Here is a 42,786-nt window from a genome sequence, read left to right as displayed (position 1 = left end):
CTCAACAAGTCGGAGAATGAACGTTCTGGCGTCCTATCTACCGCGATGTCGTTCCTCGGGCTGTACCGTGATCCCGTAGTCGCCCAGGTGACCCGCCGCTGTGACTGGCGGATCGCCGACCTGATCGCCGATCGCCGTCCGATGACGCTTTACCTCGTCGTGCCGCCCTCCGATATCTCACGGACCAAGCCCCTGATCCGGCTTGTGCTGAATCAGATCGGCCGGCGCCTGACCGAGGACCTGCACGCCAGTGACCGCCGGCATCGAGTCCTGATGATGCTTGACGAGTTCCCGGCGCTGGGGCGTCTTGATTTCTTCGAGTCCGCGCTCGCCTTCATGGCGGGGTACGGCATCAAGAGTTTCTTGATCGCCCAGTCGCTCAATCAGATCGAGAAGGCCTACGGGCCGAACAACGCGATCCTCGACAACTGCCATGTCCGGGTCAGCTTCGCGACCAACGATGAGCGGACGGCCAAGCGGGTGTCTGACGCACTGGGCACGGCGACCGAGATGCGCGCAATGAAGAACTACGCCGGGCACAGGTTAAACCCATGGCTTGGGCACCTGATGGTCTCACGGCAGGAGACTGCGAGGCCGCTGCTGACCCCGGGCGAGGTCATGCAGCTTCCGCCAATGGACGAGATCGTCATGGTGGCAGGGACGGCGCCGATCAGGGCGAAGAAGGTCCGCTATTACGAGGATCGCCGGTTCACCGAGCGGGTTTTGTCACCGCCAGATCCGGCGAGCGCCGGCCGATCGCCGCGAACGGACGGATGGTCAGCGCTCGGACCGTTGACGCCGACGGCAGGTCCAACTGACAGAGCCACGGAGGCCGAGGAGGACACGGCGAACAGCGGGCTCCGTCGTGAGCCCGAGCTCCCCGATCACGTCGCGATCGCCAAGGAGACGATCGAACCGACGCCGGCTGAGGAATTTGCCGCCGTTCTGGACGATGACGAGGATGCCGTCCGCCAGTCCCGGCTCATACGTCAACAGATGCGCGGTGTCGCCCGCCAGGTCGCCATGGACCCTAGTGACAAAATGGAGCTCTAAGGCATATGCGCGACCGGATGAACGTCTACTTTCCGCCAGAACTTTTGAAGCACATCTCGGAGCTCGCTGATCGCAAAAAGCTCTCCCGGTCCGCGATCGTGGAAGCGGCGGTCGCTTCGTTTCTATCGCCAGATGGCGCTGACAGGCGGGAGGCAGCGTTCACCCGGCGCCTCGATCGGCTGTCGCGTCAGATGCAGAGGCTGGAGCGCGACGTTGGTTTGACGGCGGAGACCTTAGCTCTCTTCATTCGTTTCTGGCTGACGATCACGCCGCCACTCCCCAACGACGTACAGGCGGCAGCGCAGGTAAAGGGCAGGGAGCGTTTTGAGGGATTTGTCGAGGCGCTCGGGCGCCGTTTGCAAAAGGGGCAGAGCTTTCTCCGCGAGATTCCAGAAGATATCCGCCGTCAGGAACCGGCCGGCGAAATCTAATCGAGCGCCCTTCGATACACTAGCGCGGTGTCCCTCCTTTTTCTACGCCAGCCTAGCAGACCTTGATCCCCGCTTGCTGGCAGGTGAACTCGTAATAGGCTCTCTTTCCTGGCGTTAGCACTCGCCTTCTCGCGTTGCATCAGGTGATCATTCAGCCAACGAAGCCGCTCCACTCCTGTAAACGTACCGGTCAACTGAGAGCGTCTCCTAACCGCGCTCAGCACAGTGAGGAACCAGAGCTCCTGCAATGCCGAGATGCGAAAGACTTGGAACTTGAGTCATCGGATTAGAGTCGCTACAATTGTTGGTGGAGAACGGCAAACGTATTTCAGTCGTCCTCCGTTGGTAAACTTAAGCCCTTTGCGGCCCCGTCTCCGGGTGCCTAACCAAAAGTACGTTGCGGACCTATTTGTCCTCTCTGTTCTTCCCAATGCCTCCGGAGGCGGGCCTTTTTCCCACGGCCTGCGAGCCGCCGCTTGCTGAGCTTGAACCTTTGCGCGAGGTGCAAAGACATCATTATGGGTCGGGCACCATCTTGGGGAGCAATGATGCCAACGTCCATTTCAGCACCAGCGATTTGCGCTCGCAAATCCGCCTCGTCGAATACCGACTCCGACCAACTATTCGCAGTCGCCATTTTTTCAGGAATCGGTCTCCTGGCCTCGCTCCTGGCCGTGCTCTTGGGTTCCCAAGGCGTCTGGCTTTAGCACCGTTGACAGAATCCTGCCGGCTTCACGTTTGTCGGCGCGCTGAGATGTCAAGAGGAGGGCCAACTTCGAAAGCGCCGACATAAAGAAAGACGCATAACATACCCTTCGAAAAGGGCATTCCACCTTCCCGCCGTGGTTGAGTCAATTCGCCTGAAGTACGATTAAGAGGTTGACTCGCTCCGCTGAGTGCCCGCAGAAATGTTCGTGTCGCCTGGAGAAAGTCAGATGAGCACCGAAATCATCACCACCTGTATCAACTGCGTCGCACCTGGAAGCCCCTGGGCCATCCTCATTGTAGTCGCGATCGGAGCCGTGGCTGCGGTGCAGTATGAACGGCAAAAGCCTCGAACAAACTCCTCTACCTAGGACATCTCGTCCCCGCATGTCACAGATTTTGGGCAATCACTAGGGCCGCGGCCAAAACGACCAGCCCTGCAGTCCAGCGAATAGCTCAACATCTCCCGGATCATTCCGAAATTTCCACCCCCGTGACGCCAGCACGCTCAGCAGCCAGACAGCCACAAGCATTCCCGCACCCGCTCCCACAAGTTTTTCCAAGAGGTCGCTTACACGGGCACGAGCAGCTGGAGAATTTCCAATCCGATCGTTGCGCAGACTATGAAGTTGCGGATCTGGCGGTGACGCGCTGGATAGGCGCAGAACAGGAGAAATCTGACCACCCCGAACGCCCCGACATGTTTAAAGAGCAGGGCGATCGGAGGCTCCGTTTCCGTCAGTTCGGGTCGCGAAGAGGGGGCGATAACGTCGCAAATGTCATGAAGCCGGACCATGTCCAGGCGACTAATGACATCAAGCAGCGTGCACGTCGCAACCGAACTCGCGCGTTAAGCTTGATGCCTGCGCTCCGGGTTAAATCTAGAGCCTGAGTCTGATGCCGTTTGACATGCCTCAAGGCACGGGAGTGCGACTGTGACACAGTCAGCATACAGCCTAACAGTTTGCTGCTGGGCTTGAGGTATCTCAAGGCACTCTGGGCCCTTTTCTTTGAGAATATGTTAGCCCGCCATCAGCCAAGTCAGCCCAGCGATCATCCCATAGAAGCCGGCCAGCGCTGTGAGCACAAAAGCTCGTTCGATCTTGTCCATGGAATTCCCCCTGTAACAAATTTCCGCCTGGAAACATCGCCGAGGTTATTCTCGCCTGGTTTCAAATCAACAGCGCTGTCAAGCGCGTGCGGGCCCCGAGCTGTGGATAATGGGGAAACTAGTTTGTGTGCGCTTGGTGGCGCACAGCTTTACCTTCGGGGAAATCGTTCGTCCTTCTATCCGCGTTTTGTCTCGCATCCTTGCCGGCCTCCAAGTTGCCGGCATGCAGTTGATTCGAGCCTAGCCAACAAAGGGCGCGGAGGAACGGGTTGGAAGCATAAGAGCCTCAGAATGTTTGATGCTGAGTGGTGAGAACTGACTTGCAGCGAACCGATACGATTGAGTAGTCCTCAGAGATCAGTTCTCAGTCTTTCTTTTTCTTCGCTAATCTACGATCACTGAAAGCCATTGTTGCACGAAGTCCGTTAATGCCTTTCTTAATCATCCCCATCTGAGGGCCGTCTTTGGACGCTCTCATTCGGTGGGGGCGAACGGTGTCAATCCATTCCATTCAATCGGAAGCGAGTTCGCGCGGCGCGCGAATGCTGCGCAGCGCGCTTGGCTCTGCGATCTCCGGCTACCTCGAAGACGAAGCGATCATCGAGGTGATGCTCAACCCAGATGGGCGGCTGTGGATCGACCGCTTGTTGAATGGCCTGATGGACACAGGCGAAACTCTGTCGGCCGCGGACGGCGAGCGCATTGTTCGTCTGGTAGCGCACCACGTAGGTGCGGAGGTGCACGCCGGCGCGCCACGGGTTTCGGCCGAACTGCCTGGGACCGGCGAGCGTTTTGAAGGTCTGTTGCCGCCGGTCGTCGCGGCACCGGCATTTGCGATCCGCAAGCCTGCCGTCGCCGTGTTTACGCTGGACGACTACGTCCGCAGGGGGATCATGACCTCGGAGCAGGCCAAGATCCTGCAGAACGCAGTCGCCGTACGGAAGAACATTCTGGTCGCCGGTGGGACATCGACCGGCAAGACAACATTGACGAATGCGCTCCTGGCCGAGGTGGCAAAGAGTTCCGATCGGGTCGTGTTGATCGAAGATACGCGCGAACTTCAGTGCAAGGCGCCCAATCTTGTAGCCTTACGGACCAGGGATGGCGTCGCATCGCTCTCGGACCTCGTTCGGTCCTCGCTGCGACTGCGTCCCGATCGTATCCCGGTGGGTGAGGTCCGTGGTGCCGAAGCACTTGATCTGCTCAAGGCCTGGGGCACCGGTCATCCCGGCGGTATCGGCACTATTCATGCGGGTAGCGCGCTCGGAGCGCTGCGGCGTCTTGAGCAACTCATCCAGGAAGCCGTCATCACGGTTCCGCGTGCTCTGATCGCCGAAACCATCAACCTCGTTGCCGTGCTTGCGGGGCGCGGCGCGGACCGTCGCCTCACTGAGCTCGCGCTCGTCACGGGGCTGAGTGGCGCCGGCGACTACAGCCTTTCATCAGCAGGAGACTGACATGCGTCTGCAATTTCGTTTCCGTCGAGGTGTCGCTTCATCGGTCGCCTCTGGCGCGGTTCTTCTGGCGTCGGCGCCGGCATGGGCTGCCGGCTCGAACATGCCGTGGGAGCAACCGCTCAACCAGATCCTTCAGTCGGTTGAGGGGCCGGTCGCCAAGATCATTGCGGTCATCATCATCGTCGTGACCGGGCTCACGCTCGCGTTCGGGGATTCGTCGGGTGGTTTCCGCAGGCTGATCCAGATCGTGTTTGGTCTGTCGATCGCGTTCGCGGCTTCGAGTTTCTTTTTGTCGTTCTTCTCTTTCGGCGGCGGCGTGGTGATCTGATGGAAGAACCGGTCACAGGCTTTGTTGTGCCGGTTCACCGCGCACTCACCGAGCCAATCCTGATGGGCGGCGCGCCACGGTCGGTCGCGATCATCAACGGCACGCTGGCGGCGGCCCTTGGGCTTGGATTGCGGCTTTGGATCGCGGGTCTTGTCCTCTGGTTCATCGGCCACATGGCCGCCGTCTGGGCCGCCAAACGCGATCCCGCCTTTGTCGATGTGGTGCGCCGACATCTGCGCATTCCCGGTCATCTTAACCTCTGAGTTCTCGGCCATGTTGAACCTTGCTGAATATCGTCATTCCGGCGCGCGCCTTGCTGACTTCCTGCCCTGGGCAGCCCTTGTCGATGAAGGAATCATCCTGAACAAGGACGGCTCGTTTCAGCGGACAGCAAGGTTCCGGGGACCAGACCTCGATAGCGCAGTGCAGGCAGAACTTGTCGCCGTAGCCGGGCGTCTGAACAATGCACTTCGCCGCCTCGGATCGGGCTGGGCAGTATTCGTCGAGGCGCAGCGCCATTTTGCGGGGAGTTACCCGCCGAACATCTTTCCGGATGTCGCATCTGCGCTGGTCGACGCCGAGCGCCGGGCGCAGTTCGAGGAGGCGGGTGCCCATTATGAGTCCAGCTATTTCCTGACCTTCCTCTATCTGCCTCCAGAGGAAGGGGCCGCCAGGGCAGAGCAACTGCTTTACGAGGGGCGGGATCGCTCCGCGGGAGCGGACGCCCGCGAGGTCCTCCGCGGATTTGTCGATCAAACGAGCCGCGTGCTGCAACTGGTCGAAGGGTTCATGCCCGAATGTGCATGGCTCAATGATCAGGACACGCTGACCTATCTGCATTCCACGATCTCGACCAGGCGTCATCGCGTTCGAGTGCCGGAAATTCCGATGTACATCGATGCGCTGTTGGCCGACCAGCCGCTGACCGGTGGACTGGAGCCGATGCTGGGCTCAGCCAACCTGCGGGTTCTGACGATCGTTGGCTTCCCGGGCGCGACGACTCCGGGAATTCTGGACGACTTGAATCGCCTGGCGTTTTCGTATCGGTGGTCGACCCGGGCGATCATGCTCGACAAGACCGATGCCACTAGGCTGCTGACCAGGATTCGCCGGCAGTGGTTCGCCAAGAGAAAATCGATCGGCGCCATCCTCAAGGAGGTCATGACCGGCGAGGCGTCGACGCTGCTCGATACCGACGCCCACAACAAGGCGCTTGATGCTGACGCTGCATTGCAGGAGCTGGGATCGGATCAGGTCGGGCAGGCCTTTGTCACGGCAACCATCACGGTGTGGGACCGCGATTCAAATGCAGCCGACGAGAAGCTGCGGCTGGTCGAGAAGGTCATTCAGGGGCGCGATTTCACCTGCATGATCGAGACGGTGAACGCCGTCGAAGCCTGGCTCGGCAGTCTGCCCGGGCACGTCTACGCCAACGTGCGGCAGCCGCCGGTTTCGACGCTCAATCTCGTCCACATGATCCCGATGTCGGCCGTGTGGGCGGGCGAGGCGAGGGATCTCCACTTCAAGGGTCCGCCGCTCCTGTTCGGCAAGACCGAGGGATCGACTCCGTTCCGGTTTTCGCTTCACGTCGGGGATGTCGGCCATACCCTTGTTGTGGGACCGACGGGCGCTGGCAAGTCGGTCCTGCTTGCCTTGATTGCGATGCAATTCAGGCGGTATCCGAACTCTCAGGTCTTTGCGTTCGACTTCGGTGGTTCGATCCGGGCGGCCGCGCTTGGCATGGGTGGTGACTGGCATGATCTCGGCGGTGCATTGTCCGATGGTGGCGATCGGCCCGTGGCTTTGCAGCCGCTGGCCTGGATCGATGATCCCTCAGAGTGCGGATGGGCGACGGAATGGATCCGCGCGATCCTGGCGCGGGAAAGGATCGAGATCACCCCGGAGGTGAAAGATCATTTGTGGTCGGCGCTGACGTCTCTCGCTTCGGCGCCGCGGGAGGAGCGCACCCTGACGGGCCTGTCAGTGCTCCTGCAATCCAACTCCCTGAAGCGTGCCTTGCAGCCCTATTGCCTGGGCGGTCCCTCCGGGCGGCTGCTCGATGCCGAGTTCGAACGCCTGGGCGAGGCCTCGGTCCAGGCGTTCGAGACCGAGGGCTTGATCGGAACGAGCGCGGCACCGGCTGTGCTGGCCTACCTCTTTCACCGGATCGAAGGCCGCCTCGATGGTCGGCCGACACTCCTGATTGTCGATGAAGGCTGGCTTGCGCTTGATGATGACGACTTTGCGGGGCAACTCCGGGAATGGTTGAAGACGCTTCGGAAGAAGAATGCGTCCGTCATCTTTGCCACTCAGTCTCTTTCGGACATCGACGGGTCCGCGATCGCGCCGGCGATCATCGAAAGCTGCCCAACGCGCCTGCTGCTGCCGAATGAACGGGCGATCGAGCCACAGATCTCCGCAATCTATCGGCGCTTCGGCCTCAACGACCGCCAGATCGAGTTATTGAGCCGGGCAACGCCAAAGCGCGACTATTACTGCCAGTCCCGTCGTGGCAACCGGATGTTCGAACTTGGCCTTGGCGAGGTTGCGCTCGCCTTTGCCGCAGCCTCTTCTAGGACAGATCAGGCTGCCATCGCGCAACTCCTCGCCGAACATGGCCCTGACGGGTTTGTGCCGGCCTGGCTCCAGCACCGTGGCGTCGCCTGGGCCCTGGACCTGATCCCCAATCTCGTCAATCTGGAGAAATCCCTATGAGACGACTTGGCCTGCTGGCGGCCGCCAGCGCGGTTACCCTCGTGCTTGGCTTCGCAATGCCCGCACGGGCGCTGATCGTCTTCGATCCCAACAACTACGTTCAGAACGTCCTGACAGCTGCTCGAGAGCTCGAGCAGATCAACAACCAGATCACCTCGTTACAGAACGAGGCGCAGATGCTGATCAATCAGGCGAGGAATCTAGCAAACCTCCCATACTCTTCGCTGCAGCAACTGCAATCCTCGATTGAGCGGACCCAGCAATTGCTCGCCCAGGCCCAACGGATCGCCTACGACGTCCAGCAGATCGATCGCGCGTTCTCGACCAGCTACGCGCCGGCCACTGGCAGCCAGTCGAGCCAGGTGCTGGTCACCAACGCTCAATCGCGGTGGCAGAATACTTACGCGGCAACACAAGACGCGCTTCGTGTCCAGGCGGGCATCGTTGGCAACCTCGACACCAACCGCACCCAGACGTCAGCGCTCGTATCATCAAGTCAAGGCGCCAGCGGCGCTCTGCAAGCAACGCAGGCCGGCAATCAGATTCTCGCACTGAACGCGCAGCAGCTCGCCGACCTCACGGCCGTCGTGACGGCGCAGGGCAGGGCGCAAAGCCTTGAAGCAGCGCAGCGAGCGGCGGCCCAGGACCAGGGCCGCGAACAGCTCCGACGGTTTCTCGCGCAAGGGCAGGGCTATCGATCATCCAACGTGCGCATGTTCCACTGATGACTGACATCCGGGCATTCAAGGCGTTGTCGCTGCTTACGACAGTCGGCGTGCTGGTCGTCACTGCCTTTACGATTCAGCTTCGCGGTGGCGACGAGTCGCCCGCGCTGCCGAAGGCGGGACAGACGACAGATGCGACCAACTCTGACCTCGCACGCTGCCGCAGAGTCATTGCGGAGGAAGCAACAGGTTATCGGCATTGCCGGCAGATTTGGGCCGAGAACCGGAGCCGCTTTTTTGGCAAGAAGAACGGTCCCGCGGATCCCGGCCAGGACGATTCCACCGCAGGGTGGGCACCCCCGCCGAAGGATCAGAGCCGAATCCCACAAGGATATCCATCCCTGGCGGCACCCAAGGTGAGCAAGCCATGACCAGTACGGGTATCATCGACCAGTTCCTGGAAACGTTCACGCGTTATATCGACAATGGCTTCGGGTTGCTGGGGAGTGAGGTCGGATACCTCGCAACGACCTTGGCTGCGATTGATATCACGCTCGCCGCGCTGTTCTGGAGTTGGGGAACGGACGAGGACATTTTCGCGCGCCTCGTCAGGAAGACGCTCTTCGTCGGTGTTTTTGCCTGGCTCATTGGCAACTGGAATAGCCTCGCACGCATCGTCTTCGAGAGCTTTGCCGGTCTTGGGCTGAAGGCATCCGGCGCAAGCTTGTCTGCATCGGATTTACTGCGACCGGGAAAGATCGCGCAGGTCGGTCTCGACGCCGGCCGACCGCTGCTCGATTCGATGTCGAACCTGATGGGCTACATCAGCTTCTTCGAGAATTTCGTCCAGATCGTCGTTCTCCTGTTCGCGTGGGCCGTGGTGCTGCTCGCCTTCTTCATTCTGGCGATCCAGCTCTTCGTCACCCTGATCGAGTTCAAGCTGACGACGCTGGCGGGCTTTGTGCTCATTCCCTTTGGCTTGTTTGGGAAGACCGCATTCGCGGCAGAACGGGTCCTTGGCAACGTCATATCCTCTGGAATCAAGGTTCTGGTGCTGGCCGTCATCGTCGGCATCGGCTCGACCCTGTTCTCGCAGTTCACCGCTGGCTTTGACGGCGACCAGCCAACAATCGAAGACGCGATGACGCTGGTCCTTGCTGCGCTCTCCTTGCTGGGCCTCGGCATTTTTGGTCCCGGGATTGCAAACGGTCTGGTGTCCGGCGGGCCGCAGCTCGGCGCCGGCGCCGCGATTGGAACAGGCCTTGCTGCCGGCGGTATTGTTGCGGCGGGTGCAGGCATTGCCGCCGGCGGTGCTGGTCTGGCTGCCGGTGCGATTGCAGGTGCAGCGGGCGGTGGCGGCGCAGTGATGAGCGGGGCAGCCGCCGCCTATCGGAGCGGCGGCATTGCTGGCCTTGCGGAGGCGGGCAGCTCGACTGCCATGAGCCCGTTGCGTCGTGCAGCGGCTGCGCTCGGCAGAGGTGGGGAAGCCGGTGCGCAGACCGCGAACACTTCGGCCGAAGGGCAGCCCGATTGGGCGCGACGCATGAGGCGCGCCGAGACCATTCGGCACGGTGCATCGGCAGCCGGCCAGGCGATCCGCTCAGGCGATCATGGTGGCAGCGGCTCTTCCGTCGATTTGTCTGAAGGAGAGGGCTGACACGCAGCCACTGCGCCGTGGCCACCCGCGGGCGACTCAAACGTGGATCCCGCACGACTCGAAACGGATCACTTGATTCAGGGGCAACTATCGATGTTCAAACGACCTTCCGTACACTACGGGCGCATGCCCGAGCCGATCACGCCTTACCAAAAGGCGGCGCAAGTTTGGGACGAACGCATTGGATCCGCCCGCGTTCAGGCCAAGAACTGGCGCTTAATGGCGTTCGGCTGCCTGATGCTGTCAGCCGGTCTCGCAGGTAGCCTTGTTTGGCAATCGGGCCAGGGTTCGATCACACCCTGGGTGGTCGAGGTTGACCATCTTGGCGAGGCCCAAAGGGTCGCGCCAGCCAGCCTCGATTATCAACCCACTGATGCGCAGATTGCGTGGCATCTGGCGCGCTTCATCGAGGATGTCAGAGGCCTGCCGGCCGACGGCATTGTGCTGCGCCAGAACTGGCTCCGGGCCTATGACTTTACGACCGATCGGGGCGCGGCAGCGCTCAACGATTATGCGCGCAACAATGACCCCTTTGCCAGGCTGGGCAAGGCGCAGATCTCTGTCGACGTCTCGAGCGTCATACGCGCATCTTCAGAAAGCTTTCGCGTCGCATGGACCCAGCGAACCTACGATAACGGCTCGTTGAGTTCGACCGAGCGCTGGACTGCCATTCTCGCCATCGTGATCGAAACGCCGCGCGATGCCGAACGCCTGCGCAAGAATCCCCTTGGCGTCTACGTCCGCGCCATCAACTGGTCGAAGGAGTTGAGTCAGTGATCAAGACGATATCCGGCGTTCGTTCATATGTGACCTCGAAGCGGGCGTTTCTCTCTGCTCTTCTGCTTTGTTCGTCGGCGCTTGGCGGGTGCGCAGCCTACATTCCGCCGGAGATCAGCTATGACGCTCAAGTTCCTCCGTTGCCTGCGCCGCCAGTGGCTCCCGACGACAGATCGCGACCGCTTCACGTTCCACCCCTCTGGAAGCCGGCTCTCGGCGGCAAGTCGGCAGCGAAGGAAGACGCAGAACCGGTGAGCCGGGTTGAGACTGCAAACAGTGCAGCGCGCGTCGAACCGCGCAAGCGGGGGTATTTCAACGCGGCCCAGATCTACGCCTACAGTCCCGGGGCGCTCTATCAGATTTACGCCGCACCGGGACAGATCACGGATATCGCGCTCGAGGAGGGCGAGCAATTAACGGGATCAGGACCCATCGCGGCCGGAGATACCGTGCGCTGGGTCGTGGGCGATACCGAAAGCGGGAGTGGCGACACGCGACGCGTCCATATCCTGGTCAAGCCGACCCGCGCATCGATCGAGACCAACCTTGTCGTCAATACAGACCGGCGCACCTATCTGATGGAGCTGCGCTCTCGCGAGCGGCCGTACATGCCATCTGTTGCCTGGTATTATCCGGAAGCAGCACATGATCGATCCCGTTCAGCTGCACTGAAACCCGTTCTTCCGGATCCGGCGCAGCGCATCTCCCGCTATGCCATCGAAGGGGACAGTCCTCCCTGGCGGCCGCTCGCCGCATATGACGATGGCCGCAAGGTCTACATTGAATTCCCGCGAGGCATCGTGCAAGGCGAGATGCCACCGCTCTTTGTCATCGGACCGGATGGCAAGACCGAGCTCGTCAACTATCGCGCTTACGGCAATGTCCTGATTGTCGATCGGCTGTTTGGCGCCGCTGAACTGCGGCTCGGCGGTGAGCACCAGCAGAAGGTCAGGATTGTCAGGACAGACGGGAGGCCGTCGTCATGAACGTCAGGAATGGAGATGACAGCGAGCAATCTGTCCCGCCGGCGACACAGGAGGACGGGTCCGGGAGTTTCCGCCTGAGAGCAGAGCATCCGCGCGTGACGCGGTTGTCGCGAAAGGTCCTCGCCGGAGGGAGCGCTGCAGTGTTGCTGGTCATCAGCGGAGCCGTGTTGTGGTCGCTCCAGTCCGGCCGTCCCCGAAACCAGGCTGCCGATGAGCTTTACAGCACCGATCATCACAATGTTGCCGACGGCCTTGCCGCACTGCCGAAGGACTACACTGGCGTTTCGCGCCAGGTAGTCCCGCAGCTTGGCCCGCCGCTCCCAGGCGACCTCGGTCGACCGATCCTTGCGGCTCAAGGGCAGTTGCCTGCGATCGGCGCTGATCCGGAACAGCAGCGCCGGGACCAGGAAACCGAGGCGGCCCGCATCAGCCATTTGTTCGCTACGACGAATGGAGCAGGAGTGCATCCGTCCGCCGCAGCGGCTCCTGGAAGCGAGCGCGTCACGTCACCGAACGCGGCGAGCATCGGCGATGACGGACTTGTGCAGAACGGTCAGGACCGGAAGCTTGCCTTCGTGAACGCAACTGTGGACCGTCGTACGGTCAGCCCTGATCGTGTCACGAGGCCGGCTTCACCCTACATCGTGCAGGCCGGGACGGTCATTCCGGGAGCCCTGATCACCGGAATACAGTCGGACCTGCCAGGCCAGATCACAGCGCAAGTAACCGAGAATGTCTTTGACACCCCGACCGGCCGCTTTCTTCTTGTTCCTCAGGGAGCCCGTCTGATCGGGATCTACGACAGCCAGGTCACATTCGGACAGTCCCGAATCCTGCTGGTCTGGACTCGGCTGATCATGCCGAATGGACGTTCCATTGTGCTCGAGCGGCAGCCCGGCGCTGATACGGCAGGCTACTCGGGCCTTGAAGACCAGGTCGACAACCACTGGGGTGAGCTGTTCAAGGCCGCGGCTCTATCGACGTTTCTGGCGGTCGGGACAGAATTGGGCGCCGGTTCGGACACCAACAGCAACGACAGTGCCATTCTCCAGGCGCTTCGGCATGGGGCGGCGGACTCGCTGAATCAGACCGGACAACAGGTCGTCCGGCGCAGTCTCAACATCCAGCCGACGCTGACCGTGCGACCTGGTTTTCCGGTTCGCGTTCTGGTCAATCGCGACCTCATACTTGCGCCGTACGGAGGATAAGGAATGCCCAAGCTTAGAATAGGAGTGCTGCCCGACGACAAGCCGGTCAAGGTCACCACCGAGTTGCCAGCATCAGTGCATAGGGATCTCGTTGCCTATGCAGAGGCCCTGGCACGCGAAAACGGGCAGCGTATCGATCCAGCAAAGCTGATCGCGCCCATGCTGGCACGCTTTATGGCCACGGACCGCGGATTTGCAAAGGCGAGACGAACGAATCATTCTCCAAGAACCGGCGGAGGCGAAGGATAGCGCTCCGCTAACAGACTGAGGAAACGCCTCAGAGCGGGATTTTCATTGTCATCGCGCCAGTGCGCATGAAAGTCGACCCGGCTTGGTCCCGTTCCGTCGTGCAACTCGCGGTAAACCAGGCCTGCGCAGCTTGCCCCAATGTCTGATTCCATCACCAGACCCAGCCCCATGCCCATGCTTGCCAGACTCTTGATGATACTACGGCTGACATCATGCCGTTCTACTTTGGGACGGTCGTCAGGCAGTACGAGCTTCGAGATCAGAAGATCCTCGAGTTCTCGTCCAGGATCATAATCGCTCAAAAGAATTGTCTGGTTACGTAAATCGGTCCAGTAGATGGTCTCGCGTCCTGCCAGGTAGTGTTCCCGGGGCAGCGAGATCAGGATGCGTTCGCTCCACAGCAGGAGCGATCTGGTTTCTCTTGAAGACAGGCGTCCAGGGCTAACGACCACATCAACGGTACCGTTGCGGAGCGCAGTCATCAGACGGGAGCGAGAACGTTCCATCGTTGCCAATTCGAGTTGCGGGAGCCGCTTCCTGAGCTCGCCCACCGTCGCCCGCAAATTGCCGGCTGACATGGACGTGCAGAAGCCAATGACAAGATGGCCGGTGTCGCCGCGGCCACCAGATCTCCCTGTCTCAACGAGCATGTCGACTTGCTCGAGAATAAGCCTCGCAATTCGCAGAACCGCCCGCCCGGCAAGCGTCGGCCTGATCCCGCCACTTGAGCGCTCAAACAGGGAAGTCCCTACCAGATACTCGAGCTGGCCGATGGAACGACTGACAACTGTGTGCTTGATCGAGAGTGCTTCCGCAGCCCGCCGAAAGCTTCCATAGTCGCAAGCGACAACCGCCAATCGAAGCTGTTGCAGGTCGACAGCTCTCGCTGCGATCCGTTGACCGCTTTTCGTCTCATTGTCCGTCATGTTCATACTCGGCGGGCAATCCGCAGGACCCGGCGCCCTCGCTGCCGGCGAGGACGCAGATTTCGCTTGTTGTCAGGGATCTAGGCGGCTGCACAGATTACCGGCGTCCAAAGGACCGGTGCCGGAAGATCGCCAGCCTTGCGAAGGCCAAGCAGAGCATCGCGGGAAATCTTGAGGTAACCCGCCACGGCCAGGGTGTTGCCAATTGTGGAAGGTTTGCCAATACGTCGCAGGGACCAGCCGGCCCGTCGAAGGATTCGCTCCATTCGGACATCCGTGACGGTAACGATGTCTGTAAGCTGCCGTGAAAGCCCGAACTCGACCATTCCCGCAAACAGCTCGTAAGCCGCGCGGGTGATGCCGTGATCGCCTTTCGGGGCATCGACAGCAACATCGATTGCAAATCGACTGCTTTCCCAGATCTGACAGGCTGACGGCGCGGATTGACCCTCGAGGAGAGCGGGAAAGGTGTCGCGGAGCATGGTCGGACCAAGGGTAGGGAGAAGACGTACGGAGCCCTGCACCTGGCCGCTGTGAGACATCTGCACCAGGTAGACCGGACCCAACGCGTCATAATCATCGACTTCCATGTCTCCACTGGTTTGAACGTCCCACGCCAAACGCAGCTTGAAAACACGATTTCGCAGCCGGTGCATTTCAACGAGAGTGCTGGAAAACTCCCCATACGCAGGTGGTGTGATCAGTTGAATCATAATCCTCGTCCCTCCAAGAGCGCTGATCAGCTCTCTTGAAGCGGGGTTTTCGGATAAGTTCATCACCTGCAGTTGCAGGGGGCCGGAGGTCCTAAATCCGCGGCTTTCTGTTCGCAGCCACCAGCAAGCAGACCGCTTGCACAACTGTGCGAACTCCCAGCTTCTCCTTTGCGTTCTCCAGATAGTATGCGACCGTATTGCGCGAGATGCCAAGGATGCACCCGATTTCCCAGGCGCTCTTGCCTCGCGACGCCCATTCAAGGCATTCGTATTCCCGCGGAGAGAGAAGTGTCTCACCGATCCTCGGCTCATCCGAGAGCTTGCGTCTGACGTGAGCATGAAAATACATTGCCATTAGCTGAAGCACTCGCGCATGCGAGTTGACACAGACTTCGAATGGCGCCTCTCGCTGGCTGGTAGCGAAAGTCAGCGCCGCGATCGGGCCGCGTCCATCATGAATGGGAACTGTGAAACCGGTTCGGATGCCGAACTGTGCGGCTTCGTCCAGGAGCCGCTGCTGTGCCGGAGAATTGAACGAAGATGGCAGACCAACGCCCCACTGAAATGGCTCCGGGCTTTCGAGCACTTGCGCGATCACAGGGTCGATACGCTCATATCGGCTTCCAAGGTAGTGAGAGGTCCACTTTTCCGGATACGTTGCTATCAACCGCGGTTTGTCCTGCGGGCGGCGAGGCAGGCTTAAATACGCGAAGCAAGACAGATCGAGATCTGCGGCCGTCACTGCCATCGCATCAGAAAACCCGACTGGATCTTCTGCGGCCGACAAAAGGTCAATAAACCTTTGAAAGATGCGGTGCATCAGGACGTATGCTTGCGGTGACCTGGTTTCGCAGCGCGTGACTTCAGCAATCAGACAGCGGTCTTCAGGTGGTCCAGCATCGCGATTACTCCTTCAGCTGGTTGGCAATATAAACGCTCATACCGGTATTCGGTCCGCGTGTGCTTCTCATCAGAAACCGGCGTGCGTCACCGGATTCTCATTTTCGGGGCATGGTCCAGAGATGAGTCATTTCAAGAGGGCAGGTATTGTCCGCCTTCCGCATGATTGATCTCAGTCCACAAAACAACGAGACTCGCACAATCGAGCGGCATCTCCGGGTTTGAATAGATCATCCGGGTGTGGGCACCGGCCGCTCCGAAGATCTGATTGATCAAATCGGATGCTCCGTTGAGAGCTTTGGCATGTTCTGTAAAGCCTGGCGCAACGTTCAGTACGCCTTCGAGCCGGACGATACGTATGACCCGCGAGAGTTCACCTAGCGCGCTCTTGAGCTGGGCAATAGCATTGAGCGTTGAAAGTTTGCAGGCTTCATAGCCTTGCTCGGGGGTGAGATCCTTGCCAATCTTGCCCTTGAATTTTAACTGCCCATCGATCCATGGCAGTTGTCCCGACGTGTAAAGCATGTTGCCTGTAATCACGCATGGCTCGTAGTTGGCAACGGCGGCCGCTGCCTTTGGCAGTGAGAGCCCTGCGGCCAGCAAGCGCGATTCAGGGCTTGATGAACTCGTTTCTGATTCAGCCAGATGCATTTTTGATATCGTCCAGGTCAACAGGCGTCGACGGTCCGCGATGCGCGGGGACCGAGCCAGCTCTTAGAGCGTAGACTGGCTGTGAGGGGTGTCACTTTCGCGGAAAACCAGTTCCAGGAGAATTCCTGTGGGGGTGCGTATAAAGAGACGATGTTCCCCAAGCTCAGGCAATTCCATCCGCGAATAGGGAATTGCGAGCTTATCCAGCTTGCGACGCATGCCATCATGGTCGCTGAGTCGGAAGGCAATGTGGTCGATTGTTTCGCCCGTGCGATTTACCGAACCCCCATTGCCCGGAATGAGATGCACCTCGGGCGAGCTATCGGCATAAAGCCAATAGCCCGGGAAGGGGAAGTCGGGCCGATAGCCAGCCTTCAGGCCTAGCACGGCCTCGAGGAAGGTGCGTGTTCCGTCCAGATCGTTCGTGCGTATCGTGGCGTGATCAAGCATGGCAACCTCAGGCGATGGCTCCGCCCCCGTCGACGCGTACAGTTGAACCTGTCGAGAAGGGTGTCGTAGCCAGGAACATGACTGCGTTCGCGATATCCTGCGGCTGACCGACGCGGCGTACGGGCAGGCGCTGTGCCGCGTTGGTGAACATCGCTTCGCGCTTTTCCGCCGCCATTCCGGACCATAGTGGCGTTTCGACAAGGCCTGGAGATACGGTGTTGACCCGCACCGGCGCCAGCTCAAGGGCCAAGCCCCGGGCGAGCGAATCCAGCGCTGCGTTGATCGCGCCTTGAAGGACTGACGTCGCCGACGGCCGGACACTCAGGAAGCCCGAGACGAAGGTTAGTGAACCGCCATCGTTGATCCTCGCGGCGCGGGCAACACGATAGGCGCCCCAGAACTTGCTTTCCATAGCGGTCTTGGCGTCGACAAGGTCGAGTGCACGCACGGGTCCAGACGGCGTCTGGGCTGCCGAGACGATGACGTGATCCCAGGGAGCTTCCTCAGTGAAGAAGCGTTGCACTGCTGCCTGGTCGCCGGTGTCAATCACGACGGCTCGTGTCGATTTGCCAAGCTTTGCCAGGGCAGCATCAAGTTTGGTCTGCGAGCGTGATGCGATCGTTACGTCGGCGCCGGCTTCGACGGCCTGGACAGCTGTCGCCAGGCCGATACCCGAGCTGCCACCGAAAACCAGCACACGCGCATTCTTCAATTGATCTGACATTGAGCATTCCTGTCGCTTTGTCACCTCTGCTGTTTTCGATCTAGCCCTTCTGCACCAGGAAGATTATCTCCGTTCGAATGGAGGGTCCCTCCACCAACGGGAAAGTATTGGTCCGCCAGGCTGCTCCTGATGATGTGCCTGCGTGCCCTGAAGGTCTCACATTGCCCCGGCGATGCCGCCTGAAAATCCACTCAATCGGTCGGCCATCGCGTCGAGAAATGCGCGCGCCCGGATCGGCAGGTGGCGGTTCGACGGGAAGAGTGCGCACACCGGTGCCGGGTCGCTGCGCCATTCGGGCAGTACGCGGGTCAAGCGCCCCGCGCGCAGGTCGGGCTCGACGTCCACCCAGGATTTCAGGATAAGGCCGCAACCGGCCAATGCCCAATCGTGTGCAACCTCGCCGTTGTCGCTCTGCAGACGGGACGCACCCCGCACGTCGACGGATTTCCCGCCGGGCCCGACCAGACGCCAGCGGCTTCCGACCCCGCGGTAGTGCAGACATTCGTGATCTTCCAGTTCTTCCGGCGTTTTGGGGACCCCGTGACTCTCGAGATAATCGGGGGCTCCGACGATGACGCGAAAATTATCGGCCAGCTTGCGCATCATCAGCCCTGAGTCGGCTGGAGTGCCGATCCGTACAGCTATGTCGATTTCCTCTTCAATCAGCTCCACCAGCCGGTCTGTCAGCACGAGATCAATCGAGAGTCGCGGATGCAAACGCACCAGTTCGCGACAGACAGGACTGACATGGGTTTTGCCGAGCCCCATCGATGCACTGACGCGCAGTACGCCACGGGGCTCATCGCTGTCGTGGCCGAGTGACGCCTCGGCAGCGTCGATCTCCGCAAGAATGCGCTGGGCGCGTTCGTAAAGGTCCTGTCCTTCTTCCGTGGGGGCAAGGCGTCGGGTGCTGCGCTCTATCAGGCGGGCCCCGGTACGACGCTCCAGCGCCGCAAGGCGCTTGCTGACCACGCTGAGAGCCAGCCCCATCTCACGCCCTGCAGCGGACAGGCTGCCTGTTGCGATAATTCTGACGAAGGTGCGCAACTCGGTGATGTCGTCAAGCATGGCTGCGTCCATTTGTTTCCCGCCGGTGGAGAGTGTCTCCACCGGGGTCAGGATAATCCTTCGGGGCGGAAAAAGGCTAGATGCCGAGGTGCAGCAGAGAACCGCACGGGAGGCAAGGTCGGAATGAAGGTCAAGGCGGTCAGGATTCATGCTCAGGGTGCGGCAGATGTGCTGCGTGTTGAGCTTGTGGAAACGGGATCACCGGGCCCCGACGAGATCCTGATCCGGCAGACTGCAATCGGCCTGAACTTCCAGGACATCTATCATCGTTCCGGGTGGTACTCGCTCCCTCTGCCATCAGGGCTGGGTACCGAGGCTGCCGGCGTCGTCGAACAGGTTGGCTCGAACGTAACCGAAATACGCCCGGGAGATCGTGTTTGCTATGCAGGCGGTGCTCCAGGCAGCGATGCGGCTTACCGGCTGTTTCCCGCGGACAGGGTCATCGTGACGCCTGCTGGCGTCACTGACGAAGAAGCGGCCGCCGTGCTCATGAAAGGCATGACAGTCGAGTACCTGCTCAATCGTTGCTACCCGGTCGAGCGCGGCATGCCCGTCCTCTTTCACGCCGCGGCCGGTGGCGTCGGATTGCTGGCCGGTCAGTGGGGCAGGCATATCGGCGCAAGAATGATTGGAATCGCGAACGGGCCCGAGAAGTGCGCATTGGCCTTGCGTAACGGTTACAGTGAATGCATTGATCGATCCAAAGAAGACGTTGTGGGACGTGTCAGGGCCTTGACGAAAGGCGAAGGCGTTGCGGTCGTATACGACTGTGTTGGAAAAGACAGCTTCGAACAGTCACTGCATTGCCTCGCTCCTCGCGGCGTCTTTGTGTCGTTTGGCACAATAACCGGACCGCCCCCTCCGGTATCAGCACCATTGTTGCAAAAGCTGGGCTCTCTCTATTTCACGCGCCCGACGTTGGCGACTTACATCGCGTCAGTGACAGATCTGCGGGCGAGCGCTGCGGCGGTTTTCGATTTGCTTGCCCGAGGCATCCTCGAGATCAATATCAATCAGCGTTACCCGCTTGATGAGGTGGCGCTTGCGCACAACGACCTTGAACGCGGCAGGAATACGGGATCGACGCTGCTCATTCCGTAGCAGAGCATGCGCAACGCGTAACAGAATGCGAGGATCGGTGGAATGTTGAAGCTGGCTGTGCTGTCACTGTTGAACGGCATTTCGGTGGCGGCGCTCTATTTCATCGTAGCCAGCGGCTTCACGGTGACATTCGGATTGATGCGAACCATCAACCTTGCCTACGGCTCCCTTTTCCTGATTGGCGGCTACGTGGGCTATCAGGTCGGCGATCTGACCCGGAACTGGTATCTCGCAATGATCGCGGGAAGCGCAATCGCGGGCCTGAGCGGTGCCGTTCTTCAATGGGGTGTTCTGGACCGGCTGCGCGGCCAGGATATGCGCCAGGCACTTGTGACGATCGGATTGTCGATCGTAGCGGCGGACGTACTGCTCGCCGTGTTTGGCGGATTGACCTACCAGTTTACACCACCTGACTGGATGCAGGCGACTGTTTCACTGGGCGTGTTTGGCGGCTATCCGGCCTTTCGCCTGCTGTTGATTGCTCTTTCGCTCTTCATCGGCGTCTTTATATGGGCAGGCTTAACCTGCACGAGAGTTGGCCTTGCGATCCGTGCAGGGGTCGACGATCGGGAAATGCTGTCTGCCATAGGCGTTAACCCGTCCCGGCTGTTTGTTATCGTGGCCACGTGTGGTTCGGCGCTGGCAGGGCTTGCCGGTGTCATCGGTGGTACAGCGTTGTCAATCTCACCCGGCGAGGACTCCCGTTACCTGCTTGCGTCACTCGTTGTCACGATCGTCGGCGGGATGGGCAGCATTGCCGGCGCAGCGGTGGGAGCCTTGCTGGTTGGACTGCTGGAGCAGGTCGGATTGCTCTACTTCCCGAATTACTCAATCGTTGCGGTCTATCTCGTCATGGTTGGCGTGCTGGCGCTTCGTCCGCAAGGCCTGGTGAGGGGTACGGCATGACGAGGCAGGAGCAAATCGCGCTTGCCGTAGCGGTCCTTGCGTTGGCGCTGGTACCGGTCGTAGCAGACGACTTCTGGCTCGTTCAGATCTTCGGGCAGTCGTTTGCGCTCGGACTTGTTGCTTTAAGTCTGAATTTTCTCTCCGGCTATGGCGGCTTTGTGTCGATGGCGCAAACGACTCTCGCGGGCTGCGCCGGATACATGGTCGCGCTCACGAGCGTGAATGCGGTCGGCAAGGGAGTTCCACTGCATCCTGTTGCAAGTATTGGTCTCGCCCTTGGCGTCTCCGCCCTTGCCGGCGCATTCGTTGGATGGATTTCAGTCCGGCTGCATGGCGTATACATGCTCATGCTGACCCTGGCTCTCGCCATGGGCTTCTTCTTCTTCGCGCAACAGAACGTTGAGCTGTTCAACGCTTTCGACGGTATCCGGGGTGTCGTCGTGCCAAACGTCGCGGGAGTGTCGCTGCGCAGCCCGAAGATATTTTTCTATATGTCGCTGGTTTGCTCCGCGGCAGCTCTCTTCGCGGTCATGATCACAGGTCGCTCACCTTTTGGCCTGGTCCTGAAGGCCCTGCGGGATCATCCGCGCAAGGCTGCCGCTCTTGGTTTCGATGTCGCGGCACACCGTATCGCCGCCTTCGCCGGCTCCGGTCTTTTGGCGGGATGTGGCGGAATATTTTACACGTGGTTTAACCAGCGGATATCGGCCAGCACTGTCGGCCTCGGAATGATCAACAGCGTGTTGATCATGGCAATTATCGGCGGTCTGCGATCCCCGATTGGCGCGTTTACAGGCGCATTCGCGTACGTCCTCATAAACACGTTCGCTAGCGGTCTCGTGGGTGCCGAGCGCGTCAATACGCTCGTTGGCTCTGCATTCGTGGCCGTCGTGCTGGCGTCGCCGGATGGCATCGCGGGCGCGGCCAAATATGTGCGGAGCCGCGTTCGTCAATCATCGCTGTTTGAGCGGTTCGTTGCGCAACCGGCATCCGGCTCCGCGCGCTCTGCCGTCAATGAATAAAATCAAGAGGTCGAAGACCCGGTTGAAAGCAGTCGAAGTCGTAGCATAAGACAGGAGGAAACATTTATGACGATCTGCGCATCACATTTCGGCAATCGACCCATGACTTGGGCAATGCTTGCCGCGGGCATGACTTTGATGGCGCACGATGCAGTAGCGCAAAGCGGCGATACCATTCGCATCGGGACCATGTTCGTAACAGAAGGAGCACTCGCAAGTCTTGGGCAGGAGGCCAATCGTGGCCTTGAGATCGCCCTGGCTGAGTTCGATGGCACGATCGCCGGCAAGAAGATCGTTGTTTTCAAGGAGGGGACGAACGCCACTCCTGATCTCGCTGTCCAAAAAGCGCGCAAGCTGATCGAGCAGGACAAGGTGGACGTGATCGTTGGTCCATTGTCGGGCGGCGAGGGCCTTGCCGTCAAGGAATATGCCAAGACCGTCCCATCGAAGACGTTCGTCAACGGTGCTGCGGCCTCACAGGACACGACGATGCGCGATCCCGCGCCCAATTTGTTCAGCTTCCGTGTCGACGGCGCACAGATGACCGCTGGACTTGGAAAATACGTCTACGACGAAAAGAAGTACCGCAACGTCGCAATCGTCGCCGAGGATTATGCATACCCGTACACCCAGGTCGCCGGGTTTGTCTCCGAATTCTGTGGCCGCGGCGGCAAGATCGCTGATCGTTACTGGGTGCCTCTGGGAACGAAGGACTACTCCTCGGTCATAGCCAGGATCCCCTCGGACGTGGACGCCGTGTATGTGGTTGTGGGCGGAGCCGACGCGGTCAATTTTCTGAGCCAATACTACCAGACTGGCGGGAAGGCGCCGCTCATCGGGGGGTCAATTACCGTTGACTCGGACGTGCTCAACAGCAAGGGGCCGTTCCGCAGCAAGATCATAGGCATCTTGTCGTCCAGCAATTCTGCGGACGAGTCCGAAGCGCCTGAATGGCAAGCCTTTGCAAAGACCTATCGTGCGAGGTTCCCTGATGGGCTTCCCGCGCCGTCGAGTCTGGCCGCCGCCTACTACATCAGCATGAAGGCGATGTTGCTGGGATTGCAAGCCGCCAGGGGAGACGTCAGCGGAAACCAGGACGTCCTAAAGGAGGCGCTCCGAACGCTGAAGTTTGACACCCCGACAGGCCCCATCAGCCTTGATCAGAACCGCCAGGCCATCGCCGACAATTTCCTCATGGAAGTCACGAGCCGGCCCGATGGCAGTCTCTACAATAAGGTGGTGAAGGTCGTGCCACAGGTGAACGCGACCTTGAACATGCCGCGTGAACCATACATTGCAATGGGGGCGCCGTCGCGCACCAATCCGCCGTGCCGCCAGGTCGGGAAAGTTCTGTGAGCGATCCGGCGTTGTCCATCGAAGGGCTTGGTGTGAGCTTCGGCGCACTCCAGGCCCTGGAGTCCATCGACATGAGCGTGGAGCCCGGTGAACGCCGGGTTCTGCTGGGGACCAATGGCGCGGGAAAAACCACGCTGTTCAATGTTATTGCGGGCGACCTGTCGCCCACCCGAGGCAAGGTAGCGCTGTTCGGGAGGGATCTGGGATCGATCCCGGCTTTCCGTCGCGCGCGCGTGGGACTGGCACGCACTTATCAGTCGTCTGCTGTATTCGAGAGCCAGTCTGTGAGGGACAATCTCTATCTTGCAGCTTTGGGCGCGCGGGGCCGGCAATGGGGACCATTGCCAGTCGACGATTTGAGCGAGCCTATGCAACAGGCTGCGGTTGATGCTGCCAGAGTTGGCCTCGCGAACCTGGTCGACCGTTGCGTAGCAACCCTCTCGCATGGTCAGCGGCGACAGCTCGAGATCGGAATGGCGCTGGCCCAGCGACCAAGGCTGCTATTGCTCGACGAGCCGGCGGCTGGCCTGTCACCAGGCGAACGGCCGCTGCTGATCGAACTCGTGCTGGCCCTGCCTCGCGACATAACTCTGGTGATGATCGAGCACGACATGGATGTCGCACTGCTCGTTGCAGATCGCGTAAGCGTGATGAAGAACGGCCGCGTGGTTGCCAACGGCAGTCCGGCGGATGTCCGCGTCGATCCAGCAGTGCGAGCGATTTACCTCGGAGGGGAGCATGCCTGAACCTCTTCTCGAGTTGAGGGGATTGTTTGCCACCCTCGGTAACACTTGTATCTTGCACGGCGTCGACCTGACCCTGGCCTCAGGTTGTCTCGCTGTCGTGGGGCGAAATGGGGTCGGCAAGTCAACGCTATGTCGAAGTATCATGGGTTTGGTGCCGGACGTTACTGGACGCCTGAGGCTCGCCGGACAAGAGCTTCTCGGGCGCCCGCCTCATGAGATGGAGGGGCAGGGCGTCGCCATCGTGCCGCAGGGACGTCGTACATTTCCTTCGCTCACTGTGCACGAACATTTGCGTTTGGCGCAAAAATCAAAGGCAAAAGCCTGGACGATAGAGCGGGTCTACCAGACGTTTCCGCGGCTGGCCGAACGACGTCGAAATCGTGGAACGCAGCTGTCGGGCGGCGAGCAGCAGATGTTGGCCATCGGCCGGGCCCTTTTGCGCAACCCGCGCCTGCTTATCCTCGACGAGCCATCCGAGGGTCTTTCTCCGCTGGTGGTTGAGCAATTGAGCGCGCTTATGCAGCAGCTGTACCGAAGTGAAGGCATGACCCTCTTGCTGGTCGAGCAGAATTTCCGGGTAGCCGTTTCAGTCGCTGAGCGCGTGGCTGTGATGATCTCCGGTCGCATCGTGCATGAGGACGAAGCGTCCAGCTTCGCTTCGGATCACGAGGCGCATGAACGATTTCTGGGCCTCGGTGAAGCCGCATGAAAAAGCAAGCGCGTAAGTCGCTCGCGCAGTTCTGGCCGCTGCAAAAGCCGGAATGGATGTCCGGTCCCCAAGGCAGCTTCGAACGACAGGTGTTTTGGAATCTCCGGCGACTCCCCTGGAGATGAGGACGGCTTGATCGTGTTAACGACGCCACCTCTTACTGGGCCGGCGCTACGGCGCCGGCCTTTTTCACGTGGGCCGAGATTGAGTGGTCGCCGGCATCTCTACAGATCTCGGAGCGGAGAAACGTAATCCGAGTCCCATCGCTCAGTATTCGCGGTCTTTGTCCGCTTTTAGAAAATACCTGACCTGTTAGCGAATGACCGCCCTTGCTCGCAGTGAAATGTTGCCGGTCACAAATCGTATCCACTCGCGGGGAAAGAAATGATGTCAAGGGGAGGGCATGTCGAAAGCAGCAGGCCTCAGCCTCGCCAGGCTACTCGGGCGCAAGTCCGCTAGCCCACAGTTTCGTCATTCCGATCAAACACGGGTAAGGGCCAATTGGTTGGCACGACGTGGTCGCCGTCCAACGTGAGGAGAAATCAAGTGCTCTACGACCTGAGAACCTATCGCTGTCGCCCCGGAACGGTTTCCGCCCAGCTTGCTGCCTATGCAGAAACCGGCTTTGCGGCGCAGAGCCGTCACCTCGGCGCACCGCTCCTCTACGCGACGGTCGAGACCGGAGATGTCAACGCCTATGTGCATCTTTGGCAGTTCCAGGATGCCGCCGATCGTGAACGTCGCCGCGCTGCCCTCTATGAGGACGAGCAGTGGCTCGCTTATCGCCGCCGCAGCGCGGAAGCCGGCTTCCAGACCGGGCAGACCAACATGCTCCTGAAGCCCGCTTTCTTCTGGTTGCAGGATCCCAAACTAAAGCAGGACGAACGATGACAGCTACGGATCAGCCGCATGGCCGTTTCAACGGCAGAGTAGGCCAGAGCCTTGTTTCAGAAAGCGACGGGGTTCGCGTCTGGCTCATCAGACTGGAGCCAGGCGACTATCTCGCTCCGCATTGCCATCAGCTTAACTATTTCTGGACCGCTACGACCGCGGGCCGCGCTCGCTCCGTCTACGGCGACGGCCACACCGTTGAGCGCGACTATGCGGTCGGCGACACTGCTCATTTCAGGATTGGCGCCGGCGAATTCTTCATCCACGACCTTCGCAACATCGGCGACAGTCTGCTCTGCTTCACCACCGTTGAGTTTCTGGATAGTGCGAATGAGCCACTACCCATTGGGCAGTCGGAGGATGTGAAGTGAAAGGCGTCATAGCGGCGATTGCTACGCCCGTCACGACCGGGAACACGCCCGATATCTCGCGCTTTCTCGAACACGCCCGGACGTTGCTCGAAACGGGCTGCGACGGCTTGAATGTGCTCGGCACCACCGGTGAGGCCACATCGTTGTCGGTTACAGCCCGGCAGGTCTTGATGCAGGCTGCCGCCGCTGCGCTGCCGTGCGACAGGTTGATGGTCGGGACGGGCGCGGCGGCGCTTGGCGACGCCATAGAGTTGACGGTTGCGGCAGCAGATCTTGGGTTTTCCGGTGCGCTCCTGCTGCCGCCCTTCTACTATAAGAGTGTTGCAGACGACGGTCTTGTAACCTTCGTGACAGCCGTAGCAGACGCGACTGTCTCTCCAGAGATCCCGCTGTACCTCTATAACTTTCCGCAGATGACGGGCATCGTCTGGAGCGAGACACTGGTCAGACGCTTGAAGGATAAACTCGGCCCACGCCTTGCGGGATTGAAGGACTCCTCTGGCGATCTTGCCTATGCCAGGACGATGGCGAAAATTGAAGACCTCGCGGTCTTTCCCTCCAGCGAGGCAGTGCTGCTCGACGCGCGCGCGGGCACTTTCGCAGGGTGCATTTCGGCAACGGCCAACGTGAATGCGTCGCTCTGCAGCCGGGCATTCCATCAAGGCGACGAAGATGCGCTTGCAATGGCGGTAGCAATCCGGGATCTGCTCGGCGCGGCGCCACTTATTCCGGGAATAAAGTCGGTGCTCTCTCACAACTATTCGGATGGAGCCTGGACGAGAGTTTTGCCGCCACTTCTCGACTTGGAGAAAAGTAGTCAGGATTCCATTGTTCGACGGGTCAATGAGATCCGGAGCAGGACGTCCTCGATGCTGCGGAGCTGCTGAAGAGGGCCTCCAGGGTCGAATAGGCCAAGGCATATTTGTCGGTCGCAGCTGGCTGTCGGCCTGATCACCGCTCCAGCCGCGTGCGCTAGAACTGGTTGTTGCGCCCCATCGGGGCAGCGCCTGGACTTGCAGTTTTCGAAGGCGCAAGCAGCGGTCTGACTTCCCTGGCTCTCGCATTGCTTCGCGCATAGGCGCTTGGCGTTGAACCGGTGTAGTTGGAGAAGGCCACCGTGAAGGCGCCGAGGCTGTTGAAACCGACGGCATAGGCGGTTTCGGTAACGCTGGACTCGCCCCGGCCGAGAAGTCTCATCGCTTCTGTCATCCGGATTTCGTTGATGAACTCGCGCCAGCTGATACCGAGCTCGTCCTGGAAACGACGGCGCAGCGTCCGCTCCGACATGCCGGCAGCAACCGCTGTATCGGCAATGGAGGCGGTCTCTATGTGGTCGCGGGCAAAGGCGATGGCCCGCTCCAGATCCGGAGCGTTTCCGAATGGCGTCCACATCTTGCGTTTGTTGTCGAACCAAACGGCGAAGAGTTGACCCATTGTGTCGAAAAACCGGTTGGCAAGACGGTCAGTCGGATCCCGGTCCGGTCCCCAACGATGAGCAAACTGGCACATCTCGACAGCGAGTGTTGACATCGCGGTTGCCCAGCAGCCGGTATGGTGCCAGACCGTCTCCGCACCGGTGAACTTCACCAGCGTCAGATGCACCGGCCCGTTGGCCGCCAGCCGGTAGGAGCGTTCCGCCGGGATGAAAACCATGTGACCTGAAGGCAGCGTCCATCGTCCGGAGACGCCAAGCAGCTGCACACCGCCATCATGAACGGCGACCAGCATCCCACCTGGCTCGCGCTCCGAACTCGCATCGAAATACGGAAGCTTGAGCTCAACCGAGTGGCTTGGCTGCCCCGCCACGACTGCGAAGCGTTTGTCGGACGGTCCAAGAGCAAAACGCTCGGCACCATCGGCCCCGCCGGTGAAGGGGCAGCTCTCCTCAGGCTTCGGTCTGTTCATCTCATCCTCGAGACAGATTGTCCGCTTTTAGAAAGTGGCTGGCCTATTTTCGAATGACGGCCTTTCTCCGCAGTGTCAAGGTTTGAGTCAAGCGAGGCATAGAGGTCGCACTCAAAAAGCCTTGAGCGGAGGGACAGGATGAGGCTCGACAGCCATGTGCAACGCAGCGAGAACTCGCAAGGTGTTGCGGCCAACCTCCTTGAGGTCTCCGGCGTCAGCAAGCGCTTCGGCGGAACAGTTGCGCTGCGTGATGTCTCCTTCTCGGTTGCCAGAGGTGAGATCGTCGCGCTGCTCGGCGAGAACGGCGCCGGAAAATCCACGCTGATCAAGATCATGGCGGGCGTGTTCCCGGCGGATTCGGGTTCTCTCCGTTTCGGGGAAGATACGGTCGAGGCTGCGGTCAGATCGGGCCGCATCGCCTTCATCCACCAGGATCTCGGCCTTATTCCCTGGATGACCGTGGCCGAGAACCTGATGCTCGGCACGAGCTATCCCCGCCGTCTCGGTTTGATCGACTGGCGCGCCGGCCGCGAGCAGGCGCGCAGGGCGCTGGCCGAGGTCGACGGCAAGATCGATCCCGACGACCGCATTGAAACACTCAGCCGCACTGACAAATCCCTCGTCGCGATTGCTCGAGCACTCACGAGCCGGGCCGAATTGATTGTACTCGATGAGCCCACTGCCAGCCTGCCGCAATCCGAAGTCGAGAAGCTGCACGTGGTACTGAGACGCCTGCGTGATCGCGGCGTCGGGATGATCTACGTCTCGCACCGGCTCGATGAAGTCTACGCACTCTGTGATCGTGTCATCGTGCTCCGGGATGGCACCGTTGCAGCGGCGGCACCGACCGCCGGGATTGATGCCGACGCGCTTGTACAGGCAATCATCGGCCGGCCGCACGACCAGGTTTTCGTTCGACCCGCCGCGCCGGCTCAGTCGCAAGAAACTGTCCTGAGTCTCGATCATGTCGAGATCGGTGCTGTCGGCCCGATTGATCTTGAACTCCGGGCCGGTGAGGTCGTCGGGCTCGTCGGCTTGCGCGGGGCCGGGCAGGACGCCATTGGCAAGGCACTGTTCGGAGTGGAGACCGTTGCCGGAGGGAAGATCCGGCTTTGCGGCACAAGCTATCTGCCCCGGGATCCCTTCGATGCCGTGTCCAAAGGCGTGCTGATGGTCGCCGGGGATCGCGCCGCCGAGTCCATCGCGCAGGGCATGAGCATCCGCGAGAACATGTTCCTCAACCCGGTAGCGTCCGGTCGCAGCCTTCTTTCGTTGCGCTCGGCGGCTTCGGAGGATCGGGAGTCAGAGAATCTGGGGTCGGCCGTGCGGCTGCGGCCCAACCTGCCGTCGGCGCCGATCGAGACGCTTTCCGGGGGCAATCAGCAGAAAGTGGTGATGGCGCGCTGGATGCGGATCGGCGGCAAGGTCCTCGTTCTGGAGGATCCGACTGCAGGTGTCGATGTCGGCGCAAAGGCGGAGATCTACCGGCTGCTCAACGCTGCGCTGGCGGATGGTCTGAGCGTCTTGCTGGTCTCGACCGATTTCGAGGAAGTCACCTCCATCTGCCACCGCGCCTATGTCTTTCGTTCCGGTCGGATCGTTGCGGAGCTGGGCGAGAACAGGCTTTCGATAGCCAGTCTCCTGAACGCAGCCTCGCTGTCACCGGCGGCCTGACGGCGAGCGGCACAACGACTTCTCCAAAGAGAACAACCGGCCGAAAGCCGGAAGGGAGGACGACAATGGAATCCATCAAGTCAACGGCACTTGAGCCGACGCCACGGGATCTGGCGGGCTTGCCACTGCTGCAGCGTGCGACGCGACTCTTGCCGGTGTACGGCCTGCCCATCCTGACAGTCTCGCTGATCGTGCTGTTCAGCGTCCTGTTGCCGGCGACTTTCCCGACGATGCTCAACCTTCGCTCGGTGCTCGGTGACAAGTCGATCATTTGTATCCTGGCGCTCGCCGCCATGGTGCCAATGATGGCCGGTCGCATCGACCTGACGGTCGGTTACGGCATCGTCATGTGGCACGTGCTGGCGATCAGCCTGCAGACGCATTACGGGTTCGGCTGGCTGACCGCCATCCTGATCGTTCTGGCGCTGGGTGTCCTGCTTGGCCTCATCAATGGCCTTCTGGTCGAGATCGCCCGCATCGATTCCTTTATCGCAACACTCGGCACCGGCACCGTGCTCTATGCGCTGGCGCTGTGGCATACCGGCGGCCGGCAGGTCATCGGTGCGCTGCCGCCAGACTTCACCATGCTCTACGCGAGCAATCCCTTTGGCCTGCCGATCGCAGCGTTCTATGTGCTGGCGATCAGCGTCGTGCTCTGGATCGTCGCGGATTATCTGCCGATCGGCCGCATGCTGTATGCGATCGGTGCCAATCAACGCGCCGCCGCGCTCAATGGCATTCGCACTCGTCGCTTCGTCATCGGCGCCTTCGTGACTTCCGGTCTGCTCGGCGCCTTTGCCGGCATTGTGCTCGCCGCGAAGCTGCGTATCGGCCAGGCGAGCGTCGGCCTCGAATTCCTGCTGCCGGCACTTGTCGGCGCGTTCCTTGGCTCGACGACGATCCGCCCCGGCCGCGTCAACGTCTGGGGCACGGTCGTCGGCGTGACAATCCTGGCCGTCGGCATCTCCGGCATCCAGCAATTCGGCGGCGCCTTCTATGTCGAGCCGCTGTTCAACGGCACCACGCTGCTCGTCGCCATCGGTATCGCCGGATACGCGCAGCGTCGGCGCGCCATCGGCCCGACGGCGCCAAGGCAAGTCCAGTCAAACGAGAAGGGCGGCAGCTGAATCCGCCCCGGCACCCAACCCAGCATGTCAGATCGCGAGGAAACAGATGACAGCAATCTACCGGAGAACCGCAACCTTTCTTGCTCTCGGCCTTGTCGGCCAGATGATGACAGTACCTGTCGCCCTTGCCGGTGAAAGTGGAGGCAAAACCGCGCAGCAGTATATGGTCGATGTCACTGAACCCAACCCTCCATGGACGGGTCCGACCACGGGTCCGGCCGCGCAGAAGGGCAAGTCGATCGTTTATGTTTCCGCCGACCAGCGCAATGGTGGTGCGCTGGGTGTTGCAGACGGCGTGCAGGAGGCTGCCAGCGCAATCGGCTGGACAGTACGTGTGCTCGACGGGCAGGGCACAGTCTCTGGCCGCTCAACCGCACTCCAGCAGGCCATCGCGCTCAAGCCGGACGGCATCGTGCTCGGTACGGTCGACGCAAAGGAACAGGCGGAGCTTATCCGCCAGGCCGCCGATGCGGGCATCAAGATCGTGGGCTGGCATTCGGTAACAAAGCCAGGCCCGTCGGCTGAGTACAAACTCTTTAACAACATCGCGACTGATCCGCTCGATGTTGCAAAAGCGGCAGCCACCTTCGCGGTGACCGACTCCGACGGCAAGGCCGGCGTCGTGATCTTCACTGACTCGACCTATGCGATCGCAATCGCCAAGTCGGACGCAATGGCCGCGGTGATCAAGGCCTGCGGCGGTTGCAAGGTCCTCAGCGTCGAGGACACGCCACTCGCTGAGGCCAGCACCCGCATGCCACAGCTGACCACTTCGCTGCTCCAACGCTTCGGCAACCAGTGGACCTATGCGCTCAGCATCAACGATTTGACCTTCGACTTCATGTCGGCCTCGCTTTCGTCGGCGGGCATTGCGCAGGACGGTTATCCACGTAACGTTTCGGCAGGTGACGGCAGCGAAGCCGCTTTCCAGCGCATCCGCACCAAATTCTACCAGTCGGGTACCGTCGCTGAGCCGCTGCACCTGCATGGCTGGCAGGCTGTCGACGAGCTCAACCGCGCATTCGCAGGCCAGCCGGCATCGGGCTTTTCCGCACAGGTCCATCTGGTGATCCCGAAGAACATCGGCTCCGACGGCGGTCCGAAGAACATCTACGACCCGGAGAACGGCTATCGCGCCGTCTACACCCGGATCTGGAAGGGTCGCTGAAGTTTCGCGGAGGCCGGAGCGGCCTCGGTCCATTCCCCCAAGCACGAAGGACGTTCCAACTATGAGTAAAGCCTATTGGCCCGACGGCAGCCGGCTTGTCATCTCGATCTCGATGCAAATGGAAGCTGGCGGGGAAGCTCCGTACGGTCCGGGCGGACCGTTCTCGGGCTTCATCGACATGGACCCGAGCTACCCGGATTTCCCGACGAAGTCCTGGTACAAGTACGGCTACCGCGAGGGCATCCAGCGGATGCTCGACCTGTGGGACCGTTTCGGCGTCAAGGTCACCTCGCATATGGTCGGCTCGGCCGTTGACCGGTCGCCACAGGTCGCGAAGGAGATCGTTGAGCGCGGCCACGAGGCCGCTGCCCACGGGCGCGACTGGGTGCAGCAATACGATCTCGACTACGAGGCCGAGAAGAAGTTCATCCAGGACAACATCGACAGTGTCCGGAAGGCGACCGGGAAGGTGCCAGTCGGCTACAACGGTGCAGCCATGCGCGGCACAATCAACACGCTGAAAATCCTGCAGGAGCTCGGCTTCCGGTATTTCATCGACGACGTGAGCCGCGACGAGCCGTTCCTCATCAAGGTGGGCAAGAGGGACATGGCCATCGTGCCGTATTCCCTCAATCTCAACGACATCATCCAGTTTGAAGCCTACAAGTTCTCTACGGGGGAATATGAGCAGCAGCTCAAGGACGAGTTCGACCAGCTCTATGAGGAAGGCGCAACGCGCCGGCGGATGATGGCGATCTCAACCCATGACCGCATTCAGGGGCGTCCCTACCGCGTGCGTTCGCTCGGGCGGTTCCTCGAATATGCCAGCAAGCACAAGGGGGTGACTTTCCTTCGCAAGGACCAGATCGCCGACATCATCTACTCGGATCCCGAGCCGCTGCGCGACATCAACGAACACGATGCCTGGGCCGAATGGGAGCGCAAGCACGGCAACCAGAAAATCGTGCCGATTGCCTGAAGCGGAGGGCTGGCGTGACCCGCCAGCCCTCAAACCGCAGCATGAGTCTCGTTGATGAACCACGATCTTGCAATTATCGGAGGCGGCATCGTCGGCCTGGCGACGGCTCTCGAAATTACCGAACGCGTTCCAGGCCTCTCCGTCGTCGTGCTCGAGCGCGAGAACGATGTCGCCTTGCATCAGACGGGGAGGAACAGCGGCGTCATCCATGCCGGCGTCTACTACCAGCCAGGCAGCCTGAAGGCCCGCTTTTGCAAGGAGGGGGTCGAGGCAACGATCCGCTTCTGCAGGGAGCATGGCTTGCCCTTCGAGCAGTGCGGCAAGCTGCTGGTGGCAACTGACGCCGCGGAGCTCGATCGCATGACAGCCCTCCACGAGCGATGCGTCGCCAACGGGCTGCCGGTCGAGAAGCTGGACGGCGCCGAGCTGCGCCGCCGCGAGCCGCATATCCACGGTGTCGGGGCGCTCTTCGTGCCAACGACGGGCATCGTCGACTACGGCCTCATAGCTCGCACCATGGCGAAGCTGCTGAGGGAGCGAGGTGTTGAGATCCTGACCGGTGCCAGGGTCGATAGCATCGAGGAAGGACCGGCCGGAGTTACGATCGGAGCAGGGGAGCACAGGATCAGGGCCAGCAACATGATTGCCTGTGCCGGGGTCATGGCGGACCGTATCGCCCGACTGGGCGGTCTCGATCTCGATTTCAGGATCGTACCGTTCCGGGGTGAGTACTATCGCCTGGGCGGCGACAAGAATGACATCGTGAGTCACCTCATTTATCCAATCCCGGATCCGGCCTTGCCATTTCTCGGAGTGCATCTCACGCGGATGATCGGTGGCTATGTCACGGTCGGACCGAACGCCGTATTGGCCCTCGCGCGGGACGGCTATCGCTTTGGCGATGTCAGCCTTCGTGACCTCGCCGAGATGATCGCGTACCCGGGGTTCAGAAAGGTAATCGCCAGCAATCTGCGCTCCGGCCTCTCGGAGATGTGGAATTCATTGAACAAGCGCGCCTATCTTGCTCTCTGCCAGCGCTATTGCCCGGACCTTAGGCTTACTGACCTCAAGCCGTATCGACCCGGCATTCGCGCACAGGCTGTTCTGGCCGACGGGAGCCTTGTGCATGATTTCTTGATACGCGAGACGGCGCGCAGCCTCCATGTCTGCAACGCGCCTTCGCCTGCAGCGACTTCCGCAATGCCGATAGCCCGCGATCTCGTCACGCGCGCCATCGCTCAATTCCGCTGGAAATGACGACGCCCCTGGGCTCATCGTGGTGCGTCGGGCGCGAAAAGGACGGAGCGCGCACAAGGCAAATATTTGGCTGGCTCGGTCCCGCGGCCGATGCGAGGTTTTACCAGCCTGATCCTGAGTGGCGTGGTCGCTCTGGCTTTCCAAGACAAGCCCGGCTTGAGTAGCCCATTCAAGCGGGCCTATTAATGTCACAAGCTCCTTCTCCCGGTCGATGGACCAAAGATGAAGACGAGGGGCAGGCGGGTAAGCGTAGCAACCGGCTGCATATTCGCTCTCGGAGGCTTTTGGTGGTTCGACGAAACCAAGCTTGCTGATCTGGCCGAAAGATCGAGAAACTCTGGGCTGGTGAGAGCGTCGATTTGCTGGATGCATCGTGGGATCCACGCCCAGATGTTCTCCGCGGCGTTCCGTCCATTCATCGCAGGTTGGTCCAGATGCGCAAGCACGGCAGAGAGTCTTGATCGCTCAAGACGTTGCTCATGGACTGCATCAACAAACTCAAGGCGTCGCTTCTCGCGCGTATTGATTAGAGCGTCAACGCTGGTGGCCGAGTCCGATACCGAGCGCAAGAGCCTTCTGCCGGAGGCTTCCCTCGCTGCGCTTCATCTGCTTCGCAATCTTGACAACTGGCGTGCGTGCCCTTGAGTGCGAACGCAGTTGCTTGACGTCATCTGCGCTGTAAGTGCGACGTGTTCTCTGCTTGGCCTTCTTTGCCATTGATATCCTCGCCCGTTGGTAAGTGGGTCGTCCTTCTAGCAAGATCGCCCAAGATCGCAACGTCGCGCCGGTTGCAACGTAAGCGTCGTTCTCAGGCCACGGCTTTGAGGGCTTGAGCTCGGTAGGCCCAGGGCAGGAGCTGGTCGATGTCTCGGTTTGGATGCCCGTTGACGATCCTTGTCAGGACGTCGGTGAGATAGGCGAGCGGATCGACGCCGTTAATCTTGCAGGTCTCGACCAAGGTTGCGACGACGGCCCAATGTTCGGCGCCTCCGTCGGATCCGGCAAACAGTGCGTTCTTGCGACTGAGCTTGATGCCACGGATTGATCGTTCGACCGTATTGTTGTCGAGTTCGATGCGGCCGTCATCGATGAAGCGCGTCAAGCCTTGCCAGCGCGAGAGGGCATAGCAGATGGCCTCGGCGAGCTTGATCTTCTGGCTGATGAGAGCCAGCTTGGCGCGCAGCCAGGCCTCGAAGGCATCAGCCAGCGGCCGGCTCTTCTGCTGCCGCACGAGGCGACGCTCCTCCGCGCTGCGGCCGCGGATCTCCTTCTCGATCGCATAGAATGCGGCGATATGCTTGAGCGCCTCGCTCGCAATCGGCGCGGGGCCGGCTGTCGCGAGTTCGTAGAAGTTGCGCCGCATGTGCACCCAGCAGAAGGCAAGCTCGACCTCGCCACGTTCGGCAAGCTTTGGATAGGCGTTGTAGCCATCGACCTGCAGGCCGCCCTTGAAGCCGGCAAGATGGCTGAACAGGCGCTCAGCTTTGCGGTCGGGTGCATAGATATAGGCGATGCCGGGCGGATCGAGGCCGCCCCAGGGCCTGTCGTCGGCGGCATAGGCCCAGAGGTGGCCGGTCTTGGTGCGCCCTCGACCGGGATCGAGCACCGGCACCGTCGTCTCGTCGGCGAACAGCTTGGATCTCGCGCGAAGCACAGTGAGAAACCCCCGAATGTCTCTCCGCGATATCAGCAACGGCGCTCGCAGAAACTGCGATCGTAACGCAGCTTGGCAGGTACACGCGCGAAAGCCGACCAGCAACGGCGGCCCCTGTCGAAAAGCCTGCCTAAAGCGCGCTTCAGGCAGGCACCGCAGTCGTCGCGGCACAGCGGTGGCGGAGGGGTATGGCGGCTGATGACGCACCGCCGACGATATACTGGCGGGCCTAGCACTCCCGGCGCTCTAAATCCGCAATTGGATGGGCAGCCGGGAGCATGGGGGCTGGAACACAAGCGGTGCCATGTTCGCTCTCAGGATGCAATCCTTCGAATGACGCCGATTTCGGAACGGTGTGTTCGCCTGAGGGAAAGCGCAAGTGGAAGATGCCGGCAGAGAAGGGGAACAAGTGGCGATGGGATAGGCTTCATCCTGCTGCCAGGCAAAAACCTTAAGTTGCCCCAATTTGAATCGATCCTGATATTTGGAGCTGTCGGGCATACCCTGTGCATTGAGGTTCGATCATGTCGTTAAGCAAGGCCTTGAATGAGCGACTAACAGAACTAAAGTTTCATCCAGCCGTCCTCGCGGTCAGACAGATCAAGAAACGTTTCGCCGACAGTGGACCTGCACTGCGCCTCAAATTCAATGGCCAAAAGCGCGATGAGATCCTCGGGGAGTACAAGCGTAAATCAAGCGTGCAAGACGTCATTGACTTCACCAAGCAACATATGGGCACAGGCTCCTGTCAGATCGAAACGGAGATTTCGTCGGCCCTCGATTACATCGCTGCGTCCGCTCCGAAGACTGTCGTTGAAATCGGAACGCTGAACGGCGGAACCTCGCTTCTGTTCGGACGATTTCTGCCGACGATGGAGACGATGATCTGCATCGATCTGCACGTGAAGAACAAGGAAATGCTGAAGCTGTTGGCGACGCCGAAGCAGCAATGGATGTTCTACGACATGCCCTCCTACGCGGATGACACGGTCAAGCGGGTCGAGAAATTTCTCAATGGCCGGCAGATCGACACGTTATTCATCGACGGCGATCACCGTTACGAAGGCGTCAAGCAAGACTTTCTCTGCTACCGGCATTTCGTTCGAGAAGGAGGGATCGTCCTGTTCCACGACATCTGCGAGTCCAGCGGAAACACCAGCGCCTGGGCCGGCGGTGTCCCGCGGCTATGGCGCGAATTGTTGCCGTTCTACGAGCATAAGGAATTCATCCGAAACCGTAGCCAGGAAGGTTTTGGCATCGGCGCTCTGAAATACGCCAAGGCCGCGGAGCCATTTAAATCGACGTGACTTTGGCCGAACACAAGGCCCAAGCGGCCGCGTAGCGGGTTGAAGACCGTCAACGAAGGGCTCCGGCACAACATGACGATAGTCGCGATCGCATCGGCCGCGCCATAGCTTGGCCGCAAAAAAAAGGGGATCAGCCGTCACGCGCGAGGACGAGATTGGTATCGTGGCCCAATCCAGGCAGACCCGCGCTCGCGCCAAAGCACTTCAGGACCTACACGACAGCGAGATCAACTACACGATCGCCACGTTTTGGGTGCTGGTTTTAGGGGCATGCTTGGTGACGACTTGAATTGCCGCCTTTGCATCCAGCCCCTCGGGCTCGACGAGCCGCGCGATGATGTTCTGCGCGCTCTTGACGGCGAGTAGGATACGCTTTTAGGGGTCATATGGGATCAGCCTGCATGCTGCAATGGCAGGCTGAGCTGTACGTCGATCGCGCGGCCGAGCTGGCTCTTGATGAAATCTCTCAATCCGTGTGTGATGTCGCGGTGTTTCCCATTGATATGGCGCTCGAGCTCGCGCGATGGGGGAAAGCGCAGGCGGCGCCGCAAGTGAGCGTGCTGGGGTCTGCGGCAGCCAACCGGCCGGTCAGAAAACGCAAAGGCCGCAGCAGTGAACTGCCGCGGCCCGCGCCTTGTCAAAAAATCCGGGTGAAAACGATCTAAGTGAAATATGCAGCCAGCCCCGGTAAGCAGCAGCCTACAGCAGCTCTGCCGCAGTGCAATGTGATCTATTTCACAGTTTGAAACGTATTTAACGCGCCAGCGAGGCAAGAACCGCCCGGGCTGGCTGCTGGCGGCCCCTTATTAACGAAGGGCGAAAATCTCAAGCATTGATGGCACGAAACATGCTGAGTACCCGCCGCCGCGTCGATCGTGCGGAACGTCGTGGCATCGGCCGCAGGAGCCGTTTGCAGAGCGGAGCCTGCGGCCCCTCTGTTAGCCCGTTCACGCTGGCCGGCCTTCAGGCCCCTGCCGGCGTACGCGACAGGGGGCCGTGTAGGTGGACAGCGCGAGCGTCATGCCATGAGGGGTCGCGCCAAGGACCCGCACAAGTCGAGACCATCGGCGCGCGATGGATGAGCGCATATGTTGTGCAAGGTGCGCAAATTAGAGGCCAGATGATTTCACTGCTGCTGCCGTGCCGGTTCACGCTGGCGGGCCATCTGCTAAAATCGCGACGCGATCGGTGCCCGCCGATCGTCAAAAAATCTTGGCTTTCAACTCCGCCGGCTCACAAGGTCGGCGGATCTTCTTTTATCAATTTACAACGATCGCCGCCCTCGATACATTTCACACTATTGCAAATCCGAAACCATTCAGTGAGGGCGTTATGTCGAGTGCGATCGAGTTGATTGTGAGTGGATACGCTACGCTTAAGGATCGACAGTCCCTTGAAAACCTGAGAACGCACCGTCGGCACTTGGCAGTCGATTTGAAGGCCCGGAGTGGCTTCGACTGCCGGTCATCGATCGCTCAGCTCGAGCAGGACATTGCCGCGATCGAGGCCGGACTTCAGGCGCTTTCCGAGCCGGTGAGTGGCTGATTAGGAATTTTGCGCTCGCATCACGCGGCGCCTCAGGTGTTTGCAGTCGCTGGAGGACTTGGATCGCTTTCCCATAGTATTCGGCCACTTTGAGAAGACCCTCCCTCGCAAGCTCCAGGGAAGCAATGGCCCAGTGTTCTCTGCACGCACGTTCGGGCCTGCGAAATTGCTTCAATTCCCCTATTCAACGACAGCTCCCCAGCCTGGGGCAACTACGTCTTATTTGGCCGCCTTAATTAAACCAGTAGCTGAAACCCGCAATAACAAAAATCAACCGCTGGCTGTTTCGAATTGCTGATTTTCGATAGTGTCAAGTTGCCTGAGGTCGGACAAACGGCGCAAGCCTTCGGCCTTGACGCCCGAGTTCACGCTGGCGGGGCTATCACCTCGTACTCGAAAGCGACGCCTTCGCGATCGTTCTCGTCAAGCCAAGCTTGAGCGGCTTGCTCCGTCGCGAAAACCTTCAGATCATCCTCGCCTTGATCGTAAATCCAGACAGTCATGACTGGCGCTCCGGGAGGTCGCGTTGAGGGCCTAGGATGCACACGAGCATCGACCAGGACCTCGGTGATGGCGTCTCGAAGGCCGTCGCGATCGAGGATGCGGGTAGGACGATCAATGGTGGCTTCTGCGTCGCGCTCGCGGGTCAGATGGTCTGCCAAGGAACCATTGCCACGGCGGCTTAGCCGTGCGTTGGCAGAGTCCGCCCAAACCTGAAGTCACGTTTAACGTGGGCGTTTAGTGTCCGCCACCTGGCCGCTTGGCATGTCGGGGACATCATCCGGGTTGCCCGTTCGCTCTGTTGCAGAAAGGACAGGGCTCACCGGGAGCACCGCAGGGACAGGGCCTGCTTTCGCTACCCCGAAGGGCGGTCAGGGTTCGCCTCGCAAACCCAGCGGCTGTTGTCGCATCGTGGGCAGAATTGCATGTTAAGGCCACATGGTCGTGAGCAATTGGTTTCGACTTACGCGGCGAAGCTCCTGCCTCTCTCGGCCAGCTCGAAATGAGGACCCTTCTCAACAAGCAGGCCGAATTTCAGCATCTCCCGCGCCAGGGACAGCGTACAAACCGGATGGGATGATAGACGTGCGTCCCGCGCGCGATGAGATGCCCATATAGCAGCGCGAGCCGCAGTGGCCTGAGCATTCCCCGCAAGATATCTGGCATTGTTGAAGAAGCGGCTGAACGTTCTGCCGTTCCTCAGATCGCGTCAGGCGGCTCCCCCCGCAGCGGCAATGCGAGTTGCAAGCCATATGGGCGCGAGCTATTGGCTTCGAATGAAGGCGTCCAATGCCGGCGAGAGGTCCAGCCGTTCGCGCGCAGTTCGTTCGGCGAGCAGGTCCGCGATTTACTCGGTCGCGTCGCGCGACCAGCCCCTCGACGGCGTTGCAGGCGACGATCCGCACGAAATAGGCATACTGGCCCGAGATCAGGTCCCGCAGCACGGTCTGGCGCTCGGTGTCCTGTTCGTCGGTCTCGCGCCAGGCGCAGCCGGCCCGCGCGCCGATGTCCTCCAGCACCAGATAGATGTCGCGGTCCAAACGATGCAGCGGCATGATCGAGAGCGAGGCACGCACACGCTTACTCCGATACTGACTGAGGAGAGAGACGGCCCCGGCTCGCAGGGGGCTTGGGGGGTATGGGCCGGGGCCGGTCCGCCAGCCCGGCGGCGGGCCAGCGGGACTCAAGCAGATTTGGCGGGCATTTGTTCCCGCCGAACCCAATCAGCAGTTCTCCGCCCGATAAGACCGGGTTCACAAAGAAGGAGCGTTCTCTCGCCTCTGGTGATTGCGGGGGCCGGGGCGATCGTCCCAGGTCACATACCCGCACCATCGACACCGATACATAGTCACCGTCCCATCGATGCGAGCGTTCATCAGTTCGCTAACAGTCACGTCGCTGCTGCCCCGGCATCGCCCGCAGCTCGGCAGGGATGCAGACGTCTTGTTGAAGTCCGACGCCCTTGCCACGCGGATAGCTCCTGAGCATGCCTCAACCGCGACACTGTTCGCTGTGAACCGCTTGGTGGCGCCAAAGTTCTTACGCCCTGCTTTGCTTCCGAGGCCGAGCCCTTAGCATCCTGGATTTTGCCGCTGGGCCTCCGCAACTGCCGGTGCACAAAAAGGCCCTAGCCGTGTTGGGCGGCTAAGGCCTTGTTGGGCATCTGGTGTCGGGAACGGACGCGGGCAAATAACGGGGAAACATTAACCCGGTTCCGGTCCGTCTAAAAAGAACGGCCCCGGCGCGCGAGCAGCACAGCGGGGCCGGACGGCTGCGAGGGGCGGCGGAGACGGGGTGCAGCCGTCTCAGGAGCTACGGGCGGCGATTAGTTGGTTTCACTGTCCTAATCTTTTCGGCGATCCGTGAAACCATTTGCGAGATGGACAAGGTTGCGATAGGGCGCTCGGGCACGTGTGCTGACCTATCGTGAGCACATCATCGCCCCACACGGGGACTGATTGGCACCTGCTGCGGTATCCCTGCGAAGTGCGAGATCCAGCCGAATATTTCGACGACATCCAGGACGTCAAAGTCAAAGGACATGCTCGACCTAGCCAGGCACAACGTGAACAGAAGTCAGGCAACTTCGAGCCAAGCAAATTCGAGGATCACCAGGGGACAGCGCTAGCCGACTTCATTAATCAGAAGCGCGCCGGCAAGGTGATCCGTCCGAAGGAACGATGAAAGGCGACAACGTCGTCGATCTGATCGACGCACTACGAGAGAGTGTAAGTCGGGAGGCCGCCCAGCAATGGGCGGAAAGTCCACCAAGAAGCCGCGCAAGGCTGCCGTCGGTCAGAAGGAAATGCTGATACCTATCGCCGGAAAGAAGCGGCCAAGAAGCCGGCAAGTAGGTCACAGCGTAAGTCGGCTTGACGCCATGCGCCCTATCTTGGTCAAGGGCGTTACAAATGGCCTAGGCGGCAAGATCGAACGACCCGATTAGGGCGCGCATGTCATCGGCGAGCTCGCGATAGTGTTGGCTTGCTCGTCGGTACAGCTCGCGATTGCCTCCTTTCGATCGACCAGCGATCAGCTCGCACTCCGCAGCGAGATTTTCAAAACGCTCCAACTTGGCTTGGAAACCACTCATTGCTCGCCCCATTCTTTACTCAAGGGACGTGACAATATTCGGCCGATTGGGTCAGCTCAAACAGATTCAATGCTGCACTTGCGAGGTCTTTATCCATCGACGGTTGCAGATAAGCAACGGGGCCGCGCAAAGCGTGAAGATTAGTCGCACCGCCGGGTCAACTGTCGCGCAGCGCTGTAATCCCCGTACGAACGGAACTTATTTTTCGATCATGTCGCGGATTTGGGGATGAGCGCTTTCAGCAAGTACCTACGAGCAACCCGTTCACCTCTAAGCGGCACGAACAGCGTCGCCAAACGCAATTGCCCCTGCCAAGCGGCAGTCTGCGCTGCCGTTGGACTTGCCTGACCGGCCTTCTATCGCCGTTCTTCCGTTTACCAATATGAGCGGAGATGCAGAGCAGGAGTATTTTGCCGGCAGATTTGCCGAGGACCTGCTGACCACGCTGTCAAAAATCAGGAGCTACTCGCGATCGCTCGCAATTCCAGTTTTGTCTTCAAGGGGCAGGCTAGGGATATAAGGGAGTTTGGACGGCTACTTGGAGCTCGGTACGTCGTGGAAGGAAGCGTCAGAAGTCCGGCAACAAGGTGAAGATCGATGGTGAATTTTGACTGCGCCCAACAGGTTGATAAGAAAGCCGGAAGATCTCCCAGGACTCGATGCGCCCAGGCAACCGACCGAAAGGAATACTCTAAAAGTCTGGCAAGCCTAGCAGGCTGTTGAAGAACTCAGCCGTGTTCGCAAACGAAGGCTGAATCGTCGCCATTGTGGATGTAGAAGTGGCCGACGAGCCTGCCCGCAGTGCCGATCGTAGCCCATCCGCGACCGCAGGACGGGTCATCTTCGTCGTGCCTTCCCATGAGAACTCGGCGCAGGCCGATCCGTCGCGGGTGCCGTACCGGACGTCGAGAAAGCCCTTCAGCGCGCCGAAGGCGATTTCACCGTCGGACTTGCCTTCGAAGGTGAGATGCGCCTCTTCGACGAGGTCGAGGAAGTCGCTGTCCCAGACGTCCATCTCGACGATGCGCCAGCGGCCGACAAAGGCCTTGGCGAAGCCGGGCACCTTGGCCATCAGCCGGTCTCCGCGATCAGCTTGGGCAGCCGCACCAGATTGTAGGCGGTGGCAGCGAAGGTAAAGGCCCATCCGACGCGATCACGGCCACGGAAGCTGGTCTTCTCTTGCCCGGCGACCGTTTTGAT

General features: G+C 60.4%; 42 protein-coding genes and 4 pseudogenes. 31 read left to right on the top strand and 15 right to left on the bottom strand.

Annotated features, from left to right (window positions below; genetic code table 11):
- The 13 genes from L6637_RS39410 to L6637_RS39350 all read left to right on the top strand — a co-directional run.
- A partial coding sequence (locus tag L6637_RS39410) for a type IV secretory system conjugative DNA transfer family protein (RefSeq protein WP_237874106.1) occupies positions 1 to 1,053 on the top strand: 1,053 nt, incomplete at its 5' end.
- A 5-nt stretch (positions 1,054 to 1,058) separates the two neighbouring features.
- Positions 1,059 to 1,484, top strand: a complete 426-nt coding sequence (locus tag L6637_RS39405) for a ribbon-helix-helix domain-containing protein (protein ID WP_237874104.1) — start codon at positions 1,059 to 1,061, stop codon at positions 1,482 to 1,484.
- Positions 1,485 to 3,842: 2,358 nt separating this feature from the next.
- Complete coding sequence (gene trbB, locus L6637_RS39400; protein WP_237874103.1) at positions 3,843 to 4,757, top strand: P-type conjugative transfer ATPase TrbB; 915 nt, start codon at positions 3,843 to 3,845, stop codon at positions 4,755 to 4,757.
- Between the two features lies 1 nt (position 4,758).
- Positions 4,759 to 5,085, top strand: a complete 327-nt coding sequence (locus L6637_RS39395) for a TrbC/VirB2 family type IV secretion system protein (RefSeq protein WP_237874102.1) — start codon at positions 4,759 to 4,761, stop codon at positions 5,083 to 5,085.
- Positions 5,085 to 5,348, top strand: coding sequence for a VirB3 family type IV secretion system protein (locus L6637_RS39390; protein WP_237874101.1), 264 nt, complete (start codon positions 5,085 to 5,087; stop codon positions 5,346 to 5,348). The genes L6637_RS39395 and L6637_RS39390 overlap by 1 nt, the downstream gene beginning before the upstream one ends.
- 10 nt (positions 5,349 to 5,358) lie before the next feature.
- On the top strand, positions 5,359 to 7,800 hold the full coding sequence (trbE, locus tag L6637_RS39385) for a conjugal transfer protein TrbE (protein WP_237874100.1): 2,442 nt from the start codon (positions 5,359 to 5,361) through the stop codon (positions 7,798 to 7,800).
- On the top strand, positions 7,797 to 8,525 hold the full coding sequence (gene trbJ, locus L6637_RS39380; protein ID WP_237874099.1) for a P-type conjugative transfer protein TrbJ: 729 nt from the start codon (positions 7,797 to 7,799) through the stop codon (positions 8,523 to 8,525). The genes trbE and trbJ overlap by 4 nt, the downstream gene beginning before the upstream one ends.
- A complete protein-coding gene (gene trbK-alt / locus L6637_RS39375) occupies positions 8,525 to 8,896 on the top strand; it encodes a putative entry exclusion protein TrbK-alt (RefSeq protein WP_237874096.1) in 372 nt (123 codons plus the stop codon). Before trbJ ends, trbK-alt begins: the two co-directional genes overlap by 1 nt.
- Positions 8,893 to 10,122, top strand: coding sequence for a P-type conjugative transfer protein TrbL (gene trbL, locus L6637_RS39370; RefSeq protein ID WP_237874095.1), 1,230 nt, complete (start codon positions 8,893 to 8,895; stop codon positions 10,120 to 10,122). The genes trbK-alt and trbL overlap by 4 nt, the downstream gene beginning before the upstream one ends.
- A gap of 93 nt (positions 10,123 to 10,215) precedes the next feature.
- Entirely contained in the window at positions 10,216 to 10,899 is a 684-nt protein-coding gene (gene trbF / locus L6637_RS39365) for a conjugal transfer protein TrbF (protein ID WP_237874108.1), read from the top strand.
- Positions 10,899 to 11,885, top strand: coding sequence for a P-type conjugative transfer protein TrbG (gene trbG, locus L6637_RS39360; protein ID WP_377803217.1), 987 nt, complete (start codon positions 10,899 to 10,901; stop codon positions 11,883 to 11,885). Before trbF ends, trbG begins: the two co-directional genes overlap by 1 nt.
- Positions 11,882 to 13,093 carry a TraB/TrbI/VirB10 family type IV secretion system protein gene (locus L6637_RS39355; RefSeq protein WP_237874093.1) on the top strand — a complete coding sequence of 404 codons (1,212 nt, stop codon included), beginning with the start codon at positions 11,882 to 11,884 and terminating at the stop codon, positions 13,091 to 13,093. Before trbG ends, L6637_RS39355 begins: the two co-directional genes overlap by 4 nt.
- Positions 13,094 to 13,096: 3 nt before the next feature.
- Positions 13,097 to 13,342 (top strand): DUF2274 domain-containing protein, encoded by a 246-nt coding sequence (locus L6637_RS39350; RefSeq protein WP_237874092.1) that lies wholly within the window; start codon positions 13,097 to 13,099, stop codon positions 13,340 to 13,342.
- On the opposite strand, the gene L6637_RS39345 is transcribed toward L6637_RS39350, so the two are convergent.
- The 7 genes from L6637_RS39345 to L6637_RS39315 form a co-directional block, all read right to left on the bottom strand.
- Positions 13,309 to 14,274, bottom strand: coding sequence for a LysR family transcriptional regulator (locus L6637_RS39345; RefSeq protein ID WP_237874090.1), 966 nt, complete (start codon positions 14,272 to 14,274; stop codon positions 13,309 to 13,311). The two genes, L6637_RS39350 and L6637_RS39345, sit on opposite strands and share 34 nt — an antisense overlap.
- 74 nt (positions 14,275 to 14,348) lie before the next feature.
- Entirely contained in the window at positions 14,349 to 14,981 is a 633-nt protein-coding gene (locus L6637_RS39340) for an acyl-homoserine-lactone synthase (protein ID WP_237874089.1), read from the bottom strand.
- A 91-nt stretch (positions 14,982 to 15,072) separates the two neighbouring features.
- Positions 15,073 to 15,801 (bottom strand): LuxR family transcriptional regulator, encoded by a 729-nt coding sequence (locus L6637_RS39335; RefSeq protein ID WP_237874087.1) that lies wholly within the window; start codon positions 15,799 to 15,801, stop codon positions 15,073 to 15,075.
- Positions 15,802 to 16,013: 212 nt separating this feature from the next.
- The gene (locus tag L6637_RS39330; RefSeq protein WP_237874086.1) at positions 16,014 to 16,532 is read right to left on the bottom strand and encodes a RidA family protein; all 519 of its coding nucleotides are present in this window, start codon (positions 16,530 to 16,532) and stop codon (positions 16,014 to 16,016) included.
- A gap of 63 nt (positions 16,533 to 16,595) precedes the next feature.
- Positions 16,596 to 16,982: a VOC family protein gene (locus tag L6637_RS39325; RefSeq protein ID WP_237874084.1), complete on the bottom strand. Its 387-nt coding sequence runs from the start codon at positions 16,980 to 16,982 to the stop codon at positions 16,596 to 16,598.
- A 7-nt stretch (positions 16,983 to 16,989) separates the two neighbouring features.
- Entirely contained in the window at positions 16,990 to 17,706 is a 717-nt protein-coding gene (locus L6637_RS39320) for an SDR family oxidoreductase (RefSeq protein ID WP_237874082.1), read from the bottom strand.
- A 156-nt stretch (positions 17,707 to 17,862) separates the two neighbouring features.
- Positions 17,863 to 18,774, bottom strand: a complete 912-nt coding sequence (locus L6637_RS39315; protein ID WP_237874080.1) for a LysR family transcriptional regulator — start codon at positions 18,772 to 18,774, stop codon at positions 17,863 to 17,865.
- Positions 18,775 to 18,897: 123 nt separating this feature from the next.
- Between L6637_RS39315 and L6637_RS39310 the strand changes: the two genes are divergently transcribed.
- The 9 genes from L6637_RS39310 to L6637_RS39270 all read left to right on the top strand — a co-directional run bounded on the left by L6637_RS39310 (position 18,898) and on the right by L6637_RS39270 (position 26,763).
- Positions 18,898 to 19,875, top strand: coding sequence for a quinone oxidoreductase family protein (locus L6637_RS39310; protein ID WP_237874078.1), 978 nt, complete (start codon positions 18,898 to 18,900; stop codon positions 19,873 to 19,875).
- Positions 19,876 to 19,917: 42 nt separating this feature from the next.
- Positions 19,918 to 20,781 (top strand): branched-chain amino acid ABC transporter permease, encoded by an 864-nt coding sequence (locus L6637_RS39305; RefSeq protein ID WP_237874077.1) that lies wholly within the window; start codon positions 19,918 to 19,920, stop codon positions 20,779 to 20,781.
- Positions 20,778 to 21,803: a branched-chain amino acid ABC transporter permease gene (locus L6637_RS39300; protein ID WP_237874076.1), complete on the top strand. Its 1,026-nt coding sequence runs from the start codon at positions 20,778 to 20,780 to the stop codon at positions 21,801 to 21,803. The genes L6637_RS39305 and L6637_RS39300 overlap by 4 nt, the downstream gene beginning before the upstream one ends.
- A 66-nt stretch (positions 21,804 to 21,869) precedes the next feature.
- A complete protein-coding gene (locus tag L6637_RS39295) occupies positions 21,870 to 23,159 on the top strand; it encodes an ABC transporter substrate-binding protein (RefSeq protein ID WP_237874075.1) in 1,290 nt (429 codons plus the stop codon).
- Positions 23,156 to 23,905, top strand: coding sequence for an ABC transporter ATP-binding protein (locus L6637_RS39290; RefSeq protein WP_237874074.1), 750 nt, complete (start codon positions 23,156 to 23,158; stop codon positions 23,903 to 23,905). The genes L6637_RS39295 and L6637_RS39290 overlap by 4 nt, the downstream gene beginning before the upstream one ends.
- Entirely contained in the window at positions 23,898 to 24,614 is a 717-nt protein-coding gene (locus L6637_RS39285; RefSeq protein WP_237874073.1) for an ABC transporter ATP-binding protein, read from the top strand. The genes L6637_RS39290 and L6637_RS39285 overlap by 8 nt, the downstream gene beginning before the upstream one ends.
- A 546-nt stretch (positions 24,615 to 25,160) precedes the next feature.
- Complete coding sequence (locus tag L6637_RS39280) at positions 25,161 to 25,505, top strand: NIPSNAP family protein (protein ID WP_237874072.1); 345 nt, start codon at positions 25,161 to 25,163, stop codon at positions 25,503 to 25,505.
- Entirely contained in the window at positions 25,502 to 25,876 is a 375-nt protein-coding gene (locus L6637_RS39275; RefSeq protein ID WP_237874071.1) for a hypothetical protein, read from the top strand. Before L6637_RS39280 ends, L6637_RS39275 begins: the two co-directional genes overlap by 4 nt.
- Positions 25,873 to 26,763: a dihydrodipicolinate synthase family protein gene (locus L6637_RS39270; protein WP_237874070.1), complete on the top strand. Its 891-nt coding sequence runs from the start codon at positions 25,873 to 25,875 to the stop codon at positions 26,761 to 26,763. The genes L6637_RS39275 and L6637_RS39270 overlap by 4 nt, the downstream gene beginning before the upstream one ends.
- Before the next feature lie 85 nt (positions 26,764 to 26,848).
- Here the strand turns inward: L6637_RS39270 and L6637_RS39265 are convergent, their stop codons facing one another.
- On the bottom strand, positions 26,849 to 27,604 hold the full coding sequence (locus tag L6637_RS39265; protein WP_237874067.1) for a helix-turn-helix domain-containing protein: 756 nt from the start codon (positions 27,602 to 27,604) through the stop codon (positions 26,849 to 26,851).
- Between the two features lie 315 nt (positions 27,605 to 27,919).
- On the opposite strand from L6637_RS39265, the gene L6637_RS39260 reads away from it, so the two are divergent.
- The 5 genes from L6637_RS39260 to lhgO all read left to right on the top strand — a co-directional run bounded on the left by L6637_RS39260 (position 27,920) and on the right by lhgO (position 33,986).
- Entirely contained in the window at positions 27,920 to 29,455 is a 1,536-nt protein-coding gene (locus L6637_RS39260; RefSeq protein ID WP_237874065.1) for a sugar ABC transporter ATP-binding protein, read from the top strand.
- A gap of 65 nt (positions 29,456 to 29,520) precedes the next feature.
- Positions 29,521 to 30,582, top strand: coding sequence for an ABC transporter permease (locus tag L6637_RS39255; RefSeq protein WP_237874064.1), 1,062 nt, complete (start codon positions 29,521 to 29,523; stop codon positions 30,580 to 30,582).
- Between the two features lie 46 nt (positions 30,583 to 30,628).
- Positions 30,629 to 31,750 (top strand): ABC transporter substrate-binding protein, encoded by a 1,122-nt coding sequence (locus L6637_RS39250; RefSeq protein ID WP_237874063.1) that lies wholly within the window; start codon positions 30,629 to 30,631, stop codon positions 31,748 to 31,750.
- A gap of 61 nt (positions 31,751 to 31,811) precedes the next feature.
- Positions 31,812 to 32,729, top strand: a complete 918-nt coding sequence (locus L6637_RS39245) for a polysaccharide deacetylase family protein (protein ID WP_237874062.1) — start codon at positions 31,812 to 31,814, stop codon at positions 32,727 to 32,729.
- A gap of 51 nt (positions 32,730 to 32,780) precedes the next feature.
- The gene (lhgO, locus tag L6637_RS39240; RefSeq protein ID WP_237874061.1) at positions 32,781 to 33,986 is read left to right on the top strand and encodes an L-2-hydroxyglutarate oxidase; all 1,206 of its coding nucleotides are present in this window, start codon (positions 32,781 to 32,783) and stop codon (positions 33,984 to 33,986) included.
- A gap of 534 nt (positions 33,987 to 34,520) precedes the next feature.
- On the opposite strand, the gene L6637_RS39235 is transcribed toward lhgO, so the two are convergent.
- A complete protein-coding gene (locus L6637_RS39235) occupies positions 34,521 to 34,703 on the bottom strand; it encodes a hypothetical protein (protein WP_237874060.1) in 183 nt (60 codons plus the stop codon).
- Positions 34,704 to 34,794: 91 nt separating this feature from the next.
- Positions 34,795 to 35,637: pseudogene (gene tnpC / locus L6637_RS39230) on the bottom strand (IS66 family transposase); the annotation flags it as partial.
- Between the two features lie 527 nt (positions 35,638 to 36,164).
- On the opposite strand from tnpC, the gene L6637_RS39225 reads away from it, so the two are divergent.
- From L6637_RS39225 to L6637_RS42910, 3 genes are all read left to right on the top strand, one after another.
- Positions 36,165 to 36,947, top strand: coding sequence for a class I SAM-dependent methyltransferase (locus L6637_RS39225; protein ID WP_237874059.1), 783 nt, complete (start codon positions 36,165 to 36,167; stop codon positions 36,945 to 36,947).
- A 401-nt stretch (positions 36,948 to 37,348) separates the two neighbouring features.
- Positions 37,349 to 37,612 carry a hypothetical protein gene (locus L6637_RS39220; RefSeq protein ID WP_237874058.1) on the top strand — a complete coding sequence of 88 codons (264 nt, stop codon included), beginning with the start codon at positions 37,349 to 37,351 and terminating at the stop codon, positions 37,610 to 37,612.
- A 523-nt stretch (positions 37,613 to 38,135) separates the two neighbouring features.
- Positions 38,136 to 38,492 (top strand): hypothetical protein, encoded by a 357-nt coding sequence (locus tag L6637_RS42910; RefSeq protein ID WP_377803216.1) that lies wholly within the window; start codon positions 38,136 to 38,138, stop codon positions 38,490 to 38,492.
- A gap of 365 nt (positions 38,493 to 38,857) precedes the next feature.
- Here the strand turns inward: L6637_RS42910 and L6637_RS39210 are convergent, their stop codons facing one another.
- The gene (locus L6637_RS39210; RefSeq protein ID WP_237874057.1) at positions 38,858 to 38,995 is read right to left on the bottom strand and encodes a hypothetical protein; all 138 of its coding nucleotides are present in this window, start codon (positions 38,993 to 38,995) and stop codon (positions 38,858 to 38,860) included.
- Between the two features lie 36 nt (positions 38,996 to 39,031).
- Between L6637_RS39210 and L6637_RS39205 the strand changes: the two genes are divergently transcribed.
- Positions 39,032 to 39,178, top strand: a complete 147-nt coding sequence (locus tag L6637_RS39205; protein WP_237874056.1) for a hypothetical protein — start codon at positions 39,032 to 39,034, stop codon at positions 39,176 to 39,178.
- A 514-nt stretch (positions 39,179 to 39,692) separates the two neighbouring features.
- Here the strand turns inward: L6637_RS39205 and L6637_RS42905 are convergent.
- The 4 genes and pseudogenes from L6637_RS42905 to L6637_RS39175 form a co-directional block, all read right to left on the bottom strand.
- Positions 39,693 to 40,069: pseudogene (locus L6637_RS42905) on the bottom strand (hypothetical protein).
- Between the two features lie 1,340 nt (positions 40,070 to 41,409).
- A complete protein-coding gene (locus L6637_RS39190) occupies positions 41,410 to 41,586 on the bottom strand; it encodes a hypothetical protein (RefSeq protein WP_237874054.1) in 177 nt (58 codons plus the stop codon).
- A 728-nt stretch (positions 41,587 to 42,314) separates the two neighbouring features.
- Positions 42,315 to 42,658: pseudogene (locus tag L6637_RS39180) on the bottom strand (hypothetical protein).
- Positions 42,658 to 42,786 (bottom strand): annotated as a pseudogene (locus L6637_RS39175) (IS5/IS1182 family transposase); the annotation flags it as partial. The pseudogenes L6637_RS39180 and L6637_RS39175, both read right to left, overlap by 1 nt.

Source organism: Bradyrhizobium zhengyangense, assembly GCF_022012435.1.
Taxonomy (GTDB): domain Bacteria; phylum Pseudomonadota; class Alphaproteobacteria; order Rhizobiales; family Xanthobacteraceae; genus Bradyrhizobium; species Bradyrhizobium zhengyangense.
This window is presented reverse-complemented; position numbering and strand designations above follow the sequence as displayed.

What these genes read in the sequence shown, in the direction of transcription:
- L6637_RS39345 (WP_237874090.1), bottom strand. Translation starts at nt 14,274, where the DNA reads ATGAACATGACGGACAATGAGACGAAAAGCGGTCAACGGATCGCAGCG.
- L6637_RS39245 (WP_237874062.1), top strand. Translation starts at nt 31,812, where the DNA reads ATGAGTAAAGCCTATTGGCCCGACGGCAGCCGGCTTGTCATCTCGATC.
- trbJ (WP_237874099.1), top strand. Translation starts at nt 7,797, where the DNA reads ATGAGACGACTTGGCCTGCTGGCGGCCGCCAGCGCGGTTACCCTCGTG.
- L6637_RS39275 (WP_237874071.1), top strand. Translation starts at nt 25,502, where the DNA reads ATGACAGCTACGGATCAGCCGCATGGCCGTTTCAACGGCAGAGTAGGC.
- L6637_RS39395 (WP_237874102.1), top strand. Translation starts at nt 4,759, where the DNA reads ATGCGTCTGCAATTTCGTTTCCGTCGAGGTGTCGCTTCATCGGTCGCC.
- trbK-alt (WP_237874096.1), top strand. Translation starts at nt 8,525, where the DNA reads ATGACTGACATCCGGGCATTCAAGGCGTTGTCGCTGCTTACGACAGTC.
- L6637_RS39305 (WP_237874077.1), top strand. Translation starts at nt 19,918, where the DNA reads ATGTTGAAGCTGGCTGTGCTGTCACTGTTGAACGGCATTTCGGTGGCG.
- L6637_RS39285 (WP_237874073.1), top strand. Translation starts at nt 23,898, where the DNA reads ATGCCTGAACCTCTTCTCGAGTTGAGGGGATTGTTTGCCACCCTCGGT.
- L6637_RS39315 (WP_237874080.1), bottom strand. Translation starts at nt 18,774, where the DNA reads ATGCTTGACGACATCACCGAGTTGCGCACCTTCGTCAGAATTATCGCA.
- L6637_RS39320 (WP_237874082.1), bottom strand. Translation starts at nt 17,706, where the DNA reads ATGTCAGATCAATTGAAGAATGCGCGTGTGCTGGTTTTCGGTGGCAGC.
- L6637_RS39405 (WP_237874104.1), top strand. Translation starts at nt 1,059, where the DNA reads ATGCGCGACCGGATGAACGTCTACTTTCCGCCAGAACTTTTGAAGCAC.
- L6637_RS39225 (WP_237874059.1), top strand. Translation starts at nt 36,165, where the DNA reads ATGTCGTTAAGCAAGGCCTTGAATGAGCGACTAACAGAACTAAAGTTT.
- L6637_RS39205 (WP_237874056.1), top strand. Translation starts at nt 39,032, where the DNA reads ATGCACACGAGCATCGACCAGGACCTCGGTGATGGCGTCTCGAAGGCC.
- L6637_RS39340 (WP_237874089.1), bottom strand. Translation starts at nt 14,981, where the DNA reads ATGATTCAACTGATCACACCACCTGCGTATGGGGAGTTTTCCAGCACT.
- trbF (WP_237874108.1), top strand. Translation starts at nt 10,216, where the DNA reads ATGTTCAAACGACCTTCCGTACACTACGGGCGCATGCCCGAGCCGATC.
- L6637_RS39235 (WP_237874060.1), bottom strand. Translation starts at nt 34,703, where the DNA reads ATGGCAAAGAAGGCCAAGCAGAGAACACGTCGCACTTACAGCGCAGAT.
- L6637_RS39250 (WP_237874063.1), top strand. Translation starts at nt 30,629, where the DNA reads ATGACAGCAATCTACCGGAGAACCGCAACCTTTCTTGCTCTCGGCCTT.
- trbE (WP_237874100.1), top strand. Translation starts at nt 5,359, where the DNA reads ATGTTGAACCTTGCTGAATATCGTCATTCCGGCGCGCGCCTTGCTGAC.
- L6637_RS39260 (WP_237874065.1), top strand. Translation starts at nt 27,920, where the DNA reads ATGAGGCTCGACAGCCATGTGCAACGCAGCGAGAACTCGCAAGGTGTT.
- L6637_RS39355 (WP_237874093.1), top strand. Translation starts at nt 11,882, where the DNA reads ATGAACGTCAGGAATGGAGATGACAGCGAGCAATCTGTCCCGCCGGCG.
- L6637_RS39390 (WP_237874101.1), top strand. Translation starts at nt 5,085, where the DNA reads ATGGAAGAACCGGTCACAGGCTTTGTTGTGCCGGTTCACCGCGCACTC.
- L6637_RS39255 (WP_237874064.1), top strand. Translation starts at nt 29,521, where the DNA reads ATGGAATCCATCAAGTCAACGGCACTTGAGCCGACGCCACGGGATCTG.
- L6637_RS39210 (WP_237874057.1), bottom strand. Translation starts at nt 38,995, where the DNA reads ATGACTGTCTGGATTTACGATCAAGGCGAGGATGATCTGAAGGTTTTC.
- L6637_RS39350 (WP_237874092.1), top strand. Translation starts at nt 13,097, where the DNA reads ATGCCCAAGCTTAGAATAGGAGTGCTGCCCGACGACAAGCCGGTCAAG.
- L6637_RS39310 (WP_237874078.1), top strand. Translation starts at nt 18,898, where the DNA reads ATGAAGGTCAAGGCGGTCAGGATTCATGCTCAGGGTGCGGCAGATGTG.
- L6637_RS39295 (WP_237874075.1), top strand. Translation starts at nt 21,870, where the DNA reads ATGACGATCTGCGCATCACATTTCGGCAATCGACCCATGACTTGGGCA.
- L6637_RS39330 (WP_237874086.1), bottom strand. Translation starts at nt 16,532, where the DNA reads ATGCATCTGGCTGAATCAGAAACGAGTTCATCAAGCCCTGAATCGCGC.
- L6637_RS39300 (WP_237874076.1), top strand. Translation starts at nt 20,778, where the DNA reads ATGACGAGGCAGGAGCAAATCGCGCTTGCCGTAGCGGTCCTTGCGTTG.
- trbL (WP_237874095.1), top strand. Translation starts at nt 8,893, where the DNA reads ATGACCAGTACGGGTATCATCGACCAGTTCCTGGAAACGTTCACGCGT.
- trbB (WP_237874103.1), top strand. Translation starts at nt 3,843, where the DNA reads ATGCTGCGCAGCGCGCTTGGCTCTGCGATCTCCGGCTACCTCGAAGAC.
- L6637_RS39190 (WP_237874054.1), bottom strand. Translation starts at nt 41,586, where the DNA reads ATGAGTGGTTTCCAAGCCAAGTTGGAGCGTTTTGAAAATCTCGCTGCG.
- L6637_RS39325 (WP_237874084.1), bottom strand. Translation starts at nt 16,982, where the DNA reads ATGCTTGATCACGCCACGATACGCACGAACGATCTGGACGGAACACGC.
- L6637_RS39265 (WP_237874067.1), bottom strand. Translation starts at nt 27,604, where the DNA reads ATGCTGGTCGCCGTTCATGATGGCGGTGTGCAGCTGCTTGGCGTCTCC.
- L6637_RS39335 (WP_237874087.1), bottom strand. Translation starts at nt 15,801, where the DNA reads ATGCACCGCATCTTTCAAAGGTTTATTGACCTTTTGTCGGCCGCAGAA.
- L6637_RS39220 (WP_237874058.1), top strand. Translation starts at nt 37,349, where the DNA reads ATGCTGCAATGGCAGGCTGAGCTGTACGTCGATCGCGCGGCCGAGCTG.